Source organism: Psychrobacter immobilis, from assembly GCF_904846225.1.
Taxonomy (GTDB): Bacteria; Pseudomonadota; Gammaproteobacteria; order Pseudomonadales; family Moraxellaceae; genus Psychrobacter; species Psychrobacter immobilis_F.
This window is the reverse complement of the sequence record NZ_CAJGZJ010000020.1, coordinates 1-54,616: the sequence shown is the minus strand read 5'-3', so window position 1 is coordinate 54,616 and position 54,616 is coordinate 1. Positions and strand designations below refer to the sequence as shown.

Genomic DNA, 54,616 nt, shown 5'->3' with positions numbered 1-54,616 from the left:
AGGGTGGATGGAGAATAATCTACCTAAACTGTTTCATGATATGGGTTGTATCTCTTTTATTCTGGATTGACTATATAGAGTCGGTTACGAACTGTACCCTATCTATCAACTCTTTCTACATTAATATACAAAAAAGCCCAGTCATCACGACTGGGCTTTTTATCATATAAATTCTAATCTATCACTAACCTGCTTCTTTACTCTCAGCAGCCAATTGACGTAGCACATAATGCAATACGCCGCCATGACGCACATACTCGCGCTCTTTTGGTGTCTGTAGCATGACATTGACATCAAAGCTCTCAGTCGAGCCATCGGCACGTGTCGCAGTGACTTTTGCCGTCTTACTTTCACCATTGTCGAGGCCTGTGATACTAAGCACTTCTGACCCATCAAGCTTGTAGGTAGCTGCATTTTCGCCGTCTTTGAAGGTCAACGGTAATACACCCATACCGACGAGGTTCGAGCGGTGAATACGTTCAAATGAGCTGGTCAAAACCGCTTTTACGCCAAGCAGAATCGTACCTTTGGCTGCCCAGTCACGACTAGAACCAGAACCATACTCTGCCCCACCCAATACCACGAGCGGACGCTTGTCTTCTTTATATTTCATCGCGGCATCATAGATGGCCATTTCTTCGCCATCTGCTAACTTAGCGCTGTCACCTTTAAAGTAATAAGTATAGCCACCTTCTTTACCATTCATCATGGTGTTTTTGATGCGGATATTGGCAAAGGTACCACGGGTCATGACCGCATCGTTACCACGGCGTGAGCCATAACTATTAAAGTCAGCTTGCATCACACCACGCTCTTGCAAGTATTTACCTGCTGGTGAATCTGGATCAATATTACCCGCTGGTGAGATATGATCGGTGGTGATTGAGTCACCAAACAGACCTAAGATACGCGCGCCTTCGATATCAAGAATACCTTCTGGCTCCATGGTCATACCATCAAAGAACGGTGGGTTTTTGATATAAGTAGATTCTTCGCTCCATGGGTACAGCTGGCTATCAGCTGAGCTAATCGCATTCCATGCTTTACTACCTTCGAACACTTCACCGTAGTTTTTGCGGAACATATCAGCATCGATGTTATTGGCAATCAGCTCATTGATCTCTTCTGATGTTGGCCAAATGTCTTTTAAATAGACATCGTTGCCGTCTTGGTCTTGACCCAGCGGATGGGTGGTCATATCGATATCGACCGTACCTGCCAGCGCATAAGCCACGACTAATGGCGGTGACGCCAAATAACTGGCTTTAACATGCGAGTGAATGCGACCTTCAAAGTTACGGTTACCTGACAGTACAGCAGCAGCGACTAGATCACTCTCTTCAATACCTTTCTCGATACTCTCAAGCAGCGGCCCTGAGTTACCGATACACGTGGTACAACCATAACCGACTAAGTAAAAGCCTGTTTTTTCTAGCTCATCCATCAGTTTGGTTTTTTCTAGATAATCAGTTACGACTTTAGAACCAGGCGCTAAGGACGTTTTGACCCATGGCTTGGCTTTTAGCCCTTTTGCGGCCGCTTTTTTGGCAACTAAACCAGCGCCAATCATAACCGCAGGGTTTGAGGTGTTGGTACAAGAAGTAATAGCAGCGATAACCACGGATCCATCACGCAGCTTATAGTCTCTATCATTGATATTAACGGTGGAGAATACGCCATTGGCAGGTTGATAGCCTTCATCTTGACTATTATCCATTTTGGGTTTTGCTGCCAAGGTTTCCGCTTGCTCTTGTTCACCGCCTTCTTGATCGAAGCGTACTTTCCCTTCCACTTCTGACTTGCGATCTTTGGTCATTTTTGCGAGCGTTTCGCCAAATTTTTCATGCATATCGGATAGGTCGATACGCTGCTGTGGCAAGTTAGGACCGGCGAGCGCTGGCCTTACGGATGACAAATCTAGCTCTAGATTGCTTGAATACGTTGCCGCTGGCGTATCAGCATCGTGCCATAAGCCTTGCGCTTTGGCGTATTTTTCGACCAGCTCAATTTGTGTTTCATCACGCCCAGACAGACGTAAATAATCAATGGCCATTTGGTCAATTGGAAAAATACCACAGGTAGCGCCATACTCTGGTGCCATGTTGGCAATCGTGGCACGATCAGCAAGCGGCATACTGTGTAAACCCTCACCATAAAATTCGACGAATTTACCAACTACGCCATGCGCTCGTAGCATCTCAACCACACGCAATACCAAATCTGTTGCGGTGACACCTTCAGTCAGTTTGCCTTTCAATTCAAAGCCAACGACTTGTGGAATCAGCATTGAGGAGGGCTGACCAAGCATTGCCGCTTCCGCTTCAATACCGCCCACGCCCCAACCGAGCACGCCAATACCATTAATCATGGTCGTATGACTGTCGGTACCGAACACCGTATCAGGATACGCTGTCAGCTCTCCCTCTACGTCGGCTGCCATCACAACACGTGCTAAATACTCAAGGTTGACCTGATGCACAATACCCGTCGCTGGTGGTACGACAACGAAATTCTCAAAAGCATTGCGGCCCCAATGCAGGAACTCATAACGCTCATTATTGCGCTTAAATTCAATTTTTTCGTTCAAGTCTAGCGCATCTTCGCGGCCATAAGCATCCACTTGTACGGAATGATCGACCACCAGCTCGCTAGGGATAAACGGGTTGATTTGCTCGGCTTTACCGCCCAGCTCAACGACCGCATCACGCATGGCTGCCAAATCGACGACCGATGGCACACCTGTAAAATCTTGCAAGACGACTCGTGCTGGCATAAAGGCGATTTCTTTTGAGGCTTCAGCGCCTGCATCCCAGTTAGCAACGGCTTCAATGTGGTTTTCGCCGACCGATTGACCGCCATCTTCGTTGCGCAGTAGGTTCTCTAAGACGACTTTCATACAAAATGGGAGTTTGCTTATATTGCTATAGGTTTTGGTGAGCGTGGGCAAACTGTAATAGGCATGTTCCTTGCCATCGACCGATAGGGTGTCTTTTACGTTAAAGATATCACTCATGGTAGCTTCCTTATCTACTAGGTAGATTGTTATGAATTTATTGTTATCACTGGTGGCTGGCTAGATTGATTATGAATTTACTTGATTAAAAAAATTGCTTAAAAACGAGTACTTAAAAATAGGCAATTACAAAATAAAAGCAAGCCTCATCGGATTGGTATCTTCGTAAAATAAGCATAAACAAAAATGCTGCTAAACGTTGTGGCGTTAGGAATAACTCCTTATATACCATAACAAACATACCGTGCTTTGGGAACGCTTAGAGGTTGTCAAATCGTGGCACAATCGTAAACAGAGCTATGGTTGAACGAGCTATTTATAGGCATCTAAGGTCTTCTTAAACGTTGTTTTTCTGGCGGCGACCATGACGAAAGACATAATTGTCCTCGTAAAAGTGAGGATTCTCATTTTCCGCCCAAAAATACGGCACACCCAAAATAGGCAATGGCGCAAACTGTCGCGGAGTCACGTCATCTTTTAACAATAACTCATGCATGTATTGTGCAACTTTATTATCCAAATAACGCATACGCTCAGATGGTGATAAAGTAAAGAAATCGGGCGTTACCGTGACAATGATACTGTGCGCACATAAAGGTTTGCGCGGTTGCACCAACTGCTCAAGCAAGGCATGACCAAAAATATATACGGCGGCTTCGGCGTGGGGATTCGTTTGTTTTGGATTATCCCACTGAGCACGTGGTTTGACCAAACTTGCCTGCCAGTCAAAATCAATCAATGCGTCACTGACACGTATATTAGACGTGACTAGCACCGCCCCATTTTCATCAAATATGGTAATAGTATCGCGAACACGTCCCCGACTCTCGCGTATGCCCTGCTCTGCGATTTCAATCATATGATGATAATTGAGCACTGCCTTGGTTTTAGGGAAAGTCAGCCAAATACTGCCGTTAAACAAATCATGCAAATTATCACGCGTTGGAATATTGCCCGTCGTGGCGATAAAACTTTCGTACGCTTCGCCTTCAGGTAAGGCGTTTTGTGAGACAAATCTTAGTATCTGCGCTTGCTGAGCATGAATGGGTTTCGTGGTTGGTGATGTGACTTGTGATTTTAATGCTTCGTTTAATAGACTGGCGATAATATCGATTGGCTGATCATCATGCGTGATCTGATTTTTTTGCTCATTTGAACCACTTAGGTTTTTCACGGCATCACCGATAAGTGCCAATTGATTTAGATGGCTTAACCACGGCGCGTGCCAGTCAATATCAGTAAAGCTGCTATCAAGTATCCTATCAAATGACAGGGCATTATTAAAACAGCGATCCGCATAAGGTTTGATGGGTAAATCAGTAGCAGTCATAGGCGTGATCTCTATTAGATGTATGGCTGGTCTATGGTATCATGGTGCGCTTTTTTACGGCTAGATGAGCCGCTCGAAAGGTCTTTTTGAGCGCTATGGATGAATGAGTTTTTATGGCAAATTTTAATACCCACTTAAATGTCGCTTTCATGACCAGTGGTACGCTAAGTTTAACGGTTTATAAAGCAGGATTGGTTGATGATTCGGGATTTTTGATGTGCGTGGCGCTCGGCACCATCGGCGGGCTGTTGCCTGATTTGGATTCTGACCACTCAACCCCGATTAAGCTGGGTTTCAACATTACTTCTTTTGTTTTTGCCTTTGGTCTCGTTATGCACTGGCGCAGTGATTTGAGCTTATTGGCGCTGATCGTTTTGTGGCTGGCAGGCTATGGTTTTATGCGGTATGTGGTCTTTCATGTTTTTACCACTATGACGGTACATCGCGGTGTCATCCACTCCGTGCCTTATATGGCGATATTGGGGCTAGGGTTAACCTGTCTCAGCTATTACGTGCTACAAATTCCACTGGCTGCCAGTTGGTTTTATGGTTTGTTTTTATTTGGCGGTGCGATTGTGCATTTGTCGTTGGATGAGCTGTATAGCGTCAACTTGTCAGGTATGAAAATGAAGCGCTCATCGGGTACAGCGATGAAGTTTTATCAACCCAAAGACAAATGGTGGTATTTATTACTATATACGCTGCTGGCAATGCTGGTATATCTGTCTCCACCCTTTGATCCGTTTAAACAGCAACTGCGTGATCCGGCAGCATGGGCACAGTTAAAAGTAGGTATACTGCCTGATCTAATGGAAGACATGCTGCGTTAAAAACTGATACCAGCAGTACTGTAGCGTTTTTTAGGTATTTTACTATAGCCATTTTAAAGTGGATGAACCCTATGCAACTCTGTCCTTGCCGAATCGCGCCCTCATTGTCTTTTTTGACAAAACCCATCGCCTATAAAGACTGCTGCCAGCCTTATCACGAGAGCCTTTGTAATGAAAAAACTGATAAAGCAAACAGTCTAGAAGCAGAAAATGCCGAACGGCTAATGCGCACGCGTTATAGCGCGTTTGTTTTGGTCAAACCAGAATATATCGTCAAGACAACCCTACCCGCGCAACAAGCATTGCTGGATATCAAGTCGATTGAATCGTGGGCAAAAGAGACAAATTGGGCAGGGTTAGAGATTGTAGAGCACACACCAAAACTTGGCAAACGTCATGCGCAGGTTGAGTTTAAGGCTTATTATCATATCTTTGACGATGCGGCGAATACCTTAGAAGGAAAAGTAAAGGCACATCACGAGCTGTCTGCCTTCGTAAAGGTCAAAGACAAAGCTCATAACGATACGCGCTGGTATTTCCTTGACCCAACCGTTTCAATGACAGTGAGTCAAAAGCAGCCCTGCATTTGCGGGTCTGGTGAGAAGTTTAAACGGTGTTGTGGGGCTTATTTGGGTAATTAAAGTGCTTGATAACGCTCGTATAAACCTTCCATTTGATCGATGTGCTTGTCGTTAGATAATAATTCAATACCATTTATTTTAGCCGTGGCAAAGTGAAAGACATCAAACTTTCGCTTTTCTAAGTTCTTTGGTATGCCTTTACTATCCGCCTCATATTTATCTAAACGGTATAGGTTGGTCGCCAAATCCGTTACGTCTTTACTAATATCTAGCTAAGTAAACTCTTCAACCGCTGCTCTAAATTTATCAAAATCTTCACTCTCATTCTGACCAAATTTTCTTAAAAACTCATATCTTAGTAACGGCGTAATAACCAATTCGACATTATCATCATTAATGAGTGCCAACAAATCAGTCAATCGCTGAATAAGATTAATATCATTTTCATCAATATTTTTACCTTCTAAAAGATAAGTCAAAAAGTTTGAGTCTAATAACTTCGCAATTTCTGTATCCATTATTATTGCGTTCCCTCTCTAAGCTCATTGATTCGCTTTTCTAGCAGTTCAGATAGCATTTTTTTTGCGTTTTTTTGCTGCGGTGCGTTATCACGCGACAGCTTCAAACGATTAATATCAATATCAAAAGCATCTTTTAACAAGTCTATAAATGCTGCATTATTGGGATGCTCTATCAGCTCCGTTTTTACAACCCCATCTTCTTTATCACGATATAACTCATAAGCTTCGCCATGTTGCAGTTGGCTCAAAACGATAGCGGAATGAGTGGTAATATAAAACGTGGTATTGGGAAACAAACGCTTCAAAGTAGGAATAATAGTTGCCTGCCATTTGGTATGTAGATGATTTTCAATTTCATCGATAAATACCACGCCTTTGACATGAGCAATATTAGTTTCATTGGTGAAATAGCTATAACCTGCGATGATAGATTGCATGATTTTCAATAAGGAAGCAAAGCCGCTTGATAGTTCTGATAACTCAGTTTTCTTACTATCAACTTTAATAAATACACGGTTATTTCCTGAGATTTCAAGAAACTTACTGTCGATTCTTTCATCAACTTTATTAAGTAAGTTTAGCAGTGTGGTAATTTCAATCTCACGGTTATCTTCGGCGGCTTGATAAGGATTAGCAGATTGAGCGCGTTGAATAATCCATTGGTTCAATAGCTCATTCATTCCAAGACTTTGCATCTCTTTATTATTCAAAGCAGAAAAATTGTTATTAATGTGTTTTGATCGACGAGCACTATAATCCCAAATATTTTTATCGAAGCTACCTTCTTGATATTCAACTGTGCCTCGATTTAGAGCACCAATCATTACTGCTGGCAAGTTATGACTTTCAAAACTCATTAAATCTTTATTAGAAGTATCATTAAAAGTTCTGTTATCAGAAATTATATTGCTAAATGCAGATAGTTCATCACTCATAATATTAGCGTAAAGGAGTCCATTGGTAGTAAAGCATAGAGTAAACAACGCCTCCAAACACTTTGTCTTGCCGATACCGTTTTCACCAATCAGGCAATACACTCTTTGGTCAGCTTGAAAACTGAGATGTACATCGCCAACCCCTACCAGCTGTTTGATTTGAATGTCATTGCCTAACATGGCTTCACCTAATTTTTAGTTCATTATTAATTTTATGATGGAACAACCCATTTCAAAATACAAGTCGATTAACCTCTAAACACTCGCCCCAACTGCTCTTGCAATCGCAATGCCTTCATCAACCGTCAAAAACTTGCGCTGGCTGGGGCTGTCTTTATAAATGACATCGCCATCTTGAAAGATGAGACATTCATTGACGGCCAATTGTTGCCATTTTTCATTTTCAGTGAGCGGGACGGTGACTAGGATAGTGACTTTATCCGTGTCGGTTGTCACATCACCAAAGTTAATCGCCAGATCATCATCTGCCAATTTGGCTTCACCAAATGGTGCTTTGCGCGTGAGATAAAACAACAAGCTACCCGCATAAGCCATTTGCCACTTGCCATTCGATATCAAGCAATTAAACAGACCATTAGCAGACAGATAGCGACATTGTGTGGTCAAAAAACTAAACAAGGTCTTGTCGTCAGGGCGCGTTTTAAAGCTACTTTTTAGGCGATTCACCAAATAGCAAAATGCCATTTCAGAATCCGTATTGCCGACGGGCTGGCAGTGTGAGGCGTTGCCATTGTCTTGTAGACGCTGACAGCGTTTGATAAATTCGCTGTTCATTTGTCCATTATGCGCAAATACCCACTGTTCGCCCCAAACTTCACGAACGAAAGGATGGGTATTCGCCAAGCAATTCTGCCCTTGGGTCGCTTTACGAATATGGGCGATGACATTCATGGCTTTAATGGGGTAATTATTGACCAAATCTGCCACTGGCGATAAGTGGCTGGGACGATTGTCATGGAATAGACGCAAACCTGTTGATGCATTTGCCGATTCATCATTATTTGAGCATTCGCTACGCTCAAAAAACGCAATGCCAAAACCATCTTCATGGCTGTCGGTCATGCCGCCGCGCTTGCGAAAGCCTGCGAAGCTAAAGCCGATATCGGTTGGCGTATTACAGTTCATTCCTAAGAGTTGGCACATTTACGCGTTACCACCTTTATTATATTGATTGTCTGCTGAGCCATGATTGACTTGACTGCCTGACCCAATGCCAAGCTCGACATCACTCATATTCGCTAATAAATCCGCACCAGAAGTTTCGTTGCTTTCAACACCACTTAAGATACGCTGCGCTTGTGCCAACTCTGCGTGCTCTACCCATAAAATAACACCAGAATTCATACCGGGTATGGCGCTTAGCGGTTGTAAGGAGACAGTAATATTATTATTACGCAGCAGATTGGCATGCAGCTCCCCTTGCATATTGGTGTCGTAGCGTGCCAGTTTGTGCCAGTTATCAACGTCGTTGGTCATGATGAAATCCTTTTAAATACTTATAAATATGACTTGTTGCTATACTTTTAATTGCAACCAAATCCTGATGACCAGTTAATGTGGTTTAACGGATAAGCATCAATATGAAACCCGTTAGGATAATCTTTGAAACCAGATTGTAATTTTAATTGTTCAAGGGCTTCTTGTGCTTGTTGCTCAGTCGCAAATACCCCGATCAATTTGAAGTCTTCGACATCGTTGGTTTTATCATCGTCTTTATAACGCGCATGTTCTAGTACAAACACCATATTTTGTGATTTTTCTACATGCGACCAATGATAAGCTGCCAATCGCTTCATCAAGTCAGGGTTTTTGACCATGATATTATCGCCAGTACGCCCTTCGGTACGGTTGTAATGGATCACATTTAGGCGCAATAACCAAAAAATTACCGCTGCTTTGGCGAGCATCACTGGCAAAGCGCGTTTTTCATCGTTGCCAAGTGGTCGTTTCGACTCATAACCCTGTAAAAAAGCCGCCATTTTACTGCGGTCAAAATTCACCGACTCGCCTTGCTCCGCATCGCCCCACGTGGTACAAAAATCATTAATGGTAATGGCAATATCCATCACATAATGCTCGACGCTGACTTCGGTAAAGTCTAACAAACCCGTTAAGCGCTCTTCGCCTTTTTGCAAGTTCCATAAGGTGTTATCGGCAAACATATCTAGATGACATAAGCCTTTTGGCAAAGTTGCTAGCGGTAAATCGCTATAAGCCCGCCAAATATCACTCATCAGCTTGGCTTCATCAGATGGCATAAACTGACTTTCACGATCGCGCACCTCACTCCATGGATACAAAGGCACACCATATTGTTCGCTTGGCTGTAGCGCTTGCAACGTCTCATGAAGCATAGCTAAAGCTGTCCCAATATCATGACACATCGCTTGGGTGGTTTGCTGTGGATGCGCCCCTGCGAGGCAAGGCACAAGCGTAATGGCTTTGTCCTCATAATGGATGACATAGCGTTTATCACTATCAGCATCCGTTTTCGTCGCATCGTGCTCAATCACAGACAAGGGTGCGGCGACGGGTAATTTGCCATCTAATTGATTGAGAATCATCGCCATTTTTTCGATATCAGCAGGCGGACGCTCTTCAAATAAAGTAAACACATAAGAGTGCGCACCATCTACATCATCAGTCGTCTGAATAAACCAGTTAGAGTTCTTAATGCCTTGAGTAATCGGAATGGCGCGCGCAAACGAGACGCCAAAGCTTTGGCAAAAGGCGGCAAACTGATCGTTGGTTAACTGGGTATAAACGGACATGACATCTCACTTTTGGCAATTAAATAAAAAGTTAAATAGGATGAATTTAAATAGTAATGGTGACAATTGTAACGCGCATAAGCAAACGATAGCGAAAAGCATAATAATCTTACGAAAATCTGCCTGATATGGCGGTGGTTTTGCTAGACTAGCGCATTGAGTGAATTGATTATAAGGTGAAAGACCCTATGTTAGCAAAGCGTATCATTCCTTGTTTAGACGTTGATAATGGCCGTGTGGTCAAAGGCGTACAATTTGTCGATATCAAAGACGCAGGCGATCCCGTCGAAGTCGCCAAGCGCTATAATGAACAAGGTGCCGATGAGATTACCTTTTTGGACATTACCGCCACTAATGACGAGCGTGATACCACTTATCATACCGTTGAACGCATGGCAGAAACGGTATTTGTCCCATTAACCGTCGGTGGCGGCGTACGTAAAATCGCGGATATCCGCAATTTGCTCAATGCGGGCGCGGATAAAGTCGCGATTAATTCAGCAGCGGTCTTTACGCCAGAATTCGTTGGCGAAGCGGCGCAAAAATTTGGTAATCAATGTATCGTCGTGGCGATTGACGCCAAACGCGTTGCGGATATTGACGTTGATGGCATTCTCGTACCACGCTGGGAAATTTTCACTCATGGTGGTCGCAAACAAACTGGCATTGATGCCGTTGCTTGGGCAAGTAAAATGGCCACTCTCGGTGCGGGCGAGCTATTGGTCACCTCAATGGACGGTGATGGCACCAAAAAAGGCTATGATTTGGCATTAATGAAGCAAATCACCAGCCGCGTCAATGTGCCTGTCATTGCCTCAGGCGGCGTCGGCAATCTGCAACATTTAGCAGAAGGCGTATTAGAAGGCGGCGTCGATGCCGTACTTGCTGCCAGTATTTTTCACTTTGGCGAGTACACCGTGCAAGAAGCCAAGAAATATATGGCAGCACAAGGCATACAGATGCGCTTATAAGACGTTGGTAAAATGCCAATGAATTAGAAAAAATGTTATCATAGCGCTAACTGCTTATTATCATTTGGTTTTCGTTTATGTAGCTGTCAATTCTTTGACTAATCGCTAGTCAAATACGCTATGTGAACCTAGCATTATATTTAGCTCATTATTTATTCTTATATGTTAATTAAAAGCCCATTAGGCAAAGGATTTTTATGTCAAATTTACAACAGCAACGCAATGACGTGACCCATATCGATGGTAATTTACATCAAAACGAAGACGCTCGTATCGGTATCGTCGTTGGTCGTTTTAACGGTTTTGTCGTTGAATCATTGGTAGATGGCGCAATTGACGCCCTACTTCGTCACGGTGTATTAGGTAGCAACATTACCGTGATTCGCGTTCCTGGTGCTTTTGAGTTGCCATTGGTCGCCCAGCGCGCTGCTGAATCTGATCGTTTTGATGCCATCATTGCTTTGGGCGCGATTATTCGTGGTAGCACGCCGCATTTTGACTTTGTTGCCAGCGAATCAGCCAAAGGCTTAAGCAGCGTTGCCATCGATTATAATATTCCTGTTGCCAATGGCGTATTGACCACTGACAGCATCGAACAAGCGATTGAGCGCTCAGGTACTAAAGCAGGTAATAAAGGCTCAGAAGCGGCGATGGTCGTGTTAGAGATGATTGCTGTGCTATCACAGTTAGACATTGATGATAATAGCGATGACGCTTAGTTAAACGCGTTACTTATTCATACTCATTAATATTTGAGTGTTTTTAAGTCACGATTAAGCACCATTTTTTATTGATAGGCATTATTGTTAATTAATTTTTTAGGGCTATGGTTATTGCGATAGCCCTAAGTATGTACTGTAAATGTTCGACAGCAGCACCTAAAACTGTCTGGTAAATTCACCAGCCGACTACTATTTAACATTTTATTTTAAAACTTCTTATCTTAAAAACTAGGTATAGACCCCCTATGACTGACCAACTCAAGCGCGCTATTAGTGCTGCGAAAACCGCCCAAACCAATGAAAGTCAAGCTGAAGCCACGCGTATTGCGAGCAGCAGTGCGGGTGATCAAACCTTCGATATGAGTGAGTCTTCTTACAAGACCAGTCACACCGCTATCCGTAAAGCACGACGCTTTGCTATGCAAGGTCTATACGAATGGCTCGTCACTGACCGCCGCTTCGATATCGATGGCAAGCTTGGCTGGAAGGCCAATGCGCCGCATGATATTGCTGCCCGTACGCGCGCCACCAATGCGATGCATACCGTACATATCGGCTATTATCATGAGATGATGCGTGATATTCCTGAGCAGATTGAAGCGCTAGATGCGCTTATCAGCCAATATCTTGATCGCGAAATCGATAAATTGGATACGGTTGAGCACGCCATTTTACTGATTGGTGCTTATGAATTACAGAATCGTTTAGAGATTCCTTATAAAGTGGTGCTAGATGAGGCAATGAAGCTCAACAATCATTTTGGTGCGACTGATGCGCACAAATTGATTAATGCAGTACTTGATAAAATGGCCGTCGATAGTCGCGCTATTGAAGTAGAGTCAGACACCAAAGCCAATCTACGCACGTCACAAAAAGCGGCCACCAAACCTGTCGTAAAAACAGATACCAATACAGAAAATAATGCTGATATAAATAATAGTGCTGATACACAGGGCATTGAAGAAAAACCAACTGCCTCAAACAAGCCACGTATTAGTGCCAATAATGCTACCGTTAAACGTAATAGCGCTAGTAAAGCCAGTGCCAATATCAGTGACTTTAAAGCGAGTAAGAAAGATACTGCTGAAAACACGGTTAAAAATGCCATTGTTGAAACAGAGATTGGCGAAGAAGATATGGTTAAAAAAGATATCGTCGTTGATGAACAGCCTGTAGAAGAAAACGGTGATACTAACGCTGTCAGTAACGACAGTAGCGAAGAAAATACGCTAACAGATATTGATCTAACTGACTCTAATATTGTTAGTTCTGATGAAGCGGTTAGCCCTGATGAAACTGCTAATACTGATGCAAAAAGCCAAGACTAACCATGAACGAATTTGAGCTGATTGAGCGTATATTTTCCCAAATGCAAGCGGCCCAGCCGATATCGAATGGTGTCGAAAAAGGCATTGGTGATGATGCAGCGGTGATGAGTTTGCCTGCAGGCGCGCGTTTGGTCAGCTGTATTGACACACTCGTTCAAGGTCGACACTTTAGCGCCGATTGGGAACAAGTGCATAAGCTCGCATTTGCCATCGGTTATAAAGCCGTCGCGGTCAATGTCTCAGACATCGCTGCTATGGGCGCAACACCGCATAGTATTCTGCTGGCATTGGCACTACCTGAGCGCTTGGCGAATGAGCACTGGCTCAGCGAATTTGCCAAAGGCTTGTTTCACGCCTGCCAATTATTTGGCGTTACCTTGATTGGCGGTGATACCACGCGCAGTGATCATTTAGTACTGAGTGTCAGCGCGCAAGGATTACTTGCTGCAGACACGCCTGCCATCTACCGCTCAGGGGCAAAAGTGGGTGATAAAATATATGTATCAGGAACGCTTGGTGATGCCGCTTATGCCCTGCAACATCCTGACAATGCTCAAGGTACAGAATTAGCCCATCGATTGCATATGCCGGCGCCGCGCATTAAATTGGGTGCAGCATTGGCAAAAATCGGTGCGACGGCAATGATAGATATCTCCGATGGTCTCTATCAGGACCTTGGGCATATCTGTCAACAGAGCCGCGTGGGTATGCGTATCAATTTGGAGCAGCTGCCCAGCAGTAAACCGTTGGCAAGCGTTGATCTATCTGAACGCTTATTGTGCCAGCTAGCGGGTGGTGATGATTACGAATTGGCTTTTACGCTACCTGCGCATATCACACCACCAGCCAGCAACGTACCGGTTACCCATATCGGTGATGTTGTTGCAACAGAAGGTAATACAGGCATTACTATAGATAACTCGATGCCGTTACGTCCTGAGCTTTATTATCAAGGACAGTTAGTCACATCGACTCGCCCTGCGCCATTTTCAACGTGGCCCAATCTTACTGGTTATCAACATTTTGCAGGTTAATCCATGACCGATCACGACCTCTCCAAGCCTGATATCAGTAAAGCCAATGACTGCCCACCTCTGCCAGCAAATGCCAGTATGCTTGACCGCATCGTTTATTGGCTGGGAATTGGTTTAGGGAGTGGCTTACCTCGCCGTGCACCCGGTACTTGGGGAACGGTTGGTGGTTTAATCGTCGCCATACCTTTAATGAGCCTAGGTTTTGTGCCGTTTTTGATTATTACCATTTTATCCTGTGTGATTGGTATTTGGATATGTGGTCGTACATCCAAACTCATGCAAGGCCATGACGATCCGCATATTGTCTGGGATGAATGGGCAGGATTGTGGATTACTTTACTACCATTTTCTTACATGGGCGTTTCTGTTGCCAATTTTTGGTACGACATATCCCAAAACTTATCTATCTTTGCGCTTATCATTGCTTTTGTTTTATTTCGCTTTTTTGATATTATCAAGCCACCACCCATTGGCTGGGCAGACAAAAAAGTCGCCGGTGGTCTGGGTATTATGCTTGATGATATTATTGCTGGTGTGATGGCTGCAGCGGTATGGGTGATTGTAATGCTCGGTATGTTGTTATAAACAATCCTATATAACCAGATGCGGTGTCAGGCTTTTTCGTACGAGTTATTATATAACCTTTTGTATAATCCTAAGTTACAAAGCCTGAACGCCATAACATTATATTGAACAAACATTTGCGCTATAATAATAAATTATATTTTGTTACATTTAACGGGCTACTATGACATCTCCTCTTTCTGTGATTATCCTTGCTGCTGGTAAAGGCACACGTATGCAGTCGGCCAAGCCAAAAGTGCTGCAGACATTGGCTGGTAAATCGTTATTGGCTCATGTACTAGATACGTGTCATCAGCTAACTGTGAACGAAATCATTATCGTGCATGGTTTTGGCGGTGAACAAGTAAAGTCAGAAATTAATAACCAATATTCGCAGTCCTCAATTACTTGGGTTGCGCAAACGGAACAGTTAGGCACAGGGCACGCGGTTAAAGTCACCCTGACTGATTTACCCACAGAGGGTCAAAGCCTCATTCTTTACGGTGATGTACCCTTGGTAAGCGGTCAAACGTTAGCAGCATTGAAAACGGCCAATACAAGCGGCATGTCGATGCTGACATTGACGGTCGATAATCCATTTGGACTCGGTCGTATCAAGCGTGACCAAGCGGGTAACATCCAAGCCATCGTCGAGCAAAAAGATGCCAGTACCGAAGAGCAATCTATTAGAGAAATTAATAGTGGTATCTATTGCGTCGATAACGCCTTGCTACATAAATATTTACCTGAGCTTTCTAACGACAATGCCCAACAAGAATATTATCTGACAGATATAGTTAAAATGGCAGTGGCTGATGGTATTACTATCGCAGCGATTGAACCTGAACACACGTTTGAGATTGAAGGCGTTAATAACCGTCAACAGCTCGCCAGCTTGGAGCGTACATGGCAAGGCAAACTGGTCGCTGATTTACAAGAAGCGGGCGTACAGTTTGCTGATCCCACGCGTGTAGATATCCGAGGCACACTGACAGCTGGTCAGGACGTTTTTGTCGATGTTGGCGTGGTATTTGAAGGTGATTGTACGTTGGGTAACAATGTATATATCGAAGCGGGTTGTGTCATCAAAAATGCGCAAATTGGCAACGCTTGCCATATCAAACCTTACTGTGTAATTGATCGCGCCGAGGTTGGTGCAGGTGTCGATATTGGTCCTTTTGCCCATTTACGTCCTGAAACCGTCTTATCTGATAACAGTAAAGTCGGCAACTTTGTAGAGATCAAAAAATCAGTTATTGGCCATGGCAGCAAAATAAATCATCTGAGTTATATTGGTGACGCCACCATCGGTACCAATGTCAATGTTGGCGCAGGTGTGATTACTTGTAATTACGATGGTGTCAATAAATCGCAAACCATTATTAACGATAATGCTTTTATTGGTTCAAACGCTAGCTTAGTTGCACCTGTAACGATTGGCGATACCGCGACGGTTGCGGCAGGTTCTGTAATTACTAACAATGTTGATGACAAAGCATTAGCATTTGGTCGCGCTCGTCAAACACAAAAAGACGACTTTCAACGTCCGACCAAAAAATAACAGATGATCTGATAATTGAGTCAATCACAGAGGTTTTTGAGTAAGCTTGAGCAATATGATCACCTGTGTCGTACTGCTCTTCCTAATCTGGCTTGAATTAGGGGTAAATGTGATGAAAAATATATTATCCGCGGCTTTAGTATTAATAGTGATGCCGTTTTCAATAGCTTATGCCAGCACTACGCTAGAATATGACGCAGAGTGTAAATATTTCGATGCTAAGAAGGTATTAAAGTTCTCGGGCACTTGCCACTTTAATTGGGGTGTAGGTATGTTGCCTGATCCTGATAATGATTCTTATGAGCGTTATATCATGAGCTTCCCAAATGGTAATGAAGTTTGGATATACATTAATGCCAACCGTTCTGCCACTGTCAATGATATTTCAGCGGTGTCTTTAAAATCGAAAAAAGGCTATAGAAAAGTTAGGACTATTCAAGGTGAAGTATTTGAGTTTACTAAAGGTTCAGAGTAAAAAGGGTCAGAATAAATCTGAAACTATAGTTGATACTGAATAAAATGGATACACGACACTATCCTGCGTGACGGGGACAAATTTTTCTTGCTTGCTGTGCCTGCGCAGACAGAGGCTGTAAAAAATTTATTCCAGCCCCGCTGTATCGTTTTTATGTCGACCTGACTATATATAAGTCTGAAAATGCAAAAATTTCGAGCAAAGCTAAGCAGTACGACAATGATTTGTGGTGCTGCTTATTCATATTTATAGATCAATTAACTATCATCATATATCAAAATATTAAAAATCGAACTTAAGGAATATTTATGTGCGGAATAGTCGGGGCAGTCGCTGAGCGTAATATCGCCAACATCTTACTTGAAGGTCTTAAACGTTTAGAATATCGTGGCTATGACTCTGCGGGTCTGACGGTCATTCGTGATGGTGAACTACATCGTGAGCGTCAAGTAGGAAAAGTACAAGCGCTAGTCGATGCAGTCGCAGTCAATCCAGAGTTCTTTGATGGTTATACTGGTATCGCGCATACCCGCTGGGCCACTCACGGTGAGCCTGCACAGCGTAACGCACATCCGCACGTTTCTGGCAAAATTGCTGTGGTTCATAACGGTATCGTAGAAAACTATGCTGAGCTTAAAGAAGAATTAATGGCTAAGGGCTATGAATTTACTTCGCAGACAGATACCGAAGTCGTGGCACATTTGATTCATGACATTTATAAAAAAACACCAAACTTATTAGAAGCCGTTCGTACTATTATTCCATTATTACATGGTGCTTTTGCCTTAGGCATCGTACACGTAGATTATCCAGATGAGCTTATTACCGTACGTTTAGGGTCGCCGCTGGTGATTGGCGTGGGAATCGGTGAGAACTTTATTGCGTCAGATCAGTTGGCATTGCTTCCAGTGACCAACCGTTTTATGTATCTTGAAGAAGGCGACATTGCCAAATTGACTCGCAGTAGTGTTCAGATATATGCAGATGGTGTGGAAGTCACGCGTCAGATACATGAAATTGATGCAACACAGCATAATGCTGATAAAGGTGAATTCAAGCATTATATGCTCAAAGAAATTTATGAGCAGCCAGATGCGGTTGCTCGTACGATTGAGATGGCAGTAGATAATGGCGAAACGGCCAAATTGCGCGATGATTTTTTGCAGCGTCATCAAGTACAACTAGCGGGTATTCGTAACGTACAAATTATCGCTTGTGGTACTAGCTATCATGCAGGTTTGGTTGCGAAATATTGGTTTGAAAGCCTTATCCGTGTGCCTTGTTCAGTTGAAGTGGCAAGCGAGTTCCGTTATCGTAATCCCGTCGTAGTCGACAATTCGCTGGTGATTTGTATTTCTCAATCTGGTGAAACGGCTGATACTTTGTCAGCATTGCGCGATACTCAAAAGCAGATGCCAGCTGGTTTGGTTAGCTTAGCATTATGTAATGTTCCTACTTCATCGCTCGTACGTGAGACAGATATTTTCTTGCCAACACTGGCAGGGCCTGAGATTGGAGTAGCATCTACCAAAGCCTTTACCACGCAGCTTGTGGCATTGATGTTATTGGTATTAAAAGTGGGTGTTGTTCAACAACGTATGACTGCTGAGAACTTGGATACGTTACTTGGTGAGCTACAGAAGCTACCCGGTCAACTGTACGCGAGCTTACACCTTGATGCGTCTATCAAGACTATGAGCGAGCACTTTGAAGATAAGAGAAGTTGCTTGTTTCTAGGTCGCGGTTTGCAGTTTCCAATCGCTTTAGAAGGCGCATTAAAACTTAAAGAAATCTCTTACATTCACGCAGAAGGTTATGCAGCAGGTGAGCTCAAGCACGGTCCATTGGCACTGGTTGATAAAGACATGCCAATCGTCGTCCTTGCGCCCAAAGACAGTATGTTCGATAAGCTAAAAGCCAATATGCAAGAGGTGCACGCACGTCATGGTGAGTTGTTTGTGTTTGCTAGTGAAACCAGTCAAATGGTCGCAGAAGATCGCTTGCACGTAGTATATGTGCCTGATGTCTGCGAAGCGCTTGCCCCTATCGTCTACAGCGTCCCAGTGCAACTACTGTCATATCATGTGGCCGTTATGCGCGGTACAGACGTCGATCAACCACGCAATTTGGCAAAATCAGTCACTGTCGAATAATATAAGTATTTGATTTTAATATAATTATTATCAATTACTTATTATTAACAAACTACTTGTCATACCAAATCCTTCGCCATCTGATATTAATAAGATAGCGAAGGATTTTTTGTAATAACGAATAGAAAATTATTAATCATTTATATAATTATAGTAGCTACAGTATGAACACTGAAAACATGGATATCGAAAGCGGCAGCCCTCACCAAATAGACATTATCTATGAAGATGAATTTCTGGTAGCGATTAATAAAGAAGCGGGTCTATTGGTACATCGCAGTTGGCTGGATAAAGGCGAGACGCGATTTGCCATGCAGCTCACCCGTGATGCGGTAGGTTGCCATGTATTTCCGGTGCATCGGTTAGACAAGCCGACATCAGGCGTTTTGCTGTTTGCCAAAAGCCCAGCGGTGGCACGCAGCCTTACCGAGGCTTTTACTGCACACACGGTTACCAAGCAGTATTTGGCCGTGGTGCGCGGCTATATGTCAGAGCAAGGTACGGTTGATTATGCGTTGAGCTTTCAACCCGATGCCATTGCCGATAAATTTGCCAACTTGGACAAACCTGCTCAAGAAGCAGTGACACACTGGCAGAGCTTGGCACAAATTGAGCTACCATTTGCCGTGTCAAAAAAGCATGACACTAGCCGCTATAGTCTTGTGCGCTTAACTCCGGAGACTGGGCGCAAGCATCAGCTGCGTCGGCACATGCGACATATATTCCATCACATCGTGGGTGATACCAGCCACGGTGATATACGGCATACGCGCTTTTTTCGTACTCACTATGACTGTACGCGCATGTTATTACATGCTCAGACTTTAGCGCTCAGCCATCCGGTTACTGGTGAGCCGTTATTGCTAAAAGCGAAATTAGACGACCAATGGATGCATATCTTAGAAACGTTTTCTTGGGTAGACAGTGCTACAGATTAAGCAGCGTAACGTTTAGTGTTTATCTTAGAGAGTCAATTGAAAATAGTTGAAACACAGATGTTGGAGTCGTTAGCAGGTTTTAAAATAAGATAAACTAAAGATGCTAGTACAAATTTAAAAATTCGGTACCCTAGTGAGGACTTTAATCTTAGGCTGTAGGCCAATAGTATCAACGATTTGACTTACTGAAATAGTCACAGTGTACCTCATGGTGTACTTACCATACACATTCTATTAGTGATTGATGCGCTATACAGGTATCAAACTGCTAATGTTAGATATGAATTTAACTGTTATAAAACCTACAGCACAGAATATGATTAAAGTATCCTAAGTTAATTTCTACTGGATTGATGGTAGGGATTAGAGAGCCACAACGCAAATTATAACAAGATTTTTTCACCACAGTTTTTAGGATATATATAATCTTCATCTGTATTTAATGTATCTTTATCATAATAATAAAGAACATTGCTTTTCTTTCTAAATATACTTTTAAAGTCAATTTTAGGGCTAAGATGTACATGTAAGAAAAAGGCATCCATAGCATTCTTCATATAGGACATTGATGAAACATCTATGAACCAAAAGCTGCACATTCCCCTACATTGACATCTATAAATAAACTCTTTGTTATAATCAGATATGTAGCTGAAACTACATTCACTTAACTCTTTAAGTTTTTTATAATCCCCATCTAGCCTGTAGAAATTATAAGCAGAGTCGTATTCATAAACTTCAATCTTAGCAATTAAGGAATCAAAATATTTATTTTTTGAGAAGAAATTGTTAAAGTTTTGGATATTAGAAATAAAATCTGTTTCTATATCGAAGTATTCGTCTATATATTGCAAACCTTTGGTTTCAATAAAATCTTCGATATCCATCCATCCTCTTTCTTCAGATTCATAATCATGGATTGTAATGAGAAAATCATTATTCATTATTTATCCTAATCAAATTGTTATAATAAGTGTTATGGGAATACGATCGGTTCGCTATACAGGCATCGAACTACTCATGTTAGATATTGCATGATTACGAAATCGATAGCATAGGTTATTATTAAGCAACTTATTACAAAGGTAGTAACTATGTCAGTCTTTTCCACAAGTTATATAACAAGTCCCGAAGAGGGTGATGAGTGTATATCTTTCGATTATAGTGAATTCGCTGGTAGAGGGTTTATTAAGCTTCTTGAAGAAGCTATATTAAATCTATATCCAGAAATTTTTAATAAAATAATTGATCGTAAATGTGTTGAATTCTTTCCATATCACGAATTCTATCGATTGGATAGGAATGAAATTAAGCTGGTGATAGAGAAAATAGATGAGTACTTAATTAATAATACAGCTGATAGCAAAGCAGAATTCTATGCAAAAGACATCTGGGAAAAAGATTTACGTACTGAATTGATTAAAAACTACCTTTCTAACTAAGAGCACCTCTACATCAAGTGGAATAAAACTTTCATAAATTCCACCATCCCTTCTTCTCAGCAGCAGTGACTTTAAACAGCGTCGGCTCTCTCAAAAAGTCCCCTTTTACTATCTCAAAAAATTAAACTCTTGATAAATATATTATAGAGTTGGATTTTCGAGTTCTCATTAAGGAACCGAACCAGTGAAGGCAACTGTTTGGTTCGCCATAGGTATACCTCAACGGAACTAGTTATTTCACCCTTTGAACCTATTAATAGACCACTTAAAACAGACTGATATAAGAGAACCACTCAAAATAGACTTTTGAACTATCTAAACGATGCAGTTTAAACACACCAATCCAAATCCTCACAACAATCCTTTATACAAGAAAAAGCAGCTCACAATCATGAGTAGCACGGCAAAGCATTTTTTTAATAATGTCGGTGACAATTGATGTGCGACTTTTGCGCCCACTTTTGCGGTGAAAAAGCTCATCACGCTAATACCTAAAAAAGCATAAATGTGAACAAAGCCAATCGCGTTGGGAATATTGACGTGCTCCTTCATTCCAAAAACCATAAAGCCAAGCGCGCCAGCAATGGCAATCGGTAGGCCACAAGCAGCGGAAGTACCAACCGCTTTTTGCATCACCACGCCATAGCGAGTGAGATACGGCACCGTTAAACTGCCGCCGCCGATACCAAAAATAGCAGACGCCACACCGATACCTGCCCCAGCTGCTAATTGTTTAGGCGTTGACGGCAATACTGCACTGGTACTAGCATCTAGCTGTTTTTTACCAGCAGTAAACATGGTAAATGCGACCCACAGCAAAAACGTGCCAACGATGATTTGTAGATGACCACCTGAGATTGCGCCTGCAATCCCCGCCCCTAAAAAGCAGCCAATTGCCATACCTGGTATCAAATTAATAAATACAGGCCACATGACAGCGCCCTTTTTATTATGTGCCATTAAAGAGCTGATAGAGGTGACAATGATGGTTGCCAGCGATGTGCCCAGCGCCAAATGCATGACAGTATCGGGACTATAGTCCATCTGAGTAAAGACGATGAATAATAGCGGTACGATGATGGTGCCACCGCCCACCCCAAACAAACCGGCGGCAAAACCGGCAAACGTACCTATTATTAAAAAAATGATTAGTTCCACAGAATAGTTACTTCTAAGTTAAATGGTCGTTTTATAGTCAAGCATAAATAAAAACAGATACGTTATCTGACGACGTAAAACTGGTGCAAATTTTTTTAGCTTGCTGTGCCTACGCCGACAGAGGCTACAAAAAACTCATTCCAGTTTCACTGTCGTTTTTTTATATTGAGCTGACTATGGTTAACTACGGTTAGATGCTAATTAAAGAATCAGTATCAGAGATTCAGCTTAAATAATTTCTACTTGACCAACTTGATGATATGAGCGATTAAAATAAACCAAGCTTTCATCAGTTCCGCCTTCTTGCTCGGATTGTCTGATGGCGACAACACGGCACATAAAAATACTGTGCGTGCCGACGGTTTGAACTTGCTCAATCTCACAGTCAAAACTAACAAGCGCATCTTCTAAAATAGGGGCACCTGTCTTTAATGTGCGCCAAGAACCTTGTTGAAATCGCTCTTCTGAACATAGTTTGGAAGCAAATGCATTGGAGAGTTGTTCATGCTGTGCGCCAAGCACATTGACACTCAACGTTTTATTGTCGATGAAATGGGCATGTGACCGAGCCGTCTGATTAATACAGACAAGCAATGTCGGCGGCGTATCGGTAACGCTACATACCGCAGATGCCGTAAATCCATGACAACCAGATGCGCCTTCTGTGGTGACCACATTGACCGCAGTGGTTAACAAAGACATAGCATTTCTAAAATCGGTTGCTTCAATCATAACGTGCTTCCTAAATGTGACTAGCGCTCGTGTTGCTTCTATAGAGCGCTAGGCTGTCAGTTCTTGACGAACGATTGCCGCGCCAGCACTCAACGCCGCTAGCTTGCCGCGTGCCACTTGGCGAGACAACGGTGCCATGCCGCAATTGGTCGAAGGATAAAGCTTATCAGCATCGACAAATTGCAATGCCGCTCGTAGCGTATTTGCCACTTCTTCAGGGGTTTCAATGTTATTGGTGGCTACATCGATAGCGCCGATCATCACTTTTTTACCACGAATCAATTCAATCAAATCCATGGGTACATGTGAGTTTTGGCATTCGAGTGAGACAATATCAATTTTAGACTGCTGTAGTTTAGGAAAGGCTTTCTCATACTGACGCCACTCTGAACCCAGTGTTTTTTTCCAATCATTATTGGCTTTGATGCCATAGCCGTAGCAAATATGCACTGCCGTTTCACATTTTAGACCTTCAATGGCGCGCTCTAAAGTAGCGATGCCCCAGTCATTTACGTCATCAAAGAACACGTTAAATGCTGGCTCATCGAATTGGATAATATCAACGCCAGCCGCCTCTAACTCTCTCGCTTCTTGATTTAGGATTTTGGCAAATTCCCACGCCAGTTTTTCACGGCTTTTATAATGATTGTCATACAGCGTGTCAATCATCGTCATCGGGCCTGGCAGCGCCCATTTGATGGGCTGATTGGTTTGCGCTCGTAAAAATTTAGCATCTTCAACGAAAACAGGCTTTTGGCGGCTCACTGCACCAACCACTGACGGCACGCTGGCATCATAGCGATTGCGAATACGAACGGTCTCACGCTTCTCAAAATCTACACCGTCCAGATGTTCAATAAATGTGGTCACAAAATGCTGACGGGTCTGTTCGCCATCACTGACGATATCAATTCCTGCCTGTAGCTGTTCCTGCAATGACACACGTAGAGCGTCTTGTTTGCCTTGGATAAGCTCATCGCCTTCTAATGCCCAAGGTGACCAAATTTTCTCAGGTTCAGCCAGCCATGATGGTTTCGGTAAGCTACCAGCGGTTGATGTCGGTAATAATATTGGTGTCGGTGATAATATTGTCATAGGACTCATCTTTTATATTTTGGTTTTTTATAGTTAGTTTTAAATAAAATCAATACATTGAGTTTTGATATTAGGGCGTGTCCTCAATCTGAAAATGGTGATAAAAATAAGATAAATGGCAGCCAAACAAGGAAAATAGTGCAGATAATATCGAGATATTGACTAGCTATTTGACGACGTTTGGCAAGATTTAGCTATTTTTAACCCATTTAGTCGCTTTTGTTCAGATTGAGGACACGCCCTAGACTGGGATAAACATTTAGGTCGGCTAGGCGGCCTGTTTTTTAACCACGTTTTTTTCGACAGAATAATTTGCCGCCCACTCTTCAAGAATCGCTTGGTACGGTTTAATGAATTGTTCTTCTGTAAACTTACCTTGAGTCACTGCCATCTGACTGCGCTCAGCACGATCATACACAATTTGAGTCAGTGAATAATCTTGGTACTTCAAACTCGGCTGATAAACTTCACCTGCCGTAGAATTGGCATTGTAAATTTCAGGCCGGTAGATTTTTTGGAACGTCTCCATGGTACTGATGGCACTGATTAGCTCAAGATCAGTATAATCGCTCAGTAAGTCACCGGCAAAATAAAACGCTAAAGGCGCAGCGCTGTTGGCAGGCATAAAATAGCGAACCGTTAAACCCATTTTGTGAAAATAGTCATCGGTTAGCGAATAATCATCTTGTCTGTATTCAATGCCCAATACCGGATGCTGATTGGTCGTACGGTAATAGGTTTTATTACTTGAAACACTGAGGCAAATCACTGGTTTTTTATCAAAGTTGGCTTTATATGCCTCTGAATTCAATAAGTATTGGAATAATTTGCCATGTAAGTCACCAAAATTTGCAGGGGTTGGTGAAGTTGACGAGGTTAAAGGGTTATTGTGATGTTCTGACAGTACGACGCTAAAATCATAATCGCGCACATACGATGAGAAACTGTTGCCGATCATACCCTCAATACGCTTGTTATCTCTATGATCAACAATCGTTGTTTTCAAAGTCTCGATAACAGGGAAGGTATCACCGTTACCTTCGATATCCATATTTGCAGAAATAATATCGACTTCGACAGAATAACGGTCTGCTGTTGGATTGTCCCAATGCGCCAACGCGTTAAAACGATTGTTTATCATACTCAATGTTTTGCGTAGGTTTTCTTGACGATGCTCGCCGCGCGCCAAATTTGCAAAGTTAGTCGTTAGACGCGTACTGTCTGCAGGGCGATAGTTTTCATCAAAACGAATGCGCTTAATTGAACAGCTAAATTCTTTCTCTTTATTACTCATGGTGATTGCACCCTTAATTATTTTTAGATAGAGCTAAATTGTTGTATGAGATAAATCATACCTGAATCACCACATGAATAAAAACGATGTAAATTAAATTAAAGATGAATATAATTCATGTATACAAGTTTGGTTGATAAAAGAAGTGTGGGTAGTGGAAGTTTTAAGTAGGAAGTGTGGTCATTTCAAAAATGCTAAATGATATTAACCTCATAACTGAACTTCTCTGCCAATCCATATGACTCTCTATACTCGATTGGATCACCTTTTAAGTTCTTTGCAATACGGCATACCTTGACCAAATTTTCTTGCTTACCATTATCTAAATAAGGATCTATGTGACCAGTTATAAAAAATAGTTTTTCTACGGCAGACGAGACATACTGTCCACAGGCTTTATAATAAAACGGATATAACAGATTCTCGAAATCTTCGGGCGCTAAGGTGGCGAAAGGCAGGTACATGTCTTTAGGTAGCCAAATCCTCTCACTCAACATGACTGTATTTTCGATGATACGCACCCGTTCTATATAAATGAGCGCTTTATTTTTACCGATATCCAACTTTTTATTGATGATGTCATCAGCGTTTATTGTCATGACCTTTTTGACCACGCCCGTTGGAATCACATAGGAAGTGTCTTTATCACGAAACTTAAAAAATCTTAATAGTGAACTTTCAAAATTTGGGCGCTTTAAAAAAGTACCTCTGCCCTGCTGCTTCATCAAAACGCCTTCTTCTACCAGCTTTTCAACTGCTTTACGAACGGTTCCTACCGATACTTCGTACTCATCTGCAAATTCCTGTTCAGTCGGCAATGGTGTATTTTCATCCCATTTACTTTCTGTCAGTAAGGTCTGAATGTGCCACCGTACTTGCTCGTACCGTGGCATTTTAAATTGTTTGAAATTTTTTAACATTTTTTTCACCACGATGAGAGGATTTTTATTAACGGTCTTAATCTTGTTAAGCATTGTCATGATTTCTGGCAGTACGATATATCAGATTATTCTATCTTAAGCGCTAAATAGATTTTATATGTATCACTTTAATGTAGAAAATTAGTTAAATTTTTATCCTTAACTTTATCTAATTCCCCTCACCTTTTTTGCTATCATTCCACTCAGTCAGATGCGCTTTTATAGCTTATGTGATTTTCTAGCCTAAAAAACCATTTGTCAATATTATCGTAACGCTCTTTAATCTATAAAAATTGATAGCGATTTTGATAGGCTTCATACAGTTAAGATCAAGGAGCAGGTATGACTCTCTACATTCTAGCCGCCATTGTCATGTCTATCGTGTTGGGCTATACCACTAAAATCAATATCGGCTTATTTGCGATTGTATTTTCATACCTTATTGGTTGTTTCGGCATGGAGCTTAGTGCTTATGAGGTTATTGAGCTATGGCCACTCAAAATTTTCTTTGTCATTTTTGCAGTCACACTCTTTTATAACTTCCCTCTCGCGAACGGTGCTTTAGAGAAGTTATGCAGTCATTTAATCTATAAATGTCGACGCTTTCCAGCATTTTTGCCTTTGGCTATTTTCTTTGCTGCCACGATTATTGCAGGTTTGGGCGCTGGTTATTACACCGTCTTAGCCACGATGGCACCTATGATTTTGCTAATGACGCAAAGAACCAACTTAAACATCATTGTTGCTACCTTATCAGTGAACTATGGCGCGCTAGCGGGTGCTAACTTTGTCACCTCACAAAGTGGCGTCATTTTTAGAGAGCTCATGCACGGAGCAGGTGTCGCCAATGACAATACCTTTACTTATGCGTTAGGAATATTTATCGTTACCTTTATAATGCCAATCGTTGTATTGGGTAGCTATAGCTTACTCAATGCCAAAAACAGCAAATTAGCGATTCAAACTATTGCGCCAGAGCCTTTAGATAAGAAACAAAAACAATCTATCATGCTGATATTCATCATGGTGGTCACGGTACTGATTGCACCCATTGCAAACATACTGGTACCAAACGTAGCAGCCATTGAATTTTTGAACGCGCGAATAGACATTGGTTTTATCGCTATTTTTTTCGTCTTGATCAGTTTGTTTTTAAAACTGGGTGATGAAAAAACAGTGATCGCTTTGATACCTTGGAATACGCTCATTATGATTTGCGGCGTCGGTATGTTGATGAAGCTTGGGGTGGAAGTGGGTGTTATTTACCAGCTGACAGAATGGCTCAGTACCAACGTCTCTATTTGGATGATACCATTTTTAGTCTTCAGTATTAGCGCAATTATGTCGATATTTGCGAGTACGCTTGGCGTAGTAGCGCCTACTTTATTTCCTATGGTGCCGGCCCTAGCCGTTGCTTCTGGTTTAAATCCTTTGTTTTTATTCATCTGTATTGTGGTGGGGGCTCAAAGCTCATCCATTTCTCCTTTTTCATCAGGAGGAAGCATGATACTTGGCGCTGCTCAAGTACATATAGACAAGAATAAGCTACTAAATATCCTGCTGTTTAAGGCTGTACCCCTAGATATCATTATTGGAATACTAGCGATTTCAGTGATTCAATTTATTTTTTAATGGTTTAGAAAAGAGAGTTTTATGGATTACATGGATGCCCATGCACATGTATTTTCGCACCAAGATCCGTTCCCAGCGACTGCGCGCTATCGACCCAATTACACCGCCAGTGTTGAGAATTATATCGAACAACTTGATACGCATGGTTTTGATAAAGCAGTATTGATTCAGCCAAGTTTTTTGGGTACCGATAATAGTTATATGTTGACCGCTATTTTGAAATACCCTGAACGGCTTAGAGGTATTGCGGTATTGGCGAATACCACAGATGCGCCCACTTTGCACGCGCTTGATAAGCAAGGCATTGTTGGTATACGTATTAATCTGTTTGGCATCCCTTGTCCCGATCTGACCGGCGCGCAGTGGAAAGTTTTTTTATCACAGCTAGCCCATATGAATTGGCAAGTAGAAATTCAGGCACCGCCTATTTATTTGATTCAGTTATTACCGATATTAAAGCAATATAGTCTCAATATCGTAATCGATCACTTTGGTCGATTTAATCCGATTAAAGGCGTTCAAGATCGAGAATATCTCGAGCTTTTAGACATGCTTGATCCTAATCAACATTGGGTCAAAGTATCTGGATACTACCGGTTAGGCAATGAGATAGGCATTCAACATGCGACAGATGCGATTAAGCTGTTTATACAACGTAATATGAGACACCGCCTGATTTGGGGAAGCGACTGGCCACATACACAAAACGAAAGTCAGGTAAACTTTACCAAGTCACTCACAACTTTCAAAAAAATTATCAATAATGATGAATTAGCCACGCAAATACTGACTACTAACAACATGAGTTTATTCAGTTTCTAGACTTATTATGATCCCTTCTCTCGCAGTCATCAAAACTAAACAAAGTTATTGGCTTTTACCTAAAATAATCGACATGATATTGAAATAAAATGCTTTTCTTTACTTTTAGATTGATTACATCAAGATAAAATTCATACATACATACATATGTTTCTTGTTATTTTTAAAATATTCTGTTACTTTTGCATAACATCAAAAGTTATATCGGTATAAGATTTATTAACTTGAGTTGCTATTTCGTTAATATGATCTTCAATCGCTTTCTTATATTACATTAAATTTCATTGAGCTTTACTTCAAAAATACACACAAGGAGTGTCGTGTGAAAAAACTATCTTATCTAGCGCTTGGTCTATCTATCCTGTCTTTAACCGCCTGCAATAATGCAAACGAAACTGCGACTACAGATGCGGCTGTGGCAAATGGCTCAGCTGAGCTAATCGCCCCTTCACGCCCAGAATGTATTGCTCCGGCGAAACCAGGTGGTGGCTTTGATATAACTTGTAAGCTTGCTCAAATTGGCCTAAGAGATACTGGCCTCTTGACAGATCCTATGCGTGTCACCTATATGCCAGGCGGCGTAGGTGCTGTTGCTTATAACAAAATCGTTGCTAATGACCGCTCTAACGGCGATGCGATTATTGCCTTCTCAACTGGTTCTATTCTGAACTTATCGCAAGGTAAATTTGGTAAATTCACTGAAAAAGATGTGAAATGGTTGGCAGGTGTTGGTACAGATTATGGCGCGGTAGCGGTAAATGCTGATTCACCTATCAAAGATCTAGCAGGATTGGTTGCTGAATTGAAAAAAGATCCAAAGGCAATCAGTTTCGGCGCTGGTGGTAGTGTTGGTGGTCAGGATTGGATGCAAACTGCGATTTTGGCAAAAGCGGTTGGCGTTAAGCCTAGCGATATGACTTATGTGGCGATGGAAGGCGGCGGTGAAGCTATTACAGCGGTCATGGGTAACCATATCACGGCCGTTAGTGCGGGTATTGCTGAGATTATGCCACAAGCCACTGCTGGCAAATTGCGTGTCCTAGCTGTATTTTCAGACGAAAGATTAGAAGGTAGCATGGCTGATATCCCTACTGCTAAAGAGCAAGGTTATGATGTCACTTGGCCAGTTGTCCGTGGTTATTACATGGGTCCAGACGTGAGTGCTGGTGCTTACAACTGGTGGAAAGACGCATTCGACAAAATGCTTGCTGATCCAAAATTTGCTGAAATACGTGAGCAACAAGATTTACTACCATTCTCTATGACTGGTGAAGAGCTAGAAGCTTATGTTTATAAGCGTACTGGTGAGCTGCGTGAATTGTCTGCTGAATACGGTCTTGTTGAAGCTGCAGCGGCCAAATAATTACATTGAACTTCAATACTCTTATTAATTAAAGATTGCATGTTTTTGGTATTTTAAAAGGCTGGCAGGGTATTTATCTGTCAGCCTTTTTTCCCCACAATTCAAGGAATGCCCCTTATGACAATGGAACGTGTGTTTTCTGGGCTGATGGCGTTAGTAAGTTTGTTTTTAATATACTTAGCCACTAGTTATGTCGCCCCTATTGCTTATGACCCAATTGGTCCTCGCCCTTATCCTATTTTAATTTTTTCTTTGCTAGCATTTGGCGCTTTAGTCGTCGCTTTTCGCCCAGCAAGTTTCACCAAGCCTATTGATTTAGGGTTGACCAAACCAATCATCAGAAACCTCGTGCTATGTGCCATAGCTCTACTGGTTTATGGTCTTATTTTTGAAGTATTAGGTTTTATCCTTGCCACTATCCTGATGTCTTTTTCGGTAGGTATACTGTTTGCAGGTAAGCCTCTTAAATGCCTTATCTTTTCAGTTGTGATCAGTATTGCCTTATATGTTTTATTTGACATATTGTTAGATGTCAAATTGCCACTCGGAATATTATCAGGAATAATAGGATAGCCAATATGGATACTTTTGATTTTTTGATGCATGGTTTCTCTATTGCATCCACACCAAAAAACTTATTAATTGCGCTTATCGGTGCATTTTTGGGTACGATTGTCGGCATGTTGCCAGGCCTTGGTCCTATTAACGGTGTAGCAATATTATTACCTTTCGCCTTTGCCCTTGGATTACCACCAGAGAGTGCGCTGATCTTACTAGCAGCGGTTTATCTTGGGTGTGAGTATGGTGGTCGTATTTCTGCCATTCTGATTAACGTACCTGGTGATGCTGGTGCCATTATGACGACGTTGGATGGTTATCCATTGGCGAAACAAGGAAAGGCTGGTATTGCACTTTCCTTATCTGCGGTAGCCTCGTTTATTGGTGCCACTATCGCAACCATCGGCGTGGTGCTATTCGCTCCATTATTAGCCAAATGGGCCATCTCATTTGGACCTTCTGAATACTTTGTGTTGATGGTATTTGCTATCACCTGCTTGAGTGGTTTGGTCGGTGACCAACCTGTTAAAACCGGTATTGCGGCTTTAATTGGTCTTGGTTTAGCGACCGTTGGTGTCGATGCGGTTACTGGTATTTACCGATTCACTTTTGACTCAGTTAATCTATCTGATGGTATTCAGTTTACGACGATTGTTATCGGTTTCTTTAGTGTTAGTGAAATCCTAATAATGCTTGAGAGCACCACGACTGGACAAAAAGTGGTTGAACAAGGTAAACGTAGTATATTGAATTTTAAAGAATTTACGTTTGCCCTAGGTGCTATGTTACGTAGCGGCTTGATGGGTTTTGTGGTTGGTATTTTACCGGGTGCAGGCGCGACTATTGCTAGCGCTATGACGTATGCTAGTGAACGCAAAATCGCTGGTGATACCGGTACCTTTGGTGACGGTGATCTACGCGGCGTTGCCTCACCAGAGGCGGCAAATAATGCTTCAGCTTGTGGCTCATTTGTACCAATGTTGACGCTAGGTGTGCCAGGTTCTGGTACGACAGCAGTCATGATGGGTGCACTGACCTTGTATAATATTACGCCAGGTCCGCAGTTATTCACTGAGCAGCCTGATATCGTTTGGGGTCTTATTGCCTCTTTATTCATCTGTAACGTTATTTTGTTAGTAATGAATATTCCACTGGTTGGCTTGTTTGCAAAATTGCTTGATGTACCAAACTATATATTAATACCAGGTATCGCGGCCGTTAGCTTCGTGGGTGTTTATTCAATCCATAGCACGACCTTTGACTTGGTATTTATGGTGGCATTGGGTGTATTCGGTTACTTCTTACGTAAGCTTAACTTCCCATTATCAGCACTGATTTTAGGTTATGTGTTAGGTGAGCTTATGGAATCTAACTTGAGACGCGCACTGTCTATCTCTCAAGGTGACCTGTCTATCTTGTGGAGCAGTCCGATCACGATAGCGCTTTGGATTCTAGCAATTTTTATGGTATTCCTACCTATTATCCGTAGCATATATCGTAAGCGTTCTAAGAAAACTGCTGTTTAAACTGTCGCTAGTCTGCTTTATAAGTTTTCTCTCACGGTGGTTATACTCTATGTATGACCACCGTTTCTTTACTTTGTGATCACTGATTATGAGATGCTTTTATCAAAATAGGCATATTTGAGAGTAGAGATTGAAAGATAAATCTGAAGCCAAGTTCAATAATTTTTAGACAGCTTGCTAAGCAGTTTTTTAGATATCTAACCTAGGCTGCCGAGTTAGCGAATATTAAATAAAAAAGCCAATATCCTTACCGTTGAGAGCAGTAAGGATATTGGCTTTTTTATTAGGCTTGTATCAAAGATTTTCTGTTATATCCAATCGATAAGCATTGTTAAACCAATTGTAGTATCAGGTCACAATTTAAAGCCAAATTTATTTATCAGTAACAGCCTTTTCAGTAACCTCACTTTTTTTACCACTTGGCTTGAGCCACTTAGCAAACCAACCTGACAAATCATCCATCAAGGTATAAACCACTGGTATCACCACCAAACTCAATAACGTGGAAGTCACAAGCCCGCCCAATACTGCCGCTGCCATCGGACGCCTAAACGTAGGATCAGCGTCTCCCCAACCAAATACTAATGGCAACATCCCCGCACCCATCGCAATCGTAGTCATAATAATCGGACGTGCGCGTTTACGGCAGGCATCAACAATCGCCTCAAAACGTGCCAAACCCCGACGCTGTGCAATCAACGCATAGTCGACCAATAAGATAGAGTTTTTGGTGGCAATACCCATCAGCATAATAAAACCGATCATGGAGGGCATAGACAGGCTACTATTGGTAATAACCAGACCCACAAACGCACCACCGATAGAGAGTGGCAAAGCCATCAGAATGGTGAAGGGCTGTAATATACGGCCGAACAATAAGATAAGCACCCCTAAAATGCAGACCACCCCTACCGACATAGCGATCACGAAACCACTAAATAAGTCGGCCATGTTCTCTGCTTGACCTTGATCGATAATAGTAATCGACGGTGGTAGTTTTTGCATGGCAGGTACCGCTTTGACCGCTTGTACCAAATCACCAAGCTCACCATTCGCAGGCTGAATAGTAATACTAATGGCACGCTCTCGATCAAGCCTACTGATTTCGGCAGGCCCTGTACCAAAGTCTAGTGAGGCGACCTCGCCCACACGTACTCCTTGTCCTGTGGGTAGTGAGCTCGGTACATACAAGCCCTCTAATTGACTAACATTTTGCTTGGCCACATCTGGCAGACGAATGACGATGGGAATCTGCCGCGTGTCTAGATTAAGCTTGGACAAACGCTGCTCATAATCGCCAACAGTCGCTACCCGTAACGTCGTTGCAATATCTTGCGTGGTCACGCCTTTATCCGCCATCGCCAGCCTGTTTGGTGTTACCGTCAGCTCTTGACGCGGCAGACTGCGGTCACTGGTCACTGACCCTGCACTAGGTAAACTGCGGATCTCTGACATAATTTGCTGAGCGGTCTGTTCAAGCAACTGCGGATTGGTACTGGTCATAGAAAAGTTATAACCACTTTCACCACCACTCGATAGCCCGACAGTAAAGCGAGCACCGGGCACTTCTGCCAATAAACTACTAATTTTTCGTTCAATCTCTTGCTTAGAGCCGCGCTCTGCTCTTGGCGCAAGCACAATATCCAAACCAGCGATATTCTCTGCTTTGCTCCCGCCGCTGGAGTTTGAATCCATCGTCGCCTGTGCTTCGCCTATTGAAGCAAAAATATTGGTGACTTCAGGCATCGCTAAAATGCGCTCGCTTGCCAGCGCGACAACGCGTTCTGTATCTTCTAATGCGACATCAGGTGTCAACTCTATCGCCACACGCGTTTGATCAATATCATTATCAGGAATAAATGAGGTTGGTAATAACTTCACCAGTGTCAATGACGCCACAAATAATAATAAAGTTGCTCCCATCGTCAGCCAGCGATGATGCAGCGTCCATCCTACTATTTTGAGATACCAACCCATTAGCGCGCTTTGTTTTTCGACCTGCTTTTTTTCTGGACGCAAGATATACGCCGCCATCATGGGTGTAATTAAACGCGCGACCATCAACGAGGCAAAAATTGATAAGGCGGCTGTCCAGCCAAACTGGCGGAAAAACTGTCCAACAATACCGCCCATAAAAGCCGTGGGCAAAAACACTGCAATCAACGTAAAAGTAGTGGCAACAACCGCCAAACCAATTTCATCGGCCGCTTCCATCGCGGCTTCATAAGGCGTCTTCCCCATACGCAGATGCCGTATGATATTTTCAACCTCGACGATCGCATCGTCAACCAGCACGCCGATGACTAAGGACAATGCCAAAAGTGAAATAATATTGAGGCTAAAGCCAAACAAATACATGCCTAAAAAGGTCGGAATGACAGACAGTGGCAAAGCAACAGCCGCCACGATAGTTGCTCGAATATTACGTAAAAACAAGAAAACCACCGCCACCGCCAACAAACCACCTTCGATCAACATCCGTAATGACGCTTGATAGTCTTCTGCAATTGGCGTTGCCCGATCATAGACTTTTTCGATATTAATATTGCCTACATCTGCTGATAACTTGGCCAGTTCTGCATCAACCAGTTCCATCACTTCAACTTCACTGGCACCGCGCGATCGAGTGATGTTAAATGCCACCACTGTTTGACCATCTAGCTTGGCAATAGAGCTTGGATCAGCAGCACCATCAGTGATTTGTGCCATACGTCCAAGTGCTTGCGTGCCGCCTGTTGGGACAGCAACTTGTAAATCATTAAGCTCATTGGCACGCTCCACAGCACCCAGTACCCGAATGGTCTGAGTAGTTTTACCCACTTCTGCTTCACCGCCTGAGCTGTCTTGTTGAATCCCTGCTATCTGCTGCGATAATTGTGTAATAGAAAACTTTAAGCCGCTGAGCGCGATAGGGTCAGCAGCAACAGTAATCTCACGCTGGAGTCCACCGATACGGCTGACCGTACTAACACCAGGGATATCAGAAAGACGTTTGGTGACCGTGTCATCTACGAACCATGATAAGTCTTCGACATTCATATTGTCAGCCGCGACCGTATAAGTCACCACGGGAAACCCTGCGGTTGAGACTTTGGTAATAATAGGATCATTGGCGGCGGCGGGCAGATCGCCACGTACCTCGCCGACCGCTGACCTCACGTCATCGACAGCTTCTTGAATGTCTTTTTCTAGTACAAACTCTGTGACCATCGTGGCCGCACCCGTTTGTAGCGTCGTCCTAATATGCTTGACACCTTCAATGCTGGTGAGCTTATTTTCTATCTTTTTTGCAATATCATTTTCGAGCTGCGATGGGGCGGCACCCGGTAAAGTGACAGTGACCACAACGGCGGGCAGATCAATATCTGGAAACTGCTGCACCTTCATTTTCATAAAGCCATAAATGCCACCTAACGTCAGCAGCACAAACAGCAAAATAGCGACCAGCGGGTTTTTAATCGAGTAAGCGGAGACATTTAAACTCATACGCGCGCCTGCGTGGCTGTGCCAGTCGTTACTTTATTCGTAGTAGCATTTGCTTTCTTGTTTGCTGTATTGCTTGATTGATTCGCGCTATTAACGATACGCACCAAATCACCATCGTTTAAGAAACTACCGCCCTGCTTCACCACTTGGCTGTCATTAGGTAGTGGTTCTGTGACCGCTACGCGCTCGCCTAGTCTCTCGCCTAATGCCACTCGCTGTTGCTTGATACGACCGACGGTTTTACCATTTTGAGTCGTTATGTTAGTCACCAGCATCACATAATCGTAGCCATCGTTACTCACGATAGCGCTATTGGGAACCGTTTGTGTACTGGCACTGCCCAATAAGAACTCGCCCGTTTGAAACATGCCAGCGCGTACTTTTGTATTAGCACCTAAACTGGCATAAATCGTAATTTGACGATTGTCGGCGGCGGTCGGCGCAATACGAGTCACCTGACCCATGACAGCATCACCGTCTGGTAAGCTCACACGTACAGCGGTCCCGATATTAATATCACCGACCAGCTTGGGATCGACATCTGCACGCCACTCTAAGACGCCACCTTTAATAATCGTAAACAATGGATCACCACCAGCGACCATACCAACTTCAGCCATTTTTTCACTGATGACACCACTGATTGGCGCGATAACGTTGGCATTCTCCAACGTCAAACGCTGATTGCTCAACCGAGCTTTTGAGGCTTGCAAAGAAGCGTTGGCTTTCACCTCGGAGGTACGATAGCGGTCGGCTTCTTGTTTGCTGATGGCATCAATATCTATCAGTGGCAAGACGCGGGCTGCATCGGCGCTGGCATTGGCAAGCGTCGCTTCAGCTTCTGCGACATCAGCTTCTGCTTGCAAGACTTGCTGCTGCATGGCATCGGTATCAAATACGGCCAATACTTGACCCGCTTTGACACGATCGCCCTCTTCAACCAATACACGTTCAATGGCGACATTATTTACTTTTGCACTGACATTCGCGGTATCTTTGGCATTGATTGTCCCATCAGCGCTCAACGTATTACCAACATCATCTTGGTTTGGCATGATCGTTTCTACTGATAGCACAGATGCCTCATCATTAGCCGCGCTATTATCCGTAGTATTATTTAGCGCGCTGGTAGAAGCTGGCGATTCGTCTGTCGGGGCTTTATCATTGCCACCCCAATACTTCCCAAGCAGTACACCGATGATAAGGACGGCTGCTAGGGCAGGCAAGAGCCATAAAGGGTATTTTGACGACGAGTTATTCTCTGTATTGGATGTGCGATATGGTGGCAACTTAGACTCAGGTGTCGGCTGAGCATTCAACTTTTGCTGAGCAGTGGGCTCTTGCTCATTATTAGGGTCTTGAAAGTCGCTCATAATCGGTCTCTATAAATACGGATAATAATAAAGGCAGCGTTTAGACATTCACTTAAACATAAGCACTTAAACAATCACTTAAAAACAATTACCTAAAAACAGTCATTGGTCAGAACAGCCTATAAATTTGTGGTTAGTACACTATCTTTTTGCAATAAGCTCATTGCGAGATTTTTTGCAAACGATTTAAGTTGTTGTTGTAATTCTGGTTGTTCGTAAACCGACCCACCAAGCGTGGCTTGTTGTAATGACGAGTCAGTAAATATACCAATGGTAAAATAAAGCAAGGTGAACAGGCGCAATGGCTTAGTATGATCGTCAGTGGGGCCAAGAAATGTGGATAGATAGCCTTGAAACCGTGCCAATACTTGAATGTCATGTTGAAACAAAGTCACCATTTCTGGGTTATTTTGTACCGAGACATTCTGTGACGCTAGCTTAGCAATAGCGGGATTCTCAATCAGTAAATCCAACGTTTTATCGATCCACTGCTCTAACGCTTGGCTGGGCTCAAGTGTGCTATCTGCAATCGCTGCTTCCGTTTGGAATACAAAAGCCAATAGCTGGCGAGAATGCATTCTACATACCGCTTCATATAGCGACCGTTTGCTTTGCCAGTGAAAGTTAATAGTGGAGATGTTCTTGCCAGATGCCTGTGCAATATCTCGCGTCGTAACCGCTTTAAAGCCTTTCGTCGAAAACAGCGTTTCGGCGCATCGTAAAATTGAGGCGGCGCTACTATGAGGTTCAGATTCGACTCGATCAAGCGCGGTTTCAAAGTCAATTTCGGATAATTTTGTCATGGATTATTATCAATCAATCAATTGATTGAGTCAAATGTTTTAGATATCTAAACGGTATAAAATAATAGTTATAACCACTAGGGCGTGTCCTCGTTTTAACGATGTTTGGCAAAATTTAGCCATTTTTAACACATATAGATATTATTGTTTGACTTGAGGAGACGCCCTAGTTTTTTAAAGGAGTGAAAGAAATTAAGCACCGTTGATTTAGGTCAATTATTACTAGCCATTTTAGGCATTAGTATAACGACTCGCCTCAGGCATCCAACGATGAATAAGCTGGCTAACATCTGCTTTGCGCGATGAGTCTGCAATCAAATGCTTGGCCAGACGCTGAGCAATGGCAAATAGCTGTTCATCACGGATAAGGTCAGCCAAATAATAACCAACATTGCCCGTTTGCCGCTTCCCTAAAAGCTCACCTGGGCCACGCAGCTCTAAATCTTTTTGCGCAATGACAAAACCATCTGTGCTATCACGCAGGACATTTAGACGCTCCGTCCCCGTTTCCGACAAGGGCTTTTGGTATAACAGGACACAATAGCTTTTGGTCGAGCCGCGTCCGACACGCCCGCGCAATTGATGCAGTTGCGACAGTCCCAATCGTTCTGCATTTTCGATGACCATTAATGACGCATTGGGTACATCGACGCCCACTTCGATAACAGTGGTCGCAATCAATAAATCAAGATGACCGGCTTTAAACGATTGCATGATGGCTTGTTTGTCCGCTGACTTCATTTTGCCGTGTACCAGCCCAATACGAATATCCAGTCGCTCATTTAAATCTTCATAAGTCGCTTCCGCCGCTTGCGCGTCCAGCACGCTAGATTCCTCTACCAGTGAGCAAACCCAATAGGCTTGCCTACCTGCCGCACAGTTAACCGCGATACGCTCAATCACATCATCGCGGCGATTGCGATCAATGGTAACGGTAGTAATGGGCGTTCGTCCGGGCGGTAATTCATCGATAATAGACGTGTCCATATCGCCGTAGACACTCATCGCCAGCGTACGCGGAATCGGTGTTGCCGTCATAATCAATTGATGCGGTGTACTATTGGCCACGCCTTTATTGGTCAAGGCCATACGCTGCTCGACGCCAAAACGATGCTGCTCATCGATAATGACCAGTCCCAATTTGGCAAACTTGACTTGTTCTTGAAACAGCGCATGAGTACCGACGACGATCTGCACGGTATTCTCGCTCACCGCCTCTAACGCTTCACGGCGCTGCTTCGCTGTTTGCTTGCCAGCCAGCCAGCCGACACCGATGCCCAAAGGCTCAAACCAGTGTTTAAAGTTGAGCAAATGCTGTTCGGCTAAGATTTCTGTCGGTGCCATGATAGCCACTTGCCAGCCACTATCAAGTGCATAGCCTGCAGCTCCTGCGGCAACCAACGTTTTGCCAGCACCCACATCGCCTTGCACCAACCGAAGCATAGGCATTGAGGTTGCCATATCAGCCGTAATGTCTTTCATGACTCGTTGCTGGGCGCCCGTCAAATCAAATGGCAATGCCGCAAATAACGCGTCAGCAAGTGGACTGTTAATGGCGCATTTGGGTGCTTTATGCTGATGTAATTGCTGACGACGATATAATAGGCTTAGCTGATGCGCGGTGAGCTCTTCTATAATCAAGCGCTGACAGGCAGCATGCGTGCGTGCACTCAGTTGCGTTAACAATTTATATTGTTGACCGGCATCGGTATAAGTGGGCGGCGTATGGAGTAATACTAGCGCTTCAAATATCGTCAAATTATAGACATTACTATTAACGGTTCGAGTGGCGATTATATTGACATCATGGTTTGCATCATCAATAGTTGAACTGGCATTGTTATCCGGCACACTACGCGCCAATGTGGAAAATATGTCCTCTGAATAATCGGTCTCTGTCATCAACGATTTCGCTGGCTCAAAAGGCGCTAAAGGCAAGTCAGCAACCACGGTAAAGTCAGCGGTGGTAAATAGCGTCATAGGCAAGCCTTGACTACGAACCGTCTGTAAGGCCAGCTTAATCAAGGTACGCAGCTTATTCTGATGCAGGCCTTTTACGCTAGGATAAATGGGCTGCAAACCAGTATTGGTAACGGCAGCGCTCTCAGTGATTATTTGATATTCAGGATGATGCATCTGCTTACCGTAACGGCTTACTTTGACTTCACCAAACAGTTGCAAGCGCGTACCTAGACTCATCGTTTGGGCAAGACCGCGATAGACCTGAAAAAAACGCAAAGATATCGTGCCAGTATCATCATCTACGACGACTGTCATGCCGCTGCGCTTGGTATCGACATGTACCACTCGACCAGTGATTAATGCCGATTGCCCATGACCTGCCTCTGCTATCGAGACCAGCCGACTGCGATCCTCGTAATCACGTGGCAGATGCAGCAGCAAATCAAATATCCGTTTGATGTTCAGCTGCGCCAATTGTTCTGCGACTTTTAGACCCACACCTGGCAGCGCAGTCACGGGCATATCTAGCGCCGAGACTGGCAGCTCAGAGTTTGCATAGTCTGAGGAATTAATTGAAGAATGGCTCACTGATATTGGCATCAAAGATCCTAAAGATATGGGTTTTATATAATTGCTTATACTCAGCTATTTGGTAATACTGCTTTATATAAATCCAAAGATAAATAAGTCATTTATATCATACCAATAACTGATGTCTTGTTTTTTAAATTATGACAATTATATAAGGTCTTTTTATGTCTGCTCCTGCTGTCTATCAACGATACCGTCATCATTTATTATTAATGCGTATGAGCATGCTTACGGCATTAGGATTATTTATTAGCGCTTGTAGCACGGTGACGCCAACGACTCAAGCGCCTGATATGCCTAAAACAGAACCGCTTAAGGTGGCGTTAGTGTTGGGCGGCGGCGGCGCGAAAGGCTTCGCTCATGTGGGAGTGATTAAAGCATTAGAAGAGAATGGCATTACGCCAACACTCATCGTTGGCACCAGCGTTGGTAGTTTGGTGGGCAGTTTATACGCCAGCGGCTATACATCGACACAGCTTGAGCGATTGGCATTGACGACGCCTGATAGCGACTTAACTGATTTTGTCTTGTCCAATCAAGGTTTTATTGAAGGCATCAAACTCAAAAACTTTATCAATAATAAAGTACGCGGGCGAGCCATAGAAGAATTTCCAATCAGCTTTGCGGCTGTCGCTGCAGAAAAACACACGTTAAAAAAGGCGATTTTCACCACTGGCGATGCTGGGCTTGCCGTACAAGCATCCTGTAGTGTGCCCAATATTTTTATCGCCCCGCGCATTCCTGAAACCATCGGCAAAAAATATATCGACGGCGGTGTGGTGAGCCTAGTGCCTGTTGATAGTGCGCGTGATTTGGGTGCGGATATTATTATCGCGGTCGATGTGACGGCGTCTAATGCCAACAACCCTACTTCTGCTATAAATAAAATACCAACCCTTAACTCAATAAGCAGCTTGTGGGGATTTTTAGAAAATAATATCGCAGCTCAGCCAAGCACCAATCGTGCCTTATCCATACGCCGTGAACGCGATCGTGCCGATATTGTCATTACTCCCGATGTCGGTCACATAAGCTCAATAGATACCAGTCAACGCCGCGCGCTTATTAGCGCTGGCGAGCAAGCCACCAGACCACAAATCAACGCCATTAAACAGTTAATGAAACAAAAATCCGAGAGCAAGTATGCGACTCTCTGATTGATTGATAAACAATGCCCGTAATGACCCTATAAGCGTTAACGAAAAAAAGCACCACAGCTATTAACTGTGATGCTTTCTTTGATTAACCAAATATTACGTCAATGACAATAAAGAATCTCGCGTATTAAACGATTCCTTTATTTAACGCGTGCGCGATACTATTTAACCCGTGCGCGATACTTCACCACAACTGTATCATTAAGACCAACGCCTTCTAGATCCCAACGCACGGCTTTATAGTATTTTAACGGAATTTCTTGTAGTTGATTATCAACTTTTCCGCGCAATGGCATACGGGCAAAAGTATTGCCATCTGCACTACCGTATGGAAGATCAGGAGATACCGTCTTCAACAACTCGACTTGCTCAGGGATACTCATTGTGACGGTCATTTTACGCACTCGATCCGCATTGGTATTGGTAAAATATCCTTGATACTCTAAGACATTACCAGATTGTAAGCGTGTACTGGCGTTAACCGGAACCAAAACCTCTTGACCATTGGCATCAGCACTAATCAATGATGCGGTAATTTTACTATTAACGGCTTGTGCGCTTGAGCTGCTTTGGTTGGCATTTGCCTGAAGAGCCACTGAACCGTCAACGACTTGTTCTGGCGTCGGTAACATCGCTGAAGCTTGTGTCACTACTACCATTGCACCGATAAGCGTACCAGCAACAACGTGAAACAGGCGATGGCCGCTACAAGCACTAAATGGGCTGGCAAATTGGTTACTTTTTTTCATGATTTTCATTATCCCTAGTTAATATATCGGTAAAACGCCACTGGTAAAGCAATAGCGTTTAGCATAGCAAAAAGCGTTTGTACGTACATGAGCCCCGTGTAGAGGTTGTGTATATAGTCAATCAGCTTTAAATCTGGATGAATACTACTGAAATAAAAGATAGCTCATAACGACGTTTTTTGCTATGGTAAATCTTTAGCGATTGGCATTTATTTGCTACGCCCCTTTTCTTATTCTAACGACTATTGTTCCTATTATGACTACTAGCGCTATGCCACAAATCAACCCCGAATACGTCCATTGGTTTCGTAACTCTGCTCCCTACATCAATACACATCGCGGTAAAACTTTCGTGATTATGTTTGGTGGAGAGGCAGTCAATCATGCTAATTTTAGCACTCTTATTCACGATTTTGCCTTATTACATAGCTTAGGTATCAAATTAGTCTTGGTACATGGCGCACGACCGCAAATCGAGAGTAATTTAAAAGGTACGGGTATCGCCTCACCTTTGCATCAAGATATTCGCATTACGCCAAGGGCAGCGATGCCTGCTATATTGCAAGCAGTGGGCGCTATTCGTTTACAAATAGAAGCACAGCTCTCGATGGGACTGGCCAACTCGCCTATGTATGGCTCGCGCATTGATGCCATCTCAGGTAATTTCGTCACTGCTCGTCCTTATGGTATTCGTGATGGCATCGATTATCAAATGACGGGAGAAGTGCGCTCTATCGACGTTGAAGCCATTAAAAACAATCTACTGCACGACCATATCGTGATTTTAGGCTCAATGGGCTATTCAGCAACGGGTGAAGTCTTTAATTTACTGGCGGAAGACGTTGCTCTTAGCGCGGCTGTGGCACTGGGTGCTGATAAGCTTATATTCTTGGGTGAAGAAACAGGTATCAATGACAATGATCGTTTGCTACGCGAGATGATTCCAAACGAAGTCGATCGCTTTTTACGTGACCGTGATTTGAACTGTGAAATTAATTACTTCTTAAATTGTGCAAGTTTGGCTTGCCGTCAAGGCGTTCATCGCACGCACATCATCTCTTATGCCAAAGACGGTGCACTATTAGAAGAGCTGTTTACGCGTGATGGTTCTGGCACTTTGATTAGCCACGACCCTTATGAAGAGATTCGTCGTGCCGACATTGATGACGTGGTTGGGCTTATCGAGCTATTATCACCTCTAGAAGAACAAGGTATATTGGTCAGCCGTTCACGCGAAAGCTTGGAACAAGAAATTGAACATTATAGCGTCATTGAACGCGACGGTATGATTTTAGGCTGTGCCGCACTTCACCCATTAGACGCATCATCAGCTGAAGTGGCTTGTGTCGCCGTGCATCCGGATTATCGAAGCGGCAGCCGCGGTGCTGATTTGCTCGCATTTTTAGAGCAACAAGCACGTAGTCATGGTCTGCATAAGTTATTTGTTCTAACGACTCGAACGGCGCATTGGTTCGTCGAGCAAGGCTTTGCCGAAGTTGAGGCCAGCGCCTTACCTGAATCGCGCCAAAAAAAGTACCATAATGGTCGTAACTCTAAAGTATTCCAAAAGAATCTATAAGTAATACTCACATTGGTCATACCGATGCGAGATTGAGCATTCTTTTACGAGACTCATGCTTATAAAATATAAGTACTACTGAAACCTAAAAACGTTCAGATATAAAAAAAGCCTTCATAGAAATTATGAAGGCTTTTTTATTCTTATATGCTCAATAGCGCATTATTTTACTTTTAACAGCTCAACCGTGAAGATTAGGGTGCTGTTAGGTTCGATACCTGCGTTACCCGCTTCACCATAGGCAATGTCTGATGGGATATAGAACTCGTATTTACCGCCCTCTTTCATCAACTGTAGACCTTCTGTCCAGCCAGCGATGACTTGATTCAATGGGAACTCAATTGGCTCACCGCGCTCATAAGAGCTATCAAATACCGTACCATCAATCAATTTACCTTCGTAATTCACTTCAACCACATCAGTTGGTTTTGGTGATTTACCAGTACCTGCTTTAATTACCTTGTACTGCAAACCAGAAGCGGTGGTTTTCACGCCTTCTTTTTTGGCATTTTCTGCTAAGTATGCAGCGCCTTTGGTTTTATTGGCTCCTGCTTTTGTTTCCATATCTTTAGCAAATTGTGCTTCTTGCTCTTTTTGATACGTCATCAATACTTCTTGCATTTGCTCTTTAGTCAATGCTGAATCTTTACCTTCGTAACCATCACGAAATCCTTTCTCAAAATTATCAAGATCCAGATTCTTCACGGCTTCTTTATTGCCTTCTGCCATCATGAAGCCTAGGCTATAACCCACTTTTTCAGTAGGCTTGCTTTTTTCAGTCACTGCAACGCTTTGATTAGACTTTTCTTGATTGCCGTTATTTGCACTACAACCAGTTACTAATAACATGGCACTGACAAGTGCGCTAGCGCTTAAGGTAGTAATTTTATTCATAGAGTACTCTCAAATTATGGAAATAGTGGCAATATGTCACATACTTCTATAATAGCAAATCTTAGTTTTAGGAACCATGTTTGGGATGAAATTATCGGGCTAATGTACAGTCTATGTTAATATTTATCTTTATAATAACAAGTTATCACACAAATACAGTAACACGTTAAGCTTTCTATCTTTAAATCTACTAGCACATAAGCTAAGCTGAATCAGTTAAGATGATAAGTAAATGGGTGTTAGCTTTTATGCTTTTTATATAAATATCGGTAGTGAAGCAGTCTACACAAGGGAATTCGATATTTTGATAATGCGGCACCCTCAAAAATTATAATATCATCGCATAACTTCATTCAAAAAATACTATTTATTATAATCACCTATATAAAAGCGCCGCTTAATCATAATTGTATCCACAATATTTTTAGCAAATTTTATAGGGTGCTTAAAGGAGGATAAGATGAATCCAATGTATACATCGTTCAACGGTTACCTTGGTGGACCTATTGGTTCTATTATCGGCGCTATTTTGATTTTTATCATCGGTTGGCTAATAGCACTTGGCGTTGCAGCATTAGTACGCGGTGTATTGTCCAAAGTTAACTTAAACCAACGCATGAATTCTTCAACTGGCAAAACCTACGATCTTGAGGGTATTATCTCTAAGATTGTTTTTTGGTTTATCTTTGTTATTGCCATTTCAGGCGCTCTTAACCAATTGAATTTAAACGCAATCTCGGCACCATTTGCAAACATGGTCAACCAAGTATTGGCATTCATTCCTAATCTTATCGGTGCTATTGCTATCGGTATTATTGGTTGGGTCGTGGCGACAGTCGCACGCACTGCTATCGATGCAGCATTGTCTAAAACGACAATGGATGAGCGTTTAAGTGCTAAAGCTGGTGTAAAGCCAATGAGCAGCACCATTGCTGACATGGTTTATTGGTTCATCTTACTAATTGTCTTGACCATGGTACTTGGTCAATTAGAACTTGATGGTTTATTTGCACCATTGACCAATATGGTTGACAAAATCTTCAACTTTATTCCTAACATCCTCATTGCTGTTGTCGTCTTTGTCGTTGGTTATATCATCGCCAAAGTAGTACGCGGTATTGTGACCAATCTTGTTTCGACTTTCAACGTACAAGAACTTGCTGCAAAAGCAGGCTTGAACGAGCAAAACAGCCTACCTAACATCGCAGGTTCGCTAGCGTTTTTGGTCGTCATTATTCCAACTATTATTGCTGCATTAAATGCACTAAAAATTGAAGTGATTGCTCGTCCTGCAACGAACATGCTGAACAAAATCATGGAAGCATTGCCAAATATCTTTATGGCAGTGGCTATCCTAGTAGTAACCTTCTATGTAGTACGTATGGTTGCCAACATCATCAAAGGTTTGATTGAGAACACTGAGATTAATCAGTTACCTGCGAAAGTTGGTCTACAACAAACCATGGGCACTAAGAAAGTCTCTGACCTTGTTGGTTATGCGATTATCTTCTTTGCGATGTTGTTTGCCGCTATCGCAGCCGCTGATTTACTAGGCTTTATAGCTATATCAGCCATCATTACGATGTTCATCGCTTTTGGTGCCAATATCATCCTAGGCGCGGTTATTCTCTTTATTGGCTTCTGGCTTGCTAATATCATTGCTGGTGTCGTTGAGCGTTCTGAACAAGGTTCACAATTCCTAGCAAACATCGTACGCGTATTGATCATGGGCTTAGTACTTGCCATGGGTCTAAAAGCGATGGGTATCGCTGACTCTATCGTTAACCTAGCATTTGGCCTAACATTAGGTGCGGTAGCAGTCGCTTTTGCCCTATCATTTGGTCTTGGTGGTCAAGAAGCAGCAGCACGTTTCCTACGCAAAATGCAGGATAAAATGGATCATGAGCGTACTGAAGCAAAAGCTAAGTCTGCTTTAACGCCAAATTCATCAACGCAAGACAAAGTTGCTGATTCAGTTCGTGAAAACACGCCTACAGCGACAAGCACGTCAACTACTGACTTGCATACTGATGTAGTCAATACGACAACTCATATTAACACTGATGATATCTCTAACGACAATGTTCGTAATAATGACATCGGTAATAATGGAGTTGTTAGTGACGATCACCTACTTCCTAAAAACGGTCTTAATGACGATTTCAATAACAAGTAAGTATTAGTTACTCTGTATTTTTAGATATAAAAAAGACAGCATAGGCTGTCTTTTTTTATGGTATTAGAACAAGCCTTAACAATAGATAAGACAAAACTAAGCCATACAAACTTTATTAGAAATCATTAACTTTATAACAATGAATGATCATGATAATCTCAAAAAATATGAATCGGATGCAGACTTACAGATTGTAAACTGCGCGCCACCCCTATTCTCAGGTACATTTATTTAGGCCATTTAATAATCATTAAATAATAACAAGGATTTGACATTATGAAGCGCTTTAAAGAAAAAACAGTGATTGTAACCGGTGCAGGTTCAGGTATTGGCCGTGCAACTGCCATTCGCTTTGCGCAAGAAGGCGCCAGAGTAGTTTTGGTAGGACGCACAGCTGAAACTTTAAAAGAGACCGCAAAGAAATTTCCGCAAGATCATACTTGGATTCATACTGACAATTATCTGACCGTTGTTTGCGACATTAGTGTACAAAGCCAAGTACAAGAGATGATCAAAGCTGCCATAGATAAGTTTAAACAAATCGATGTTTTGGTTAACAATGCCGGTAAAGCCGTACAAGGCAAGATAACAGAGTTATCTACCGAAGATTGGAATTTAGCCATTAATATAAATTTAAATGGGAATTTTTATGTCTCACAAGCCGCAATGCCATACTTAATAGCAACTAAAGGCAATATCGTCAATGTTTCATCGCTATCAGGGATGGGCGGCGATTGGAATATGGCGGCGTACAATGCTGCCAAAGCGGGCGTTTCTAATCTGACCCGTACGCTTGCCTTGGATCATGGACCAGACGGCGTTCGTGTTAACGCGGTCAACCCAAGCGTCACTAAAACCAATATGACCACCGCCATTCAAGATAATAGTACTAAAACGGACAAATTCTTGGCTCGTAGTGCGCTTGGCCGTCTGGCAACACCAGAAGATATTGCTGCAGCGATTACCTTTTTAGCCAGTGATGATGCCGCTATGATTACAGGTGTCAACTTGCCAGTCGATGGCGGGGTTAGCGCTTCCAATGGTCAGCCACAATTTTAGGAACGACGGTTAAATCTCCTAAATTAAAATCAAAGTCTATCCATTAAAAAAAGCCCCTGATCTCAAAGTATCAGGGGTTTTTTAGTGATAGAAACTGAATAATAAGCATTTGATAACAAAAGAAGTGCAATAATAAAATATTCAATCATCGTAACCGTTATGACAAAACGCTTAATCAGCTATAGTCAAAAAAACAATACAAGCGCGACAGTACTACTGGAATGAATTTTTCGAAGCCTCTGTCTGCAACGGCACAGCAAGCGAGGAAAATTCATACCAGTAGTATCTGACTATTGATGTATCGATTTAACTTTTCACTGATTACAAGTTATTCACATCCTGTAGTGGCTGCGACAAGCGTTCAGGATATTTTGGCATCACGCCTTTATACTGAGCATAGACTTTTGGTAAGTCTGCCTCGATATCTCCAGTAGGATATACAGGCGATAAAAAACGTATTTCCTTGGTTTTATAATCCAATGCCACGGGCAAAATAGGGACAGCAGCGCCCAATGCCAGATAATAAAAGCCCGTTTTCCACTCTTTGGTATAATCACGAGTGCCTTCTGGAGATAATCCCAAAAATAGCGGCTCTCCTGTCTTAAACTTGTCGATACTCGCCTGCAACACCGATCCCTTATGACCACGATTAATGGGAATGAGACCCAGCCATAATAATATCTGTGCAAGTACTGGAATTTTGAATAGCGTATGCTTACCCATGATGCTCACTTTTAAATCAATAGCAAACAAACCGGGCAATGCGTAAAGGCCATCGAAATAAGAGGTGTGCGGTAAGGCTAATACGACTGCTTGCGACACATTTGGGATATCGCCAACGGTGCGCCAGCCTAATAATTTCAATAAACGCGACCCGATAACTGGCGTAATAGTACCGCCACGTTTGGGAATCAAGTCACCCAAATCTTTTTTGCCAAGTTTTGGTAAAACTTTAGAACGTGCAGACGTCGCAAGAGCAGATTTAGAACGATTCAAAAATTTCGATGTCATAACGGCACCAGATAATAAAAGATATCCTTATCATAGCATTAAGCGCCTGCCACTCAATTAACTTTTATAAGCTTTTATTAGGCCGTGTCCTTATTTTAAAAATGATCATAAAAATGAGATATGATCGTTTGAATTGAGGACACGCCCTAAGGCTTATCTAACGTTAATTATCGCTCATATCTTATGAAATATGAGCCAAGTTACCTTTATCTTCAAGCCAAATCTTACGATCAGATGCGCGTTTTTTTGCCAGTAGCATATCCATGATGTTATTGGTTAGTACCATATCATCCATGTCCAATTGTACCAATCGGCGAGTATCACGGTTCATGGTCGTTTCGCGTAGCTGTTCTGCACTCATCTCGCCCAGTCCTTTAAAGCGGGTAATCTGAGCTTTTTTATTGCCGGGTACATTGGCCAAAATATGCGCAAGCTCTGGCTCATCTAGCGCGTAATGAACCTCTTTACCGATATCCACGCGATATAATGGTGGCATCGCGACAAATAAATGCCCCGCATCGACCAACGCTGGGAAATGTTTGACGAATAAAGCACAGATGAGCGTCGCAATATGAAGGCCATCAGAGTCCGCATCCGCTAAAATACATACTTTGTCGTAGCGTAATTCGGATAAATCATCCGAGGCTGGATCAACACCGATTGCAATCGCAATGTCATGAATCTCTTGGCTAGACAGCACCGTATCTGAGGATACTTCCCACGTGTTCAAAATTTTACCGCGTAGTGGCAATATCGCTTGATAATGACGATCTCGTGCTTGCTTAGCTGAGCCGCCAGCAGAATCACCTTCTACTAGGAACAGCTCTGCGCCATCGCGCAAATCACCACGGCAATCAGCCAATTTACCCGGTAATGCCGGACCTTGAGTAATCTTTTTACGCGCGACTTTTTTAGCTGATTTTAGACGACGTCCCGCTTTATTGATAGCCAATTCAGCAATTTGCGTACCCATATCGGCATGTTGATTTAACCATAAGCTAAAAGCGTCTTTCGCTAGGGTTTGTACTGCGCCAGCTGCTTCACGACTAGATAAACGCTCTTTGGTTTGACCTGAGAATTGCGGCTCAGAAAATTTGAGAGAGAGAATATAATTCACCCCATCCCACACATCTTCTGCCGTCAATTTAACGCTACGGGGTAATAAATTATGGATATCACAAAACTCACGCAGCGCCTCTAAAATACCAGTACGCAGGCCATTAACATGCGTGCCGCCTTGAGCTGTTGGAATAAGGTTCACGTAGCTTTCTTGAATCGGTGTACCACCATCAGGCAACCAAGACAGTGCAAAGGTAATGGCAGCACGTTCGCCCGCTTTCGCATCGTAATTATAATAGAACGGTGCTTCAGGTAATGTTTCAAGACCGTCTAACTGTTCGCTTAGATACTCGACAACTCCATCAGTAAACTGCCAAACAACCTTTTCATTATTGATATCATCGGTGAACTCAATCGTCAATCCAGCGGCCAAAACTGCTTTGGCTTTCAAATTATGCTTGAGCTGCTTCACATTAAATTTTGGCGTATCAAAGAAGCTACCATCTGCCCAAAAATGCACTCTGGTACCACGTTTGCGTTTGTTTGAGCTGACCGCTTCAGTCAACGGCGTGACTGGTGCGCCGTTTTCAAACGCCATATCGAACTGTGTACTATCACGCCATACGGTCACTTCAACGCGTGTTGAGAGCGCATTGACGACGGAGATACCCACACCATGCAGACCACCAGACACCTCATAATTGGAGGTCGAAAACTTACCGCCTGCATGTAAACGCGTCAAAATCAGCTCAATCCCAGACTGCTTAAACTCAGGATGAATATCGGTCGGCATGCCGCGCCCGTCATCTTCGACAGACAGCGAGCCATCACTATGTAACTGAACTTTGATGGTTTTGGCATAACCCGCCAGCGCTTCATCAACTGAGTTATCAATGACCTCTTGCGCCAGATGGTTTGGGCGCGTGGTATCAGTATACATACCGGGACGACGACGGACGGGTTCAAGCCCTTCTAAAACTTCTAACGATTGCGCATTATATTCACTCACAAATGCTTCCTTTAATATTCACAGATCATTGATTCTATTGACCCATTATAACGAAAAATAGCGCCATTAACGGTAATAGTCCATCGCTCACGTCAGATAATGTCGTCTATTTGAGCCTCTACTAAATTCTGTAGCATATCTATCACCATCGGTAACTGCTCACCAAAATCGCTAAAACGATGATCGCCACCCGCTTGTACCATTACCGATGCGCCCTGCCCTTGATAAAAAGCTTTGGACAACTCAGCATTCAACAACTCATCCCCTTCTTTGAGCAGTACAGTAACTTTCTTGGGATAATTTACTTGGGATATCTGATAGTCTGCAAACCATTGTAGATCAGCATTCGTAATATCCCAACCGCCCGCCGTCGTATGGAAAATTTGATTCTCTGACGCTTCATTTTTATCACTATCACTATTTAACAGCAAATCATTAGCAAAGCGCTGTAATGTCACATGTGGCTGAGTACTAGGATTCAACAGCAAAACTACACAGCCTGTGTGATTGCTGACCAAAGTGGAAAAATAGCCACCTAACGAGCTACCAATTAGTACGGTTTTGTTTCCTCTACTCAGTTCGGTTACCAATTGTACCAACCGCTCAAACACTTGCTCAGGGGTATTATTAAGGTCTGGACGATATACATTAATATCAGCATGGTGCTGCTGACAGTACTTTTCTAACAACAAACCTTTAGTAGAATTGGCATCGCTGTCCAATCCATGAATATAAATAATGTTCATGCATCAACTCACTTATTGGTTTTATTATGATTGTTTTATATAGACTACTAAAGCCGAGCATAACACCCGTTTATTAAAAATAGTAACAATAAAACGGCACACTATTATTCATGATTTGCGACATAATAGTATTATTACAATAGTTGGTGCAAATCAAAGGAATGACAGTAATAGCAAGGGAACCACCATGAACCAACAGTTTGAGCTGTTCGAAATTGCCAATCCTTGCATTGGTGTTTGTCAAAGTAATAAGAAAGGCTATTGTTTTGGCTGCCTGCGCAGTCGTCCTGAGCGGCAATTGTGGCATGACATGACGACAGAACAGCGCCGTGAGGTATTACGGTTAGTTTCTGGACGTAAGATGCGTATCGAGCAGATAAAGCAGCGTAAAGGCGAGCAGTTAGGATTTGATTTTGAGGAAGAGGTTGAGGTTGGCGAGTTGTTTTAGAATGTGAAGACCTTAGTGCAATGTCATGAAGCAATATTTACTGATTTTGCTCTAAAATAATAATTTTTATGACTCATTTGCACCTTTTAATGCCCAAACAACTACATTCTCTTTCTCCAATTGAGGTTGACGTCCCAGCTCAAAGTTAGGACACATGAAAAACACAAATTTTAATTTGGCATTAGTCTCCAAAACTTTATTTATGTCTTTCCTTAGCTTTTAGTTTTTCGTTGGCGATAATGACGCAAAAAACTCCTTATCCAAGCCACCACATTCCGATTCAATTTATCCTAAATTTTTTACCATCTTTCTGAATGAAAACAGGCTTATTAGTTAATTTAGCAAAATCATAAAGACTCATAAATTTTTCTTCTTTGAAAGACTTAGGAATAAATGCTAAATAAACAGCTAAATTACCATAAAATAAAATTTTACCACAACATGCTCCTGAGAAATCTCTTGGCCCTATTGTCCATTGAAATACTTCTGGGTTTTTCCCTTTAATTTCAGTAGCAGACAACTCTTTACTCATTTGCTCAACTGCATACTCTCGATAACCAGACCATCCTCGATCCTTACTTGGCACATAAACTACTTCACAAATCACTTTTCCTTTGAAGCGTTCTCCTAACTCATGGAAATACAAACCTCTACCAATTAAAGCAAAACAATTATTTAAACGCTCAAGATCTGGTTTCCCCCAAGCTATATCAACAATACTTCCATTTTTCAATTTATAGGATTTAATTTCATAATCCTTCAATATTTTTTCGAATAATCTTCCACCACTTCTACGAATAGCACGGTCTACTTTGGTAAACTTATGCAGCATCCCAATATCATTACATCCGATTATGCCTGCTAAACTAGCTAGTAAAAATTCATCGTCATCAGATTTTTTCCCATTATGTAGTTCACAACTTGGAACTGTAATCAGCTCCTTTCTTAAATTCTGTTTCAATTCAGTGGGAAAAAGACATTTGGGTGGGACGTGCTCACGGCTGACTGGTTGTCTATCACACGCATAACACGACTTTGAAGTTTTACTAGACATTTTACATATATCTCTAACCATCAAATATCTATTAAATTTAGCATTAATAATATCAACCAACAATATAAATATACGAAGAGAGCTATATCGAGTATTTTTTCCTACCTATGGTAAATGAAGTAATGTCTAAAAGTTAATAAGCATCATTTTCTTAAAATCAATAATTCTGACAAAACACACAAAGAAAAGCCCCTTCTGCATATGTAGAGGAGGCTTTTACTTAGAATAGAGAGCTGACGATAACTTACTCTCATATCAGTAAACCACACTACCATTGGCGCTACGATGTTTCACTTCTGATTTCAAAATTCATCAAGTGATATATCGTCTTTGTTTTTTACCTTCTTATTTATAGCGGCTTAGTGATTAAGCTATAAAGAGTACGTATCCCATCAACATAGTTGCCCATTCGCATATTCTCATTAGCAGCGTGCTGGTTGTTGTCGGCATTCACTAGCGGCACAATGACGAATGGCACTTGCAAAGCGTCCACGATCTCTGCCGTTGGCACAGTGCCGCCCATCATGCGAATACGTATTGGCGCTGGCGTTGCACTAAATGCCTCAGTCATCGACTGGTAAGCCCATTTTCCTACAGGCGCATCCATCGGTGTAGCCGCAGCGTTCCCGCCTTTGCTTTGATAAGTGAAGCTTGCTAACTTATCAAAACGCGCTCTGTCGTCATCGGTAGGTGTGCCTGTCACCAAATGATAGCCTTGTTTTTGAATATGAGTCTCAACAAGCTTGGTAAGGTAGTTGGCATCGGACTCTGGAGTCGTACGTAGATCCAGCTCAGCAACCGCCATATCAGGCACAATAGTAGCCACCTTATCGCCAATGGCAGCCGACGCCATTCCTCGAACATTAAGCGATGGATACTGCATTGCCTCTTGATAATTAGTCCCTACCTTATAAGACTGCCAACGCAGAAATTGCTTAATAGGGGCACACGAGTCACTGTTTTCAGATGAACTAAGCTCTGTTTGGCTTATCACTGTTTTCAGATGAACTAAGCTCTGTTTGGCTTATGACTTTTTGTAGTGTTGAATTGAGTAGTGGGACTTTTAAGCAAAGGATAAGACAGTCATCTAAAACCCCACGCAAACAAAACCCCCTTACACTTTTGTGTAAGGGGGTAATGAGGAATAGAGAGCTGACGATGACCTACTCT

Annotated in this window: 47 protein-coding genes; 22 read left to right on the top strand and 25 right to left on the bottom strand. The window is 42.6% G+C overall.

The genetic code is table 11. From position 1 onward, the window contains the following. Nucleotides 1-184: 184 nt before the first annotated feature. Nucleotides 185-3,013 carry an aconitate hydratase AcnA gene (acnA, locus tag JMX48_RS11770; RefSeq protein ID WP_201538011.1) on the bottom strand — a complete coding sequence of 943 codons (2,829 nt, stop codon included), beginning with the start codon at nucleotides 3,011-3,013 and terminating at the stop codon, nucleotides 185-187. Between the two features lie 337 nt (nucleotides 3,014-3,350). Further along, nucleotides 3,351-4,343, bottom strand: a complete 993-nt coding sequence (locus JMX48_RS11765) for a DUF3025 domain-containing protein (protein WP_201538009.1) — start codon at nucleotides 4,341-4,343, stop codon at nucleotides 3,351-3,353. A gap of 113 nt (nucleotides 4,344-4,456) precedes the next feature. On the opposite strand from JMX48_RS11765, the gene JMX48_RS11760 reads away from it, so the two are divergent. Beyond that, nucleotides 4,457-5,173, top strand: a complete 717-nt coding sequence (locus tag JMX48_RS11760) for a metal-dependent hydrolase (RefSeq protein WP_201538007.1) — start codon at nucleotides 4,457-4,459, stop codon at nucleotides 5,171-5,173. A gap of 71 nt (nucleotides 5,174-5,244) precedes the next feature. After that, nucleotides 5,245-5,814, top strand: coding sequence for a YchJ family protein (locus JMX48_RS11755; protein ID WP_201538005.1), 570 nt, complete (start codon nucleotides 5,245-5,247; stop codon nucleotides 5,812-5,814). Here JMX48_RS11755 and JMX48_RS11750 read toward each other — a convergent pair. The 6 genes from JMX48_RS11750 to JMX48_RS11725 form a co-directional block, all read right to left on the bottom strand. Further along, entirely contained in the window at nucleotides 5,811-5,999 is a 189-nt protein-coding gene (locus JMX48_RS11750; protein WP_201538003.1) for a hypothetical protein, read from the bottom strand. The genes JMX48_RS11755 and JMX48_RS11750 overlap by 4 nt on opposite strands. 27 nt (nucleotides 6,000-6,026) lie before the next feature. After that, on the bottom strand, nucleotides 6,027-6,272 hold the full coding sequence (locus JMX48_RS11745; RefSeq protein WP_201538001.1) for a hypothetical protein: 246 nt from the start codon (nucleotides 6,270-6,272) through the stop codon (nucleotides 6,027-6,029). A gap of 2 nt (nucleotides 6,273-6,274) precedes the next feature. Continuing rightward, nucleotides 6,275-7,390, bottom strand: coding sequence for an AAA family ATPase (locus JMX48_RS11740; RefSeq protein WP_201537999.1), 1,116 nt, complete (start codon nucleotides 7,388-7,390; stop codon nucleotides 6,275-6,277). A gap of 75 nt (nucleotides 7,391-7,465) precedes the next feature. Next, a complete protein-coding gene (locus JMX48_RS11735) occupies nucleotides 7,466-8,374 on the bottom strand; it encodes a class II glutamine amidotransferase (protein WP_201537997.1) in 909 nt (302 codons plus the stop codon). Further along, a complete protein-coding gene (locus JMX48_RS14120; protein WP_227688002.1) occupies nucleotides 8,375-8,707 on the bottom strand; it encodes a hypothetical protein in 333 nt (110 codons plus the stop codon). A gap of 47 nt (nucleotides 8,708-8,754) precedes the next feature. After that, nucleotides 8,755-10,002: a homoserine kinase gene (locus JMX48_RS11725; protein ID WP_201537995.1), complete on the bottom strand. Its 1,248-nt coding sequence runs from the start codon at nucleotides 10,000-10,002 to the stop codon at nucleotides 8,755-8,757. Nucleotides 10,003-10,190: 188 nt separating this feature from the next. Here JMX48_RS11725 and hisF point away from each other — a divergent pair, with 188 nt between their 5' ends. From hisF to truC, 9 genes are all read left to right on the top strand, one after another. Beyond that, entirely contained in the window at nucleotides 10,191-10,973 is a 783-nt protein-coding gene (gene hisF / locus JMX48_RS11720) for an imidazole glycerol phosphate synthase subunit HisF (RefSeq protein WP_201537993.1), read from the top strand. A 197-nt stretch (nucleotides 10,974-11,170) separates the two neighbouring features. Next, nucleotides 11,171-11,692, top strand: coding sequence for a 6,7-dimethyl-8-ribityllumazine synthase (gene ribE, locus JMX48_RS11715; RefSeq protein ID WP_201537991.1), 522 nt, complete (start codon nucleotides 11,171-11,173; stop codon nucleotides 11,690-11,692). A 248-nt stretch (nucleotides 11,693-11,940) separates the two neighbouring features. After that, on the top strand, nucleotides 11,941-13,023 hold the full coding sequence (nusB, locus tag JMX48_RS11710; RefSeq protein WP_201537989.1) for a transcription antitermination factor NusB: 1,083 nt from the start codon (nucleotides 11,941-11,943) through the stop codon (nucleotides 13,021-13,023). A 2-nt stretch (nucleotides 13,024-13,025) separates the two neighbouring features. Further along, entirely contained in the window at nucleotides 13,026-14,057 is a 1,032-nt protein-coding gene (gene thiL / locus JMX48_RS11705) for a thiamine-phosphate kinase (protein ID WP_201537987.1), read from the top strand. A gap of 3 nt (nucleotides 14,058-14,060) precedes the next feature. After that, complete coding sequence (locus tag JMX48_RS11700; protein ID WP_201537985.1) at nucleotides 14,061-14,642, top strand: phosphatidylglycerophosphatase A; 582 nt, start codon at nucleotides 14,061-14,063, stop codon at nucleotides 14,640-14,642. A gap of 163 nt (nucleotides 14,643-14,805) precedes the next feature. Beyond that, the gene (gene glmU / locus JMX48_RS11695; protein ID WP_201537983.1) at nucleotides 14,806-16,182 is read left to right on the top strand and encodes a bifunctional UDP-N-acetylglucosamine diphosphorylase/glucosamine-1-phosphate N-acetyltransferase GlmU; all 1,377 of its coding nucleotides are present in this window, start codon (nucleotides 14,806-14,808) and stop codon (nucleotides 16,180-16,182) included. A gap of 109 nt (nucleotides 16,183-16,291) precedes the next feature. After that, nucleotides 16,292-16,657, top strand: a complete 366-nt coding sequence (locus JMX48_RS11690; protein WP_201537981.1) for a hypothetical protein — start codon at nucleotides 16,292-16,294, stop codon at nucleotides 16,655-16,657. A 308-nt stretch (nucleotides 16,658-16,965) separates the two neighbouring features. Then, entirely contained in the window at nucleotides 16,966-18,810 is a 1,845-nt protein-coding gene (gene glmS, locus JMX48_RS11685) for a glutamine--fructose-6-phosphate transaminase (isomerizing) (RefSeq protein WP_201537979.1), read from the top strand. 164 nt (nucleotides 18,811-18,974) lie between these two features. Then, a complete protein-coding gene (truC, locus tag JMX48_RS11680; RefSeq protein WP_413786368.1) occupies nucleotides 18,975-19,748 on the top strand; it encodes a tRNA pseudouridine(65) synthase TruC in 774 nt (257 codons plus the stop codon). A gap of 383 nt (nucleotides 19,749-20,131) precedes the next feature. Here truC and JMX48_RS11675 read toward each other — a convergent pair whose 3' ends face one another. Beyond that, complete coding sequence (locus JMX48_RS11675; RefSeq protein WP_201537977.1) at nucleotides 20,132-20,692, bottom strand: hypothetical protein; 561 nt, start codon at nucleotides 20,690-20,692, stop codon at nucleotides 20,132-20,134. A 150-nt stretch (nucleotides 20,693-20,842) separates the two neighbouring features. On the opposite strand from JMX48_RS11675, the gene JMX48_RS11670 reads away from it, so the two are divergent. After that, complete coding sequence (locus tag JMX48_RS11670; RefSeq protein ID WP_201537975.1) at nucleotides 20,843-21,190, top strand: hypothetical protein; 348 nt, start codon at nucleotides 20,843-20,845, stop codon at nucleotides 21,188-21,190. A 351-nt stretch (nucleotides 21,191-21,541) separates the two neighbouring features. Here the strand turns inward: JMX48_RS11670 and JMX48_RS11665 are convergent, their stop codons facing one another. The 5 genes from JMX48_RS11665 to JMX48_RS11645 form a co-directional block, all read right to left on the bottom strand. Further along, nucleotides 21,542-22,348, bottom strand: coding sequence for a sulfite exporter TauE/SafE family protein (locus tag JMX48_RS11665; RefSeq protein WP_201537973.1), 807 nt, complete (start codon nucleotides 22,346-22,348; stop codon nucleotides 21,542-21,544). Nucleotides 22,349-22,576: 228 nt separating this feature from the next. Then, nucleotides 22,577-23,080 (bottom strand): flavin reductase, encoded by a 504-nt coding sequence (locus JMX48_RS11660; protein WP_201537971.1) that lies wholly within the window; start codon nucleotides 23,078-23,080, stop codon nucleotides 22,577-22,579. Nucleotides 23,081-23,128: 48 nt separating this feature from the next. Next, nucleotides 23,129-24,175, bottom strand: coding sequence for a methionine synthase (locus JMX48_RS11655; RefSeq protein WP_201537969.1), 1,047 nt, complete (start codon nucleotides 24,173-24,175; stop codon nucleotides 23,129-23,131). 268 nt (nucleotides 24,176-24,443) lie between these two features. Continuing rightward, complete coding sequence (locus JMX48_RS11650) at nucleotides 24,444-25,469, bottom strand: DUF1852 domain-containing protein (RefSeq protein WP_201537967.1); 1,026 nt, start codon at nucleotides 25,467-25,469, stop codon at nucleotides 24,444-24,446. Nucleotides 25,470-25,663: 194 nt separating this feature from the next. Continuing rightward, nucleotides 25,664-26,389, bottom strand: a complete 726-nt coding sequence (locus JMX48_RS11645) for a GntR family transcriptional regulator (RefSeq protein WP_201537965.1) — start codon at nucleotides 26,387-26,389, stop codon at nucleotides 25,664-25,666. A gap of 342 nt (nucleotides 26,390-26,731) precedes the next feature. Here JMX48_RS11645 and JMX48_RS11640 point away from each other — a divergent pair, with 342 nt between their 5' ends. The 5 genes from JMX48_RS11640 (at nucleotide 26,732) to JMX48_RS11620 (ending at nucleotide 32,290) form a co-directional block, all read left to right on the top strand. Beyond that, nucleotides 26,732-28,021 (top strand): SLC13 family permease, encoded by a 1,290-nt coding sequence (locus JMX48_RS11640; protein ID WP_201537963.1) that lies wholly within the window; start codon nucleotides 26,732-26,734, stop codon nucleotides 28,019-28,021. A 21-nt stretch (nucleotides 28,022-28,042) separates the two neighbouring features. Then, entirely contained in the window at nucleotides 28,043-28,843 is an 801-nt protein-coding gene (locus JMX48_RS11635; protein WP_201537960.1) for an amidohydrolase family protein, read from the top strand. A gap of 322 nt (nucleotides 28,844-29,165) precedes the next feature. Continuing rightward, a complete protein-coding gene (locus JMX48_RS11630; protein ID WP_201537958.1) occupies nucleotides 29,166-30,206 on the top strand; it encodes a Bug family tripartite tricarboxylate transporter substrate binding protein in 1,041 nt (346 codons plus the stop codon). 117 nt (nucleotides 30,207-30,323) lie between these two features. Continuing rightward, nucleotides 30,324-30,779: a tripartite tricarboxylate transporter TctB family protein gene (locus tag JMX48_RS11625; protein WP_201537956.1), complete on the top strand. Its 456-nt coding sequence runs from the start codon at nucleotides 30,324-30,326 to the stop codon at nucleotides 30,777-30,779. A 5-nt stretch (nucleotides 30,780-30,784) separates the two neighbouring features. After that, nucleotides 30,785-32,290: a tripartite tricarboxylate transporter permease gene (locus JMX48_RS11620; RefSeq protein WP_201537954.1), complete on the top strand. Its 1,506-nt coding sequence runs from the start codon at nucleotides 30,785-30,787 to the stop codon at nucleotides 32,288-32,290. Nucleotides 32,291-32,662: 372 nt separating this feature from the next. On the opposite strand, the gene JMX48_RS11615 is transcribed toward JMX48_RS11620, so the two are convergent. From JMX48_RS11615 to recG, 4 genes are all read right to left on the bottom strand, one after another. Further along, complete coding sequence (locus tag JMX48_RS11615) at nucleotides 32,663-35,776, bottom strand: efflux RND transporter permease subunit (RefSeq protein WP_201537952.1); 3,114 nt, start codon at nucleotides 35,774-35,776, stop codon at nucleotides 32,663-32,665. Beyond that, on the bottom strand, nucleotides 35,773-37,149 hold the full coding sequence (locus tag JMX48_RS11610; protein WP_201537950.1) for an efflux RND transporter periplasmic adaptor subunit: 1,377 nt from the start codon (nucleotides 37,147-37,149) through the stop codon (nucleotides 35,773-35,775). Before JMX48_RS11610 ends, JMX48_RS11615 begins: the two co-directional genes overlap by 4 nt. Before the next feature lie 119 nt (nucleotides 37,150-37,268). Next, nucleotides 37,269-37,952 carry a TetR/AcrR family transcriptional regulator gene (locus JMX48_RS11605; RefSeq protein ID WP_201537948.1) on the bottom strand — a complete coding sequence of 228 codons (684 nt, stop codon included), beginning with the start codon at nucleotides 37,950-37,952 and terminating at the stop codon, nucleotides 37,269-37,271. 231 nt (nucleotides 37,953-38,183) lie between these two features. Further along, the gene (gene recG, locus JMX48_RS11600; RefSeq protein WP_201537946.1) at nucleotides 38,184-40,514 is read right to left on the bottom strand and encodes an ATP-dependent DNA helicase RecG; all 2,331 of its coding nucleotides are present in this window, start codon (nucleotides 40,512-40,514) and stop codon (nucleotides 38,184-38,186) included. Between the two features lie 155 nt (nucleotides 40,515-40,669). Here recG and JMX48_RS11595 point away from each other — a divergent pair, with 155 nt between their 5' ends. Continuing rightward, nucleotides 40,670-41,662: a patatin-like phospholipase family protein gene (locus tag JMX48_RS11595; protein WP_201537944.1), complete on the top strand. Its 993-nt coding sequence runs from the start codon at nucleotides 40,670-40,672 to the stop codon at nucleotides 41,660-41,662. Between the two features lie 161 nt (nucleotides 41,663-41,823). Here JMX48_RS11595 and JMX48_RS11590 read toward each other — a convergent pair whose 3' ends face one another. After that, nucleotides 41,824-42,411 carry a hypothetical protein gene (locus tag JMX48_RS11590; RefSeq protein WP_201537942.1) on the bottom strand — a complete coding sequence of 196 codons (588 nt, stop codon included), beginning with the start codon at nucleotides 42,409-42,411 and terminating at the stop codon, nucleotides 41,824-41,826. Nucleotides 42,412-42,667: 256 nt separating this feature from the next. Between JMX48_RS11590 and argA the strand changes: the two genes are divergently transcribed. Next, nucleotides 42,668-43,990, top strand: a complete 1,323-nt coding sequence (argA, locus tag JMX48_RS11585; protein WP_201537940.1) for an amino-acid N-acetyltransferase — start codon at nucleotides 42,668-42,670, stop codon at nucleotides 43,988-43,990. 162 nt (nucleotides 43,991-44,152) lie between these two features. On the opposite strand, the gene JMX48_RS11580 is transcribed toward argA, so the two are convergent. Continuing rightward, complete coding sequence (locus JMX48_RS11580; protein ID WP_201537938.1) at nucleotides 44,153-44,884, bottom strand: FKBP-type peptidyl-prolyl cis-trans isomerase; 732 nt, start codon at nucleotides 44,882-44,884, stop codon at nucleotides 44,153-44,155. Nucleotides 44,885-45,344: 460 nt separating this feature from the next. Between JMX48_RS11580 and JMX48_RS11575 the strand changes: the two genes are divergently transcribed. Further along, nucleotides 45,345-47,060: a mechanosensitive ion channel gene (locus JMX48_RS11575; RefSeq protein WP_201537936.1), complete on the top strand. Its 1,716-nt coding sequence runs from the start codon at nucleotides 45,345-45,347 to the stop codon at nucleotides 47,058-47,060. Between the two features lie 276 nt (nucleotides 47,061-47,336). Next, nucleotides 47,337-48,119 carry an SDR family NAD(P)-dependent oxidoreductase gene (locus JMX48_RS11570; protein ID WP_201537934.1) on the top strand — a complete coding sequence of 261 codons (783 nt, stop codon included), beginning with the start codon at nucleotides 47,337-47,339 and terminating at the stop codon, nucleotides 48,117-48,119. 321 nt (nucleotides 48,120-48,440) lie between these two features. Here the strand turns inward: JMX48_RS11570 and JMX48_RS11565 are convergent, their stop codons facing one another. From JMX48_RS11565 to JMX48_RS11555, 3 genes are all read right to left on the bottom strand, one after another. Continuing rightward, nucleotides 48,441-49,130: a lysophospholipid acyltransferase family protein gene (locus JMX48_RS11565; RefSeq protein ID WP_201537932.1), complete on the bottom strand. Its 690-nt coding sequence runs from the start codon at nucleotides 49,128-49,130 to the stop codon at nucleotides 48,441-48,443. A 181-nt stretch (nucleotides 49,131-49,311) separates the two neighbouring features. After that, a complete protein-coding gene (parE, locus tag JMX48_RS11560; RefSeq protein WP_201537930.1) occupies nucleotides 49,312-51,198 on the bottom strand; it encodes a DNA topoisomerase IV subunit B in 1,887 nt (628 codons plus the stop codon). A 92-nt stretch (nucleotides 51,199-51,290) separates the two neighbouring features. Next, on the bottom strand, nucleotides 51,291-51,944 hold the full coding sequence (locus JMX48_RS11555; protein WP_201537928.1) for a YqiA/YcfP family alpha/beta fold hydrolase: 654 nt from the start codon (nucleotides 51,942-51,944) through the stop codon (nucleotides 51,291-51,293). A 187-nt stretch (nucleotides 51,945-52,131) separates the two neighbouring features. Between JMX48_RS11555 and JMX48_RS11550 the strand changes: the two genes are divergently transcribed. Next, on the top strand, nucleotides 52,132-52,392 hold the full coding sequence (locus JMX48_RS11550) for a DUF1289 domain-containing protein (protein ID WP_201537927.1): 261 nt from the start codon (nucleotides 52,132-52,134) through the stop codon (nucleotides 52,390-52,392). 280 nt (nucleotides 52,393-52,672) lie between these two features. Here the strand turns inward: JMX48_RS11550 and JMX48_RS11545 are convergent, their stop codons facing one another. Together JMX48_RS11545 and JMX48_RS11540 are read right to left on the bottom strand one after the other, a co-directional pair. Continuing rightward, nucleotides 52,673-53,446, bottom strand: a complete 774-nt coding sequence (locus JMX48_RS11545) for a hypothetical protein (RefSeq protein ID WP_201537925.1) — start codon at nucleotides 53,444-53,446, stop codon at nucleotides 52,673-52,675. Between the two features lie 349 nt (nucleotides 53,447-53,795). After that, complete coding sequence (locus JMX48_RS11540; RefSeq protein ID WP_201537923.1) at nucleotides 53,796-54,440, bottom strand: peptidase dimerization domain-containing protein; 645 nt, start codon at nucleotides 54,438-54,440, stop codon at nucleotides 53,796-53,798. Nucleotides 54,441-54,616 lie beyond the last annotated feature (176 nt).

Excerpts from the sequence above, each read along its gene's own strand:
- JMX48_RS11655 (WP_201537969.1), bottom strand. The coding sequence starts at position 24,175 with ATGACAATATTATCACCGACACCAATATTATTACCGACATCAACCGCT.
- JMX48_RS11700 (WP_201537985.1), top strand. The coding sequence starts at position 14,061 with ATGACCGATCACGACCTCTCCAAGCCTGATATCAGTAAAGCCAATGAC.
- glmU (WP_201537983.1), top strand. The coding sequence starts at position 14,806 with ATGACATCTCCTCTTTCTGTGATTATCCTTGCTGCTGGTAAAGGCACA.
- JMX48_RS11575 (WP_201537936.1), top strand. The coding sequence starts at position 45,345 with ATGAATCCAATGTATACATCGTTCAACGGTTACCTTGGTGGACCTATT.
- JMX48_RS11645 (WP_201537965.1), bottom strand. The coding sequence starts at position 26,389 with ATGTTAAAAAATTTCAAACAATTTAAAATGCCACGGTACGAGCAAGTA.
- acnA (WP_201538011.1), bottom strand. The coding sequence starts at position 3,013 with ATGAGTGATATCTTTAACGTAAAAGACACCCTATCGGTCGATGGCAAG.
- JMX48_RS11550 (WP_201537927.1), top strand. The coding sequence starts at position 52,132 with ATGAACCAACAGTTTGAGCTGTTCGAAATTGCCAATCCTTGCATTGGT.
- JMX48_RS11605 (WP_201537948.1), bottom strand. The coding sequence starts at position 37,952 with ATGACAAAATTATCCGAAATTGACTTTGAAACCGCGCTTGATCGAGTC.
- JMX48_RS11675 (WP_201537977.1), bottom strand. The coding sequence starts at position 20,692 with ATGAATAATGATTTTCTCATTACAATCCATGATTATGAATCTGAAGAA.
- JMX48_RS11755 (WP_201538005.1), top strand. The coding sequence starts at position 5,245 with ATGCAACTCTGTCCTTGCCGAATCGCGCCCTCATTGTCTTTTTTGACA.
- nusB (WP_201537989.1), top strand. The coding sequence starts at position 11,941 with ATGACTGACCAACTCAAGCGCGCTATTAGTGCTGCGAAAACCGCCCAA.
- JMX48_RS11650 (WP_201537967.1), bottom strand. The coding sequence starts at position 25,469 with ATGAGTAATAAAGAGAAAGAATTTAGCTGTTCAATTAAGCGCATTCGT.
- JMX48_RS11660 (WP_201537971.1), bottom strand. The coding sequence starts at position 23,080 with ATGATTGAAGCAACCGATTTTAGAAATGCTATGTCTTTGTTAACCACT.
- JMX48_RS11555 (WP_201537928.1), bottom strand. The coding sequence starts at position 51,944 with ATGAACATTATTTATATTCATGGATTGGACAGCGATGCCAATTCTACT.
- JMX48_RS11640 (WP_201537963.1), top strand. The coding sequence starts at position 26,732 with ATGACTCTCTACATTCTAGCCGCCATTGTCATGTCTATCGTGTTGGGC.
- JMX48_RS11570 (WP_201537934.1), top strand. The coding sequence starts at position 47,337 with ATGAAGCGCTTTAAAGAAAAAACAGTGATTGTAACCGGTGCAGGTTCA.
- argA (WP_201537940.1), top strand. The coding sequence starts at position 42,668 with ATGACTACTAGCGCTATGCCACAAATCAACCCCGAATACGTCCATTGG.
- JMX48_RS11735 (WP_201537997.1), bottom strand. The coding sequence starts at position 8,374 with ATGTGCCAACTCTTAGGAATGAACTGTAATACGCCAACCGATATCGGC.
- JMX48_RS11545 (WP_201537925.1), bottom strand. The coding sequence starts at position 53,446 with ATGTCTAGTAAAACTTCAAAGTCGTGTTATGCGTGTGATAGACAACCA.
- ribE (WP_201537991.1), top strand. The coding sequence starts at position 11,171 with ATGTCAAATTTACAACAGCAACGCAATGACGTGACCCATATCGATGGT.
- thiL (WP_201537987.1), top strand. The coding sequence starts at position 13,026 with ATGAACGAATTTGAGCTGATTGAGCGTATATTTTCCCAAATGCAAGCG.
- JMX48_RS11565 (WP_201537932.1), bottom strand. The coding sequence starts at position 49,130 with ATGACATCGAAATTTTTGAATCGTTCTAAATCTGCTCTTGCGACGTCT.
- JMX48_RS11765 (WP_201538009.1), bottom strand. The coding sequence starts at position 4,343 with ATGACTGCTACTGATTTACCCATCAAACCTTATGCGGATCGCTGTTTT.
- JMX48_RS11620 (WP_201537954.1), top strand. The coding sequence starts at position 30,785 with ATGGATACTTTTGATTTTTTGATGCATGGTTTCTCTATTGCATCCACA.
- JMX48_RS11595 (WP_201537944.1), top strand. The coding sequence starts at position 40,670 with ATGTCTGCTCCTGCTGTCTATCAACGATACCGTCATCATTTATTATTA.
- JMX48_RS11615 (WP_201537952.1), bottom strand. The coding sequence starts at position 35,776 with ATGAGTTTAAATGTCTCCGCTTACTCGATTAAAAACCCGCTGGTCGCT.
- JMX48_RS11745 (WP_201538001.1), bottom strand. The coding sequence starts at position 6,272 with ATGGATACAGAAATTGCGAAGTTATTAGACTCAAACTTTTTGACTTAT.
- JMX48_RS14120 (WP_227688002.1), bottom strand. The coding sequence starts at position 8,707 with ATGACCAACGACGTTGATAACTGGCACAAACTGGCACGCTACGACACC.
- JMX48_RS11740 (WP_201537999.1), bottom strand. The coding sequence starts at position 7,390 with ATGTTAGGCAATGACATTCAAATCAAACAGCTGGTAGGGGTTGGCGAT.
- recG (WP_201537946.1), bottom strand. The coding sequence starts at position 40,514 with ATGCCAATATCAGTGAGCCATTCTTCAATTAATTCCTCAGACTATGCA.
- glmS (WP_201537979.1), top strand. The coding sequence starts at position 16,966 with ATGTGCGGAATAGTCGGGGCAGTCGCTGAGCGTAATATCGCCAACATC.
- JMX48_RS11610 (WP_201537950.1), bottom strand. The coding sequence starts at position 37,149 with ATGAGCGACTTTCAAGACCCTAATAATGAGCAAGAGCCCACTGCTCAG.
- JMX48_RS11635 (WP_201537960.1), top strand. The coding sequence starts at position 28,043 with ATGGATTACATGGATGCCCATGCACATGTATTTTCGCACCAAGATCCG.
- JMX48_RS11670 (WP_201537975.1), top strand. The coding sequence starts at position 20,843 with ATGTCAGTCTTTTCCACAAGTTATATAACAAGTCCCGAAGAGGGTGAT.
- JMX48_RS11760 (WP_201538007.1), top strand. The coding sequence starts at position 4,457 with ATGGCAAATTTTAATACCCACTTAAATGTCGCTTTCATGACCAGTGGT.
- JMX48_RS11590 (WP_201537942.1), bottom strand. The coding sequence starts at position 42,411 with ATGAAAAAAAGTAACCAATTTGCCAGCCCATTTAGTGCTTGTAGCGGC.
- hisF (WP_201537993.1), top strand. The coding sequence starts at position 10,191 with ATGTTAGCAAAGCGTATCATTCCTTGTTTAGACGTTGATAATGGCCGT.
- JMX48_RS11580 (WP_201537938.1), bottom strand. The coding sequence starts at position 44,884 with ATGAATAAAATTACTACCTTAAGCGCTAGCGCACTTGTCAGTGCCATG.
- JMX48_RS11725 (WP_201537995.1), bottom strand. The coding sequence starts at position 10,002 with ATGTCCGTTTATACCCAGTTAACCAACGATCAGTTTGCCGCCTTTTGC.
- truC (WP_413786368.1), top strand. The coding sequence starts at position 18,975 with ATGAACACTGAAAACATGGATATCGAAAGCGGCAGCCCTCACCAAATA.
- JMX48_RS11625 (WP_201537956.1), top strand. The coding sequence starts at position 30,324 with ATGACAATGGAACGTGTGTTTTCTGGGCTGATGGCGTTAGTAAGTTTG.